The sequence below is a fragment of the Streptomyces sp. AC627_RSS907 genome, from assembly GCF_019049165.1.
Genome location: NZ_JAGMUE010000071.1, coordinates 1 through 44,912 on the forward strand (window position 1 = coordinate 1; position 44,912 = coordinate 44,912).

Here is a 44,912-nt window from a genome sequence, read left to right on the forward strand (position 1 = left end):
GAGGGGGACACCATGGGCCGGCGCGGCACCGTGGGGGCGGCGGGCACTGTGGGGGCGGCGGGCCCCGTGGGGACGGTGGGCGCCGTGAAGACGGTGGGCGCCGTGGGGGCGGCGGGCACCGCGGGAAGGGCGGCCCCCGTGGGGAGCGGGACCGGGCGCGGACACGCGCCGGCCCCGGCACCGAGCGTGCCGGGGCGGGACGAGGGCGGGCGACCTCTGATCGCCCTGGTGCGGTCGCTGTGGCACAGGGTGCGCCGGTGCGTGCCGCCGCTACTTCTCCAGGCAGAACTCTTCGATCGGGTAGCCGACGTGGCGGTCCGCCGTGGGCAGGTGCCCGAGGATCGTGTCGCCCGGCTTCAGCTCCGTGGAGTTGAGCACCACGGACTCCGGGCCGAGCACGCGCACGTGCCAGTCGTCCTGGAGGATCAGGTTGACCGTCTGGCCGTTGGGGGCCACCGCGTCGATGGAGATCAGCGGCCGGGTCTCTATCTTGACCCGGCCGACCGCGACGGGCCGGGTGCGCCCCTTGACGTCCACGGCCAGCACCTTGCTGCCGGCGTGGAGTTCGCTCAGGTAGTGCGTGCGCCCCTGCTCCGAGACGGTGTACGAGTGCAGCGCACCGGCGTTGACCCGGAACGGGCGGGTCGGCATGTACGGCAGCGGGTGGGTCTCGCTGACGCACAGGACCATGCCCTTGGAGTGCGAGCCGACGAGGATGCCCTCGTCCTTGCGGAAGTGGGTCGTCGTGTCGACGCAGGCCCGCTCGCCCATGCCGATGTGGGTGGTGGCGGTGACCGTCAGTTCCACCAGGTCGACCTCGCCGCCGCGGCCGGCCGCCGCCGTACGCAGCGCCGTCGCGTCGCCGACGGTGTTCGCCCGCATGAGCACGCCGTCCGAGCCCAGTTCGAGGACACCGTAGATGATCTCGGCCTCCTCGGTGTTGGACGCGGTGGTGATGATCGACCCGGGGGCGCCGGTCGCCGCCGCGATCACGATCTCCAGGGGGATCTTGGTGGGGTCGCGGAAGTCGAGCACGCTCCACGCCTCGAGGCGGGCGGCGAGGCAGGCGTCCTCCAGCGTGTCGGCGTCGACGATCTCGACGTACCGGCCGAACTCCACGTCCGGGTGGGCCTCCTGGAGCGCCGCCCGCTCCTCCTTGCCGCCCGGGACGATCACCAGGTCGGTCGCGCCCAGGTCCGCGGGGACGGTGTCGGTGCCGCCCTCGTGGAGCAGGACCTTGCGGACGGTGGGGGGCAGTCCCTCGAAGGCGGCCGGGTCGGCGGCGACGATGCCGTCGATGCGCTGGTGCACGGCTTCCTCGAGGATCGCGGCCGTGGCGTTGCCGGCGCCGCGGATGTCAAGCCAGCACAGTTTGGCGTCCGTCATGATGCGGGTCTCCTGTCAGGTCCGAGAGGTGGTCGGGGGTCAGTCGCTGGTTCGGGTCGGCGTCGGCCGGGAAACCGACCGTGCCGAAGTGCTGCTCCGGGAAGTGATGGATCAGGCGGGCCACCTGGGCGGCGAGCCGGCGCGGGTCGGTGGCCTGGAAGATGTTGCGGCCCATCGCCACCCCGCCCGCTCCGCCGGCCAGGGCGTCACGGACGTAGGCGAGCACGTCCTGCTCGGTGGCCATCGCGGGGCCGCCCGCGACGAGAACGGGCACCGGGCAGGCCGCGGTGAGGTCGAGCATCTCCGCGGTGGAGCCGAGGAAGACGGTCTTGACCAGGTCCGCGCCCAGATCGGAGGCGACGGTGACGGCGTGCGCCACCATGGCGGGGTCGCGCGGGTCGGTGACCCGCGGACCGCGCGGGTACACCATGGCGAGCAGCGGCAGGTTCCACCGGTCGCAGGCGTCGGCGATCCGTCCGAGGTCGCCGATCTGCTGCCGCTCGTCGTCCGAGCCCAGGTTGACGTGGACGCTGACCGCGTCCGCTCCGAGCCGCAGGGCCTCCTCGACCTGGGTCACCACGTACTTGGCGTTGGGGTCGAGGGCCTGACTGGTGGACGCGTTGAGGTGGATGATCAGTGACATCGCGGCGAACCGCTCGGGGCTGATGTGGCGAACGCTGCCCTTGTGCACGACGACCGCGTCGGCGCCGCCTGCGGCGAGCTGCCCGGCGAGCTGGTCGAGGGTCGTGCCCTTGGGCACCACGGGTCCGTCACTGATCGAGTGGTCGAGAGGGGTGATCATCAGGCCGGCGGTGCTGTGGCGGTAGAGCCGCCGCAGCCTCAGTGACCTGGCGAAGTGGCCGAATCCGGTCATGGAGCGCCCTTTCTGTTGCGCGGATCGGTGCGCCGGTCGGCACACCTCGTCCCAGGGAGCCGTCACCCGGCCCGGGAGGCCGGGACCGTACGGGCACGGCCAGGCTGCGCAGCCGCGCGCGGTCCGGTTTCCCGGACGGGGTGAGCGGCAGCCGGGGCCACACCGAGACGGCCACCGGGGCGTGCTCGGGGGTGAGCGTGGCCGCGACGTAGTCGTGCAGGTCGCAGGAGGTGTGCCCGGCACCCGAGTACAACTCGACGGCGGCGTGCACCTGCTCGACGAAGTCCTCGTCCCGCACGCCGAACACCGCTGCCTGCCGCACCTGCGGATGCCCGAGCAGCGCCGCCTCGATGGCGGCCGGGTCGAGTTTCAGGCCGCCGTGCTTGATCACGTCCCCGACCCGGCCGTCCAGGCGCAGATAGCCGTAGCGGTCCCAGTGGCCGAGGTCGCCGGTGCGCAGCCAGCCGTCCCGGTAGGTGGCCTCGGTCAGCTCCGCGTCGTCCAGGTAACCGGCCGACACGGTCGGGGACGAGACCCAGATCTCGCCGCTCTGCCCCCGCCCCAGCCCGGTGCCCGAGCCCGGTGCGCGGATCTCGACCCGCACCCAGGGGAAGGGCCGCCCCGCCGAGCCGAGGAGTTCGGGCTCCCGGTGGTCCAGTGGCGTCAGGCTGCTGATGCCGCCGGCCTCCGTGGTGCCGTACACCTGGATCAGCACGTCGCCGAGGATGCGCACCGCCTGCCGGACGCGGTCGGGGGCGGCCGGGGTGCCGCTGTAGGTGACGCGGCGCAGCGACGAGAGGTCGTACGAGGTGACGAGCGGGTGGTCGAGGAGCCGGTACAGGTGGGGCACCGCCAGGTAGACGTCGGTCACCCGCTGGCCGGCGATGGCCGCCAGGGTGGCGTCGGCGTCGAACTCGTCGTGCAGCACCACGGTTCCGCCGCCGCACAGCACGGCGTCGGCCATCGGCGCCGTGGTGTGACTGATGGGGGTGACGGACAGCAGGGTCGCCGGACCGCGGGGGTCGAGGCCGTCGGCGAGCCGTGCGACGAGGTGTTCCCGCGTGTCGTGGCGCTGCGCGACCATCTTGGGCCGGCCGGTGCTGCCGCTGGTGAAGTCGACGACGGCCAGGTCGTCGGGGCGGGGCGGCGGCGCGTCCGGCACGGTGTCGTGCCCGTCGGCGGTGCGCGGGATCGGCAGGACGGTCAGGCCGGGACGGCGCCGCGCCAGCCGGCGGCCGCACGCCGCGACGTCCTCGTCGGCGCCGTCCACGAGCAGCAGGGACACGTCCAGGTCACGCAGCAGCCCGGCCTGGGTGGCGAGCGGGAAGGTCTCCGTGTCCGTGCGCGGGTTCATGGAGCGGATGTAGACGGAGGTGGCGCCGAGCAGGTGCACGGCGTACCGGGCGCTGAGCATCAGCGGGTGGTTGGGCCCGGTCAGGATGGCGACGGTGGTTCCGGGGCCGACGCCGTGGGTGTGCAGCAGAGCGGAGGCGCCCAGGGTGGACGCCCTCAGTTCCCCCGCCGTCACGGCCGTGCCGGGACGGCGCAGGACGACGCGGTCCGGGTCACGCTCCAGCGCGGCGAGCACGCGACGCGCGTAAGGACGGGCGATGGTGCGGGAATGCATGGTCGTGCTCCTCTCTGTACGAGCCGCGCGTTTCTGCGTGAGCCGCGCGTTTCCGTGGGGTCGCGTGCTCTCCGTGGGGTCGCGCGTTTCCGTGGGGACGCGTGCTCTCCGTGGGGTCGCGCGTTTCCGTAGGGACGCGTGCTCTCCGTGGGGACGCGCGTTCTCCGTGTCGGCCGTGTCCTCGACGGCCGTGCGCGGGCGCGCGGTCGGGCGCCGGGGATCCGCGTCAGGAGATCTTCATCTGCGCCATCATTCCCATGGCGCTGTGGTCGATCATGTGGCAGTGGTACGGATACACGCCGCGGTGCGAATCGAAGGTGAGGTGGAGTTTCGCCGTCTGTCCCGGAAAGAGCAGCACGGTGTCCTTCAGGCCGGCCTCGGCCGGATAGGGGGGCTGCCCGTCGCGCTCCAGAATGCGGAACTGCACCAGGTGCGTGTGGAAGTTGTGCGGGATGGTGGCGCTCTTGTTGGTGACCGTCCACACCTCGCTGGTGCCCCACTCGACATGGGTGTCGACGCGGTCCGGGTCGAAGGTCCTTCCGTTGATGTAGGCCTGGTGACCGCCGGTGCCCGGCTCGTCCATGGTGAGGTCGAAGGAGCGCTCCACCGCCGGCTTCGGCAGCGAGGACGGCGCCGGCAGCGCGGCGAGCGTGTCCGGCACCCGGCTGCGGTCGGCCGTCGGCCGGCCCACCTCGAACCGCATGACCTGGCCGACGAGTTCGGTCGGCCCGGGGCCCAGCATGTTGGCGAGGGAGAGCCGGGTCCCGGGCGCGTACTTCGAGAAGTCGACGACGAAGTCGATGCGTTCGCCGGGGGACAGGACGAGGACGGGCGTCTCGGCGGGGGCCGTGAGGAGGCCGCCGTCGGAGCCGATCTGCTGCACGGGGTGCTGGGTGGCCGTGCCGTCGGACAGCGCGAGGACGAAGATGCGCAGGTTGCACGAGTTGACGAGCCGGAAGCGGTACTTGCGGCCCTCGACCCGCAGGTACGGCCACGGCCTGCCGTTGACCAGGATCGTCGTGCGGTTCTCCGCGTCGTCCATCGTGTAGACCATCGCGGCGTTCTCGTCGAAGTCCGCGTCCCGCAGGACCAGGGGGATGTCGTACTTCCCCGAGGGCAGCCCGAGCCGGTCCTCGACCGCTTCGCGCAGCAGGTAGAGCCCGGAGAGCCCCCGGTAGACGTGCTCGGACTCCATGTGGTGCGCGTGGTCGTGCGTCCACAGGGTCGCGGCCGGCTGCTTGTTCTCGTACACGTAGGTGCGCCTGCGCCCCGGCGCGATCGTGTCCATCATGCCGCCGTCGTGCTCCACGGGGTTGTTACCGCCGTGCAGGTGCACCGAGGTCGGCATGTCCAGCTCGTTGACCTGCTGGATCACCGTGGTCCGGCCGGTGCGGGCGTGGATGGTGGGGCCCGTGAACGAGCCGTTGTACGTCAGGACGTCGGTGCGGGTGCCCGGCAGGATCTCCGCGGCGGCGCGGCGCGTCGTGATCCGGTAGTAGTCGGCGCGTCTGGTCCTGAGGTACGGGGCGAGGACCGGCGGTACGGTCAGCGGCACGGAGAACGGTTCGACGGCCCCGGCGGCGGATGCCGTCCCGGCTGCCGACGCCGTTTCGGCGGCCGAGGCCGCGACGGGCGCCGTGGCCGGCTGCCCGGCGCGCTGCCCGGTGGTGAGCGTCCGGAAGACCCCGCCCGCCGCACCGACCGCCCCGACGGCGCCGGTGGTCAGGCCAAGACGTATCGCATGTCGACGAGTGAACACAGGATTTCCTTCTCCCTCGGTGCGCCTGAGCCACGGGACGGCGGTGGACGGCGGCGCGTGAATTCCTGTCCCGAGCATGGGCTTTCGGCGTCGAAAGGCCGAGCGAATGAGGGACGTACCTGTCATGTGTCACGCATTCCATGACCTCGGTCACGAGCCGGAATGGTGACTGTCATTCGGTGTGCCCGGTAAGGACGGAGAAGGTGTAGCGGCCGTCAGAGTGGATTTCGCCCAGTCCAGTCCGCCCGAGTCCGCACCGGAGGCCCGATGATTCCCCCGCCCACGAAGAAACCCGCCCGGTCCCCCGCCGGACCCCCCGCCCGCGCCCTGCGCACCGACGTGCGCGTCGAGTTCGACGAGGCCACGGGCACCGCGCTGCTGCGGGGGCCCGTCACCTCGCTCGCCCTGCGTCCGGTCCGCGGCCCGCTGCGCACCGTGCTGGACCGCCTGGCCGGGGGACCGCTGCTCCAGGAGGAACTGTACGAGGGCCTGGACGCCGCGGAGCGGGAGCGGGCCGACGCCCTCCTGGCCCGCGCCGCCCACTTGCTGGCGCACAGCGTCCTCACCCACGACCAGCGGCCGCTGCGCCGGGAGCTGGTCCGGCTGGAGCCGACGGCACGGGACGCCGGGCACCGGATCACGGCCGTGCCCGCCGACGCCCGCGTCCGTCTCTCGCGGTTCGCCTTCTGCCGTAGCCGCGACGGGGTGCTCGTCCTGGAGTCGCCCCTCGTGAAGTTCCGCGCCGTGCTCACCGACCGCGCCGCCCGCGAGCTCACGGCGGCGCTGGGGCAGCCGGGACCCGCGGTCCGGGCCGGCGAGGTCACGGGGCTGAGCGAGGCGGAGACCCTCGACGTCCTGGGGCACCTCGTCGGCCTGGGCTTCGCCGAACTCGCCGGGCCGGACGGCACCTTCGCCTCCGACGCCGAGCCGGAGCTGCGGCAGTGGGACTTCCACGACCTGCTGTTCCACTCACGTGTCCGCTCCGGCCGTTACGACGAGGCGTTCGGCGCCGTGTACCCCTACCGCGGTGAGATCGCCCCGCGGCCCGCCGTGAAGCCGGCGCCCGAGGGGCCGGCGGTCGAGCTGTTCCGGCCGCGACGCGCGGACCTCGAAGCCCGCGACCCGTCCCTGACCACCGCCGTCGAGACCCGCCGCTCCCACCGCGCTTTCGGCCGGCGGGCGCTGACGGGCCGCGAACTCGGGGAGTTCCTGTACCGGGTGCAGCGCGTCCGGGTGCACCACACCCCCGGCCCCGAGGACCCCGACCGGGACGAGGTCGTCTCGCGGCCGTACCCGAGCGGGGGTTCGCTCTACGAGCTGGAGCTGTACGTCACGGTGCTGCGCTGCGAGGGGATCGCGCCGGGCATCTACCACTACGACTCGTACGCGCACCGTCTCGTGCTCGTCAACGGGGCCGAGGAGGACCGGCGTTCCCTGCTCGGCGTGGCGTCGCGGTCCGTCGGCTCCGAGGTCCACCCCGACGTGCTGTTCACAGTGACCTCCAGGTTCCAGCGCATGGCGTGGAAGTACCGGGCCATGGCGTACGCGACGACGCTGCGGCACACCGGGGTGCTCTACCAGACCATGTACCTGGTGGCCACGGCGATGGCGCTGGCGCCCTGTGGGCTGGGCAACGGCGACGCCGACCTGTCCGCCCGGGTGCTGGGGCTGGACTACCTCCAGGAGTCGTCCGTCGGTGATTTCCTGCTCGGCACCCCGGAGCCGGACGCCGGCATTCCGCAGGATCCGGGCAGGGAATGGCACATGGTGAACAGCCCTGAATGGGCACTTCCGGATTCCGGCTCCCGGGGTGGTCCCCGCAGCGAAGAAACGTCATTCGGCGCGTGATAAATGTCAGCCGGCGGGCGGAAACCCTGGTGCGGGGGTGGTGGGCCGAGCAATATGGATAGCGAAGCCGGACGGGAAATACTCCGGAAGGCCTCGGTGACACGATAGGCGGGATTCCCCTGCGGGATTCCCTCGCGGAATCCCTCCACGGAATCCCTCCACGGAATCCCACCACGGGATTCCTCTCCACCGACCGAAAGGAAAGCGAAATGACCGCCAACGACATCAAGACCGGTGACGACAAGGCGTTCGACGGCTTCGACGCCGACGAGCTGGAGACCCTCGAGGTCGCCGACGGTGTGGCGCTGCCGGAGATGGGCGCCTCCAGCGGTTCGATCGGCACCTCGTCCTCGTCCTCCAGCACCTGCTCGGCCTGCTGACCCACCCCACCCACGGTTCAGGAAAGGACCACCGACATGAGCATCAACGACATCAAGACCGGTGACGACGCGGCGTTCGACGGCTTCGACGCCGACGAGCTGGAGACCCTCGAGGTCGCCGACGGTGTGGCGCTGCCGGAGATGGGCGCCTCCAGCGGTTCGATCGGCACCTCCTCGTCGTCCTCCAGCACCTGCTCGGCCTGCTGACCTGGCGTGAGCCACGGCACCACGTGAGGAACGCTCAAGGATGCGCCTGCCCGGCCCCGCCGGTCGGTCGGGCACATCCTTGCGTTCGTTTCCGGCCGGCCGGCCCGGGGAGTCAGCCCCGCAGGGCCAGGTGGTACGCGGAGGCCCACAGCACCACGGCGGACGCCAGGCCCGTCACCACGCGCACGGTCTCGTCCGTCAGCCCCGCCGCGTAGAGCACGAACCCGACGACCGCGACCAGGGTCAGCAGCGCGGCCGTCCACCGGTACTGCCACTGGTCGTAGAGACGGGCCAGCGGGAAGAAGTGCAGGCCCACGACGAGGGCGATGCCCACGGGGACGAGGCCGGCACGCCCGGAGGCGTTGGCCGCGGCGATCACCGCGAAGATCGCCACCAGCTCCACACTGTTGACGATGCCCACGTCACGCGCCCACTTCCGCGGCAGGTCGACGTTCCGCGGGGAGGGCGCCGCGCCCTCGCGGTAGCCGAGGTAGAGCGCCCCCGCCGTCACCAGCAGCGCCGCGGCCTCCGTCGCCAGGGGCACGACGTCCGTCGCCGAACCGGTGCCGGAGGCCCCCGCGAAGGCCCACAGCAGACCGAACAGGGAGAGGACGAGGGTGCCCCTGCGGCGCAGACTGCGCGTGAGCGCGAGGCACTCGGCGTCCGCGGTGGACGAAGCGGACGGCGTCGAGGTAGGCGTCATTGGCGGAGGGTACATCGACCGCACAGCGCCGTGGCGGGTTTTGGCCAGGCCCTGAACCTCCGGAGACCGCCCTCGATCTGCCGCCGCCTCGAGTCGCTGGCCGAGTCGCAGAATGCGTCGCCGGACGAGCCTTCGGATCAGGCCGCCCACGGTGTCACGGAAATCGTGACGAATGTCAGCACAGGGCACTTTCTTCTTTTCTCACGACGCGCGACGCGAATGATGTGTTTCACGTTCTCGATTTCTCCTCGGAAGGTGCGAAGGACATGGGGGTAGACGCTCCGGAGCGCATTGCCGTGAGGCCGGACTCGGCCGACCTGACGGGAGTGCGGCTCCACACTCGGATGCCGGTGACGCCGGCCTGGCTGGCCCGGCACGTCGTCCCGGCCGTCCGCGCGCTGACCGGGCGGGGCGTGCCCGGAGTGCGGGTGCGCCGCGGCTGGCTGCACGGACCGCACGTCGACGTGCTCGCGCCGGTCGGGGGCGGGGCACCGGGCGGGGCCGTCGACTGGTCCGCCGTGCTGGCCGGCCTCGACGCGGGCCCGCTCGACCCGAGCCGGGCCCTGACCGAGGAGAACTACCTCGACCAGGCGCGGGAGTTCGGCCGGCTCGAAGGAGTGCAGCCGCCGTACCTGCCGCTGCGCGAGCACGGTGCCGTCGAACGCGTCGGCCCCGACGACCCGGCCCTGCGCTCCCGCGAGCCGCGTCTCGACGCCCTGCGCGGCGTCGTGCACGGTGCCCTCACCGCTCCGGTCCTGTCGATGATCGAGGGCATGGCCGAGGAGCCGGGCAGCGGCACCGTCCGCCTCGCGGAGGCGTTCGCCGCGCTCGTCGACACGCACGCCCTCGGCCCGGCCTACGGCGTCTTCTCGCCCCGGTCGCACGTGGAGGCGTTCTTCGCCTGGGCGGCACCGACGAAGGACATGCGGCCCGCCTTCCGGGAACGGCTCGCCAAGGACGCGCCCGCACTCCGCGCGGTGGTCGAACAGCGGCTGAGCGGCGAGGTCTCACCGGGCGCCGCCCAGTGGCGCACGGCCTTCGCGTACTCCGCCGGCGTCCTGGACAGCGCCGTGGCCGCCGGAACCCTCACCGGCGAGCTGCTCGACTCCGTCGGCGACGGATTCGACCGCCGCGAGATGGGCCCGCCCGGAGCCCCGACGGTGGTGCCGCGCGGCGCGCAGCCGGACACCGACTTCCACCGCACCGTGCACGGATCGGGCGTGATCAGCACCCCGTCGCCGTTCTTCGCCGCCTACCGCCTCCTGACGAACCTGTTCTACCAGCAGCTTCCGCTGCTCACCGTCCCGCCGATGCAGCGCTACTACATGTGCTTCGCCCTCGCCGAGACCGTCGACGAGGTGCTCGGCTCCACCTGGCGGGACCGGCTGGACCGGACGGCCTCCGCCGAACCGACGGGAGACACGCGATGACCACGCCCGAACCCCAGTGGTTCCTGCGCGTCAACCCGCTGCGCAGAAGCCGCCTCGCCGACCCGGAGCAGCGCCGCCTGCTCCGGGAGCTCACCGAGTCCGAGGCCGAGCTGGCCGCGGCGGCGGAGCTCTGCTCGCAGGAGCTGTACGAGCGCATCGGCGCCGTGGAATCGGACACCGAGCGCCGCGAGCTGATCGCGCTGCGCCGGGCCATCCACAACGGCCGTGCCCCGCGCAAGGCGCCCGAGAGCCCCGAGGCGCGCACGCCGGCGGTGAGGCGCTGGCTCGCCGCCCACCAGGAGCGGGAACGCCTGCGCACCGCCGTGACCGAGGGGTACCCGGCCGCGTCCGACCGCGAGCGGGCGGTCCTGGCCCGCCTGCTCGGCGACGACGACCTGCTGCGCTCGCTCGCGCTCGTCGCCCCCGAGGTGCACCAGGAGGCGGAACGCTACCGGAGCGCGGTGGAGGGACCGGGCAAGGTGTCCGCCCGTACCCGCAAGTCGGAACGCGGACTGATCCAGTACGTGACACGGGCCATGGTGCGGACCAGCCCGCTCTCCCGGTTCACCGCCGTCGGCATCGCGGAGCCGGCGCCCGCGTCCGACCGCGAGGCGGTGCGGCCCGGCGAGGTCTCCTTCACCGGGGCCCGGGCCGTGCCGGGGCTGGACCGGGTCATGCTCCACTACGTGCTCGGCGGGCTGCCGGCCGCCCGGGACGCCGAGCTGTCCGAGCTGTGGGTGGGTGTTCCGCCGACCTCCGCGCCGGACCCCGAGGCGGGCAAGCTGTTCTTCCTGAACCTCACCGAGCAGGGCATGCGCCGCCTCGCCCTGCCCCTCGACGGCCCCGTGCAGGACCTGCTCGACGCGCTGTCCATGGGCCCGCGCCGGTTCCCGGCCGTCGTCGCCCACGTGGCCGGGCGCGCCGGCTGCTCCGCGGAGGAGGCCGACCGGCGGGTGCGGCAGGCGCTGCGGCAGGGCGTGCTGTGCACGTTCCACCGGTCCGAGGAGAGCGCGGCCCGCGCCGACTACGACGACCTGCTCACGCCCGTGCTGCCCGCGACCGACCGGGCCGCCGCCGTCGGGGCGCTGGCGGACAAGGTGCGCTCGGCGCTGCCCCGCCTGGCCGACACGCCCGCGTCCGCGCGGGGCGCGGCCCTGGCCGGACTGCGCGCGGACCTCGGCCGGTTCAGCCAGGCGGCCGGCCGCCCGGCCCACGTCACGGTCGAGGAGGACTACGTCATGCCGCCGCTGAAGGTGGCCTCCGCCGACTGGCACGCGCCGCTGGCCGACGTCGGCCCCGCGGTGGAGCTGCTCTCCGTCTTCGACTGGCTGCACGACGTACGGGTGCTGATGACCGCCGCCTTCGTGGAACGGTTCGGCGCGGGGGCGAACGTGCCGCTGGCCGAGCACGCCGCCCACATCGTCGGCGAGGTGTCCCGGCGGGCCGCCGCGATGGCCGCGGTGTACGGACCGCAGGGCACCGGCGAGGCCACGGCACTGACCGGCCTCGGCCCCGCCGACGGCAGCCTGGAGCGCATGTACCTGCTGCGCCGCGAGCTGTCCGAGGAGGTGCACGCCCTCCTGACCAAGACGGCGCAGGCCGGCGCGGACACCCTCGCGCTGTCGGCGGGGGACGTCGCCGACCTCACCCGCACGCTGCCGGACCGCTTCCGCCAGGACCCGCTGATCTACGGGGTGCTGCTCCAGCAGGCCGGCGACCGGCTCGTCCTCAACGACGGACTGCCCGGACACGGCATGCTGTACGCGCGGTTCCTGGAGGCCGACCGCCGTCAGGGCGGCCGGGCCCTGCCCCGGCTCGCCGCCCGCCTGAACCGCTTCTACGGCCACGACGGCGCCCGGGTGACGGAGGACCTGGGCCTGCACCGCCTCAACGTCAACGCGCACACGCCCGTCCTGCCGGGCGGCCTCACCCCCGAGGACTGGTTCGGGCTGCGCCTGGCGCACGACCCCCAGACGGACACGCTGCGCGTCGAGGACGCGGACGGAACGCCCCTGCGGGTGCTGCCGCTGGGCACCGGGCACCCGGGCCTGTTCCCACCACCCCTGTCGGTGGCCTCCGGCCTCGTCATCAGTGGCCGTCTCTTCAACAGCCTCCCCAACTCCTGGCACGCCGCCACCCCCTGGGACGGAAAGGGCACCCGGCCCGCGCCCCGGATGACGGTCGGCGACGTCGTCATCGGCCGGCGCCGCTGGTACGGCGGCACCGAACTGGACGAGGCGGTGGCCGCGGGCCCCGACGAGCACGAGCGGCTGCTCGCGCTGACGGCGTGGCGGGCGCGGCACGGCGTCCCCGAGGAGGTCGTCATCAAGTCGGCGCCCGACGACGAGGGCCCGCTGTCGGTCGGCGCCCCCGACGTCCAGTCCAAGCGGCTCCAGCAGAAGCCGCAGTACGTCGACCTGTCCAGCGCCCTCGCGGTGCGGGTGCTGCCGCGCATGCTGGAGCGCCGCGGCGAGGGCGCGGGCTACCTGGAGGAGGCGCTGCCCGGCGTGACGGACGGCACGCACGCCACGGAGTGGGTGCTCGAGGTCGGCCGCACGGCCGGCGGCAGGTTCACGTACGCCCCGCAGCACACGGCATCGGAAGGAGTACGGTCGTGACACTGACCGAAGCGGCGAGGGACATCGCCCCCGCACCGGCCGCGAGCCCCCTGCTCAGGACCCGTCCCGGCCTGCACTGCGCGCCGGTCCCCGGGGGCGTCTACTTCGGCGGGACGCGCGGGCAGTTCGTGCTGCGCGGCTCGGACGTCCTGTACGCGGTGGCCGAGGGCTGCATGCCCCTGCTGGAGACCGGTACGACGGAGGACGCGCTGGTCACGGAGTTCGGCACGGAACGGGCCCGGCCCGCCGTGCGGTACCTCGTCGCCCAGCTCCGGGAGAACGGCCTGCTCCTCGACCCGGCGGCGTTCACCGCGCCGGAGCCCTCCGCGGAGCTGCGCGCCCGCCATCCCGAGACCCTGGCCCGGCTCGCCGCCCACCTCGACGACCCGTACGCGGCGTTCGAACGGCTGCGACGCACCCGGGTGGAACTGCGCGGCCCCGCCACGGCGACCGAGCCGGCCCGCCGCGGCCTGCTCCGGGCCGGACTCACCCGCACGACACCGCCACCCCCACCGGTTCCCTCCGTCCCGGTCTGCGACCCGGCCATGTACGCCGACCCCGCCCTGATGCCCGTCGGCGCTCCGACGGTGGAACGCGGCGTCGACCGAAGCGCCGCCGGCGGCCCGGCGGTTGAGCGCGGCACCCCGCGGAGCGCCGTCGGCCGCACGGTCGTCGAGCACATCGCCACCCGAAGCCCCGTCGGCGCCCCGGCGGGTGAACGTGGCACCACGCAAAGCCCCGGCGACGGCGCGGTGGTTGAGCTCTTCGGCGCCCAAAGCCCCACCGGCGTCCCGGTGGCTGAGCGCGGCGTCGGTCAAAGCCCCGTCGGCGTCCCGGTGGGTGAGTACGGCGTCGGTCAAAGCCCCGTCGGCGTCCCGGTGGGTGAGTACGGCGTCGGTCAAAGCCCCGTCGGCGCCCCGGCGGTTGACGGTGACCCCGGTGCGAGCCCCGTCCGTGGCACCGGCGGTGACCCGCGTGTCGTCGTCGAGTTCCTCGGCGACGACGAGGTCTGGGCCGAGCAGGAGGAGACGATGCGCGTGCCCGTGCTGCTCGGCTCCCGAGTCGTCCTCGTGGGGCCCGTCGGCGCGACGCCCGACGCCTGGGTCGTCTTCCGCGACCGCGCCCTCGCCTGGGCCGCGGCCGAAGGGGTCGGGCCCGCGGCGGGACCGGTCGCGCACTCCCTCGCGGGCGCCCTCGCCGCACAGCTCCTGGCCGACACCCTCACGGGTGTCGCGGAGCCCGGTGAGGCCCACGTCGTCCACGGCCCCGACCTGACGACCGACCGCGTCACCGTCACGGGCGACCCCGTGACCGAAGCGGTCACCGTCCGGCTCGACGACGCTCCCGCCGAGCCCCTGCCCGACCCGCAGGACGCGCTCGCGTCGGCCGGGGCCGTCGCCACCCGCTGGACCGGCCTGTTCAGCGTGGCGCAGGGCGAGCGGCTGCCGCAGATGCCCCTCGCCCTGCGGGCCGTGGAACACCGCGCGGACCGCACCGGCACGCTGACCGCGTGGGCCGGGCACCAGGAGACCGCGACCATCGCCGCCGCCCTGGACGCCCTGCGCACCCGCGCGCACGAACCGTCCGGCACACCGGCCGCCGGCCTCACCCGGGAGCACTGGCTCCTGGACGGCGCACTGCGCCACCTCGCCGAGAACCACGGCACGTGGCACACCGAACCCGCCGTCGGACCGGCACCGCACGCCGAGGCCGAGCGCATCCTCGACGCCCTGCGGTCCCGGCTGGCCCCGGCCGAGCCGGCCCTCACCCTCGCCCGCCCCGACGGAGTCGACTGGCTCCTGGCCGAGGTCACCGTCGACGGACGCCCCCTCGGCGCCGGCTGGGGCCCCACCGCCGCCGACGCCACGTACTCCGCGGTGTGCACGGCCCTCGCCGGCGCCCAGACCGACGCCACCGTCACCCCCCTCTCCACCGACGCCCTGCTGACCACCGACGCCACCACCCGTACCGCACTGAGGAAGCAGCTCACCGCGCTCGCCGCGTACCGGGGGCACGCGCACCGCACGGACCCCGTGCTGAACACCGTCCCGTTCTGGTACGGCCCGGTGACCGCCCTCCCCGCACAGGAGCCCGCCGATGCCGACGACTGAACCCCGTACGGCGGGGCCGGTGCGACCCGGCCCCGCGCTGCCCGCCGCGACCCACGACGACTGGCTGCCCGCACTGGCCCCGCTCGCACGCGCGACCGGCGCCACCGTCTCGGTCAACCTCGGCTGGGACCTCGACTGGGAACGCGCCCGGACCGACGCGGCGGCCGACGGCCCGCACCTGTCGGTGCGGGTGTACGACGACGAGGTCATGGTCGGCCCGCTGTGGGTGCCCGGCACCGGCTCCGGCTGTGCCGCCTGCGCCGAAGTCCGCGAACGCACCGTCCTCGACCACCCCCTCGTGGGCGACCTCACCCAGGCCGTCCGCGTCCCCGCCGCCCCCGCACCCGTGCTGCCGGAACTGCTGCGCACCGGCCTCGCGCACCTGGCGGACCACCCGCTGGCGCCGGGCGAGGCGTACTCGGTGACCGTGCGCGGCACCCGCCGCCACCGCATCGCCCGCAGCTTCCACTGCCCGGTGTGCGGCCCGGCCCCCGAGGACCTGGTGAGCACCCGGCCCCCGGCCCCGCGCCCGCTCCGCTCCCGTCCCGCGGCCCCCGGCGACGCCACTCGCACCGCCGCCAGCCGTCTCGGGGAGCCCGGCTTCCTGCGCGACCGGCTCGTCGACGACCGTTTCGGCCCGGTCCGCGCGATCCTGCGCGAGTCCCACGCCCCGTTCGCGATGAGCATGGCCGTCGTCGCGGACGCCCCGGCGATGGGCCACGGCAGGGCCCGCACCTTCGAGGAGACCGAACCGGTCGCCATCCTGGAGGCGTACGAGCGCCTCGGCGGATACCCGTACGACATCCCCCTGGTGACCGGGGCCTCCTACCGTGACGTCGCCGAGCACGCGATCGACCCGGACACGCTCGGCCGCTACACCGCCGAGCAGCTCGCCCACCCCACCAGCCGGGCCACGCCGTTCACGGCGGACACCCCGATGGACTGGGCCTGGGGCCACGACCTCGCCGACGGCAGCCCCCTGCTCGTCCCGGCCGACCACGCCTTCTACCAGTACGAGTACGCCTTCCGCAGGGACCGCCGCGCGGCCCGGGTCGCCGGCGCCGCGAACCGGCGGCACTACTTCTTCGACTGCTCCAGCGGCTGCGCGGTCGGCGCCAACTACGAGGAAGCGGCCCTGCACTCGCTGTTCGAGGTCGCCGAGCGCGACGCGTTCCTGACCTCCTGGTACCGGGCCGCGCCGCTGCCGCACATCCCCGTCTCCGCCCTGACCGACCCCACCAGCCGGGCCATGATCGACCTGATCCGCTCGCGGGGCTTCGACGTCCACCTGCTCGTCGCCACCCGGGACATCGCCCTGCCGGTGGTGTGGGTCATCGCAGTGAACGAGGAGAACCCCTTCCCGGCGACGTTCTCGTCCGCCGGTTCCGGCGCCGATCCCGAGGCCGCGATCCGCGGCGCCCTGCGCGAGGTCGCTCAGCTCGTCACCAACCCGGTCGACTGGACCCGCGAACAGGTCGAGCCGATGGTCGAGAACCCGTGGCTGGTCGAGGAGCTGGAGGACCACGTCCGCTTCTCCTCGCTGCCAGAGACCCGCGACCGCGCCCTGGCCGGGCTCGGCGGCCCCGCCGTCACCCTGGAGGAGGCGTTCCCCGACTGGCCCGGCCGGCTCGAACGCGCCGCGCACGGCGATGTGCGCGACACCCTGCGCCACGTCGCCTCGCTCTTCGCCGACGCGGGACTCGACCGCGTCGTCATCGTCGACCAGACCAGCCGCGAGCACGCCGACGCGGGGATGGCCGTCGCCCGTGCCGTCGTCCCCGGCATCGTGCCGATGTGCTTCGGCCACGCGCAGCAGCGCCTGGACGGACTGCCCCGGCTCCGCGCCGCGCTGCGCGGCACCGGCCAGGAGCACCGGGCGATCCCCTACGACCCCCACCCGTTCCCGTGACCGCCCCCGCACCCGGGTGGACCCGCCGCGCCCCGGTCGACCTGCCGGGGCCCGAGGGCGACAACAGCATCGCCCGCGAGCCCCTCTGGTACGCGTACGGCAGGGGCGTGGACCACCCCGAGCCGCCCCCCTGGACCTGGGCGAGCACGCCGCCCCCCGACACCCACGTGCCGCCCCCGCCACCGCGCCCGGCCGGGCCGAGCACCACCCTGCCGCTGGGGACCACGGCACGGCTGTCCGCTGTGCCGTACCCGCACGTCCCGGCGCGGCGCCGGACCGCGGCGGAGCCGGACGCCCTGGCGCACGCCCTGACCACGGCCTTCGCGCCGCTGCGCCGCGAACCGGAGAACCCGTACAACGAACACCGCCCGTACGCCTCCCCGCGCTGCCTCTTCCCCGTCCACGCCTTCGTGGGCGGGGACGGCGGCGCCTGGCGGCTCCTGGAGCCGGCCCGGCACGCCCTGACCGGCCCGCCGCCGGCCGCCGGCGCCCCCACCACCCGCATCGCCCTCACCGGCCGGTACACGGCGATCCCGTCCGCCTACCAGTGGTTCCGCGGCTCGCTCGTGGCCATCGAACTCGGCATGGTCCTGCGCGCGTTGAGCCTGGGCCTCGAACTCTTCGGGATCCCCGCGACGCTCACCCCGCCCGGCGGCCGGGCGCGCGGTCTGCTGCGCGAGGCGGGCCTGGAACACACCTGGGAGTGGTCGCTGCCGTGGCTGGTCGAAACGGCGGGCGGGCCCGCATCGGGACCCGGATGCGTACCGGGGCCGGGGTCCGTGCCGGGGCCCGGACCCGGGTACTCCGGCGCCGACGCGACCGCCCCCGAGGAGCCCGTGCCCGAGGAGCCCGTGCCCGCCGGTGACCCCTCCCTCACGGACGTCGTCCACGCCAACCGGAACCAGACCTACGGGACGGCGGCGGCACCCCTCACCACGGCCGTGCCGTCCGCGCTGCCCGCCTCCCGCGTCGCACCCGACTGGGCCGAACTCCTGTGGCTGCGCCACTCGGGCCGGATGCCGCGCGGCCTGCACGGCATGGTCTCGGCGGCACGCCACGCCCCCCTGTCCGCGGACGACCTGGCCACCGCGGTCGCCTGGCTCGGCGTACCACCGCCCCACCCGGCACTGGCCGCCGCCTTCGAGGCGGTCACGGTGACCGCCGTGACCCAGCACGTCGAGGGCCTGGCGGCGGGCGTCCACCGGCTCCACGACGGCGCCGCCCACCTGGTGCGGGCCGACCCCACCGCCCCGGCGGGCCTGGAGGCGAACTACGGCTACGGCCTGTCGCCCGTCAACGGCTGCGGTGTCGCCAAGGCCCCCCTGACCGTCTTCTTCTCCGTACGCCCCCGTGAGCTGTTCGCCCGCTTCGGACCGACCGGCTGGGGCGCCGCCCAGCACGCCTGCGGCTGGGCCGTCCACGGACTCTGCCTCGCCGCCGCCGCGTCGGGGCTCTTCGCCCGCCCCGTGCGGGCCTTCAAGGAGATCCCCACCAAGGACGTCATCGGCCTGGGCGAGGACGAGACGATCGTCCTGTCCGCCGTCGTGGGCGTACCCCGCGAGACCGGGGGCCCCGTACTCGACCTGCGGCTGTGAGCCGCTCCGCCACCCGACCCGGACAAGGATCCCGCATGCCCGCCACCACGACACCCCGGCGCTGGAGCGCCTGGCACCTGCACCTGGGCACCACCGCCCGCGGCGCCCACGACCGCGTCCTCACCGACGTCATCGGCCCCACCGTCCGCGAACTGGCGCCCGGGACCGAGTGGTTCTTCATCCGCTACTGGCAGTCCGGCCCCCACCTCCGCCTCCGCGTCGCCGACCTGACACCGGCCGCGCACGCGCGCCTGGAGGAGGACCTGCGTGACCGGCTCGCCGTGGCGGGACGCCTCCAGCCGGGCGAGGAGCCGCTGGAGCCCCGGGCGTACCGGGACGGCGCGGCCAGGCTCGCCGCCGCAGGGGAGACCGGCGCCAACGCCACGGTGCGGGACCTGCTCCCGCCCGGCGTCCACCGTGCCGTGTACGAGCCCGAGTACGAGCGGTACGGAGGCCCTGCCCTCATGCCGGCCGCCGAGTCGCTGTTCCACCTCTCCAGCGAGCTGGTCCTGGGCCTCGTACCCTCCACGGCCGACGAGAGCAGGCGGTCCCGGCTCGCGCTGCGCGGCACGCTGTCCGCCGCCGTCGCCCTCGGCGACCCGGCCGAACGCGCCCCCTACTTCGCGCGCGGCCTGGACGCCTGGCGGGCCTGGGCGTCCGACGCGGGGCACCCGGCCGCGCTCGTCGACCGCGTCACCCACGTCGAGCAGGACCCCGCGACGGTGCGGGTCACGCCCGGGGCGCACGGCCCGTTCGCCGACTGGCACGCGGCCCTGGCCGCCCACGCGGCCGACGTCCGCCGCGCCACACCGCTCCACCCGGGCATGCTCCTGTTCTCCCACGTCCACATGCTCCACAACCGCCTGGGCCTGAGCCTGCTGGAGGAGCTGCGCACCTACGCGTGGCTGTCCCACCTCTTCCCGGCCACGGCCCCGGCACCAGACCTGGCACCCGCGGGCTGACCCCCACCCCGGGCTCGCCAGCCCACAGGCCCGGCCGGAACCCCCCTCCGGCCGGGCCTCCTCGCTGTCCGGGGGCGGACGGAGGCCGGGGGGACGGGCCAGAGACGGTCGGGGATGGCCGAGACGGGCCAAGACGGGCCAAGACGGGCCGGGAGGGGCCGAGACGGGCCAAGACGGGCCGAGACGGACCGGGAGGGGCCGGGAGGGGCTGGGGGAGGGGCCGAGGCGGGCCGGGTCGAAGGCCCGGGACCGGCCGGGGTGACCGAGCCGGGCCGGACCGCGAAGGGCCGGGGCGTGCGCCGGCGCCGCGGGCGCACGCCGAGGGGGCCGCGTCGGCGGCCCCCTCGAAGCGTCCGGTCCGTGCGGCTACTCGGGCCGCGGGTCCCAGCGGAAGCTGCGCACCGAGATCAGGGCGCCCACGACACCCCAGGCGGCGAGCACCGCCAGCTCCCTCCACTGGAACCCCGCGTCCTGCGTGAACGACGCCATGATGGCGTCGTTGAACGGCTTCACCGGAAGCAGACCGGCGACGTCGTTCAGGAACTCCGCGTGGACCGGGAAGTAGCTCCCCGAGATGAACACCAGCGGGAACTGGATGAACTGCACCACCGCGGGCGCCGCCTCGGAGTTGCGGATGAGCGAGGCGACCCCGACCCCCAGGGCGCAGAAGCTGGCCGCGCCGAGGACCAGCGTCAGCGCGAGCGCGGCCCAGCCCTCCGGCAGGGAGACGCCGTACAGGTTCCCGATGCCGATCACCAGCGCGACGTCCACGACACTCACGACCACGCAGTGCACCAGCAGCCCCGCGAAGTACACCCAGGCGGGCAGGGGCGTGGCGTGCAGCCGCTTGAGGATCCCGGTCTGCCGGCGCATCGCGAGGACGATCGCCAGCTGGCCGTAGCACGCGCCCAGCACGGACACGGCGGCGATCGTCGGCGTGTAGTACTCCATGCCGTTCAGACCGAAGAAGAACTCCTCGCTCCGGCCGCCGCCGAACACGGCACCGAAGATCGAGATGATCACGATCGGCAGGACGAAGGTGAAGACCATCGACTGCGGGTTGCGCCAGAACGACAGCTGTTCGTAGCGGATCTGGTGGGCCAGCAGGGCGAGGGAGCCCCGCGCGTCGGGCCGTGCGCCCCCGCGCCGGTCCTCGCGCCGCTCCGCCGCGGTGGTCGTGGGGGGAAGCGTGCTGGTCATCGGCGGCTCCGTCCGTTTCGGCGGCCCCGGCGTTCCCGCCCGGTGGCCGGAGTCGAGGCGTCCTGCTGTGCGTACGAACTGGTCAGCCCCAGGTAGACGTCCTCCAGGGTCGGCTGCTCCACGGTCAGCCGCTCCAGCGGCGTCCCCCGGTCGAGCGCCCACGTGGTGAGGCGGTGCAGCGCGGCGGTCGGCTCCTTCGCCTCGGCCGTGACGAGACCGTCCTCGGCGTCGGTCACCGCGAGGGGCACGTCGGCGATGGCGGCGCCGGCCGGCAGGGCGAACCGGATCCGGGCGAGCGCGCTGTCCCGCCCGCCGAGGGTGTCCGGCGTCCCCGCGGCGACGATCCGCCCGCCGGCGATGACCGCGACGTTGTCGGCGAGCGCCTGCGCCTCGTCCATGTAGTGCGTGGTCAGCAGGATGGTCGTACCGGCGTCGCGCAGGTTCCGCACGACCTCCCAGGCGCCGCGCCGGGCCCCCGGGTCGAAGCCGGTGGTCGGCTCGTCCAGGAACAGCAGCCGCGGGTCACCGATCACGCCGAGCGCGAGGTCGAGCCGGCGCTTCTGCCCGCCGGACAGGTCCTTGACCTTGGCGCCCCGCTTCTCCTCGAGGCCCACGAGGTCGATGACCTCGTCGACGTCGCGCGGGGCGGGGTAGTAGCCCGCGTTCCGGGCGATGGTCTCGCGCACCGACAGGTAGGGCTCCACGGCGATGTCCTGCAGCACGAGACCGATCCGGCCGCGCAGCCACCGGCCGTCGGCCTTGACGCCCGGATCGCGGCCGAGGACCCGGACGCTGCCGCCGTCACGGTCCCGGAAGCCCTCCAGGATCTCCATGGTGGTGGTCTTGCCCGCACCGTTCGGCCCGAGCAGCGCGAAGATCTCGCTCTCCTCGACGGTGAAGTCCACGCCGCGAACGGCCTCGTGATCGCCGTACTTCTTGAGCAGGCCCTCAACGGCCACCGCGGTCACCGCGGTCGCCCCGTGCTTCGCTGCCGTGTCACTGGTTGCCTCCGGGTGATGGGTGCGTAACTGCCTTCCTGTCCAAGGAAAGTAGGGGCGCCCGGGACCGCCCCGGCCGACGCGGCGGCGAACCGATGACGTCCGTCACGCACCCGGCGACAGTTGTCAGCCCTTGCCCGCCGGGCGTTGCCGCACCCGTCCGCGTCGCCGATGCTCGGCTCACCACCGAGGGCAGTGCGACGACGCGGAAGGCGGTCCCGGACGTGCAGATGGGCCAGTTGGGCACAGAAGGCGGAGCGGAACGGCGCCCCCGGGACGGGGAACGGCCGCGCATCGCCGTCATCGGCGCGGGCATCGGCGGTCTGACGCTCGCCGGCGCCCTCACCGCGACCGGCACGCCGTACGTGATCCACGAACAGACGCGGGAACTCGCCGAGGTCGGCGCCGGCGTGCAGCTGTCCCCCAACGCGATTCGCCCCCTGCTGCGCCTGGGCCTCGGCCCGGCCCTGGAGGAGTACGCGGTGCGCATCGAGGCGATGGAGGTGCGCGGCTGGAACGGGCGTCCCATCGCCCGCACGCCGCTCGGCGCGGAGTGCGAGCGCATGTTCTCGGCGCCGTACCTGACGATCCACCGGGCCCACCTGCACCGGGCCCTGCTGTCCCTGATCGACCGGGACCGCCTGGACCTCGGCCGCCGCCTGAACACGGCGGAGGAACTCCCCGACGGGCAAGGGGTACGGCTCGCCTTCGACGACGGCACGGCCTCGGTGGCCGACGTGGTCGTCGGCGCGGACGGCATCCACTCCACGGTCCGCGAGACCCTGCGCCGCGACGAGCCCGTCTTCTCCGGGCTGGGCATCTACCGCGGCCTCGTCCCCGTGGACGCGCTGCCGCCCGCGGCCCGCGAGCGCCTGGTGCGCCTGTGGCTGGGCCCCGGCGGTCACTTCGTCTGCTACCCCGTGTCCTCCGGCGCGTTCCTGAGCTACGCCGCGACGGTTCCGCTGACCACGGGCACCCCGCCGCGCGAGTCCTGGTCCCGGGAGGGCGACCCCGACGAGCTGCGCGCGGCCTTCGGGACCTGGACGGGGCTGGTCGCGGACATCGTCGCCGCGGTCGGGACGACCCACCAGTGGGCGCTGCACGACCGGCCACCGCTGTCCGCCTGGTCCACCGACCGCGTCACCCTGGTCGGCGACGCCGCCCACCCCATGCTCCCGTTCATGGCCCAGGGAGCCAACCAGGCCGTCGAGGACGCGATGGACCTCGCCGCGTGCCTGGCCCACGCCTCCCTGCCGGCGGTCCCGGAACGCCTGGCCCGCTACGAGGCGCTGCGCATCCCCCGCACCGCCGAGATCCAGCGCGGCTCCCGCGGCAACGCCGGCGTCCTCCACCTCCCGGACGGCCCCGCCCAGCGCCGCCGCGACGCCCAGATGGCCGTCCACGCGTCCCTGCGGGACAGAGCCCCGCTGTACGCCCACGACACGGGCCGCACGGTGGTGCCGGTGGGGGTGTAGGGGGCCGGACCGCGCCCATGCAGCGCAGGGGGCCCTGCCGAGGCAACTCTGACCCTGCGGACCCCCACCGGTCCCCGAAGAGTCGCGTCGCGCCTCCGTGACCGCGTGACCGCGTGACCGCGTGACCGGACGGCCGGCTTCCCCTGTCGCACACCGAGGCGCCGTCCGGTGCCGAAAGCCCTTTACCCAGGCCGTCGGGTGGGTGATGCTGTCCCGGCGTCGGTGGATGATCGGGAACGCGGGGCCGACCGGTCCGCAGGGGGGAGGCCGCCGTGGTGCGCGTGGAGCTGCTCGGACCGGTTCGGGCGTACGCCGACGACATGACACCGGTGGAGGTGGGTGGCGTCCGACTGCGGATGCTCCTCGCCAGGCTCGCCCTCGAAGGGGGCCGGACGGTGCCCGTCGGTTCGCTCGTCGACGGCCTGTGGGGTGAGGAGCCACCCGCTGACGCGGCCAACGCGCTGCAGGCCCTGGTGTCGCGACTGCGCAGGGCGCTGCGCGGATGTGCGGCGGTGGAGTCCGCGTCCGGCGGCTACCGGCTCTCGGTGCGGGCCGAGGACGTGGACGCCCACCGTTTCGAGGAACTGACCGCACGGGGCCGACGGGAACTCGCGGCCGGGCGGCCCGAGGAGGCGGCCCCGCTGCTCGCCACGGCGCTCGGGCTGTGGCGGGGCGCGGCGCTCGCCGACGTCCTCGACGCCCCGTACGCCGGCCCCGTCGCGACCCGGCTCGACGATCTGCGGACCGCGGCGGCCGAGGACCGCTGCGATGCCGAACTGCGGCTCGGCCGCCACCGTGAGGTGCTGGCCGACCTCGAAGCGGCCGGTGCCGAGCGGCCGTTGAGCGAGCGGGTCGCCGAGCTGCGGATGCGGGCGCTGTCCGCGGCCGGACGGCAGTCCGACGCCCTCGCGGTGTACGAGGCGATACGGGAGCGGCTCGGTGACGAACTCGGCGTCGATCCGTCGGCCGAGCTGCGGGAGACCCACCTGGCCCTGCTGCGCGGTGAGCTGGAGGCTCCCGCCGAGCGGTCCGAGGCCGCCCCGAGCCGGCTCCCGGCCAGGCTGACCAGCTTCGTCGGCCGCGACGGCGAACTGGACAGGCTCGCCGCCCAGCTGTCCCGCAGTCGGCTCGTCACCATCGTCGGCCCCGGTGGCGCGGGCAAGACCCGGCTCTCCATCGAAGCGGCCACCCGGGACCGCGCCCACGCGCGCGGCCGGGTCTGGTTCGTACCGCTCGCCGGCGTGAGCGCCCCGGACCAGCTGGCCGACGCCGTACTCGGCGCCCTCAGCTCCACCGACGGCCGCCTCTACGACGCGGGCCAGGGCCGGCGGCTCACCCCGGTCGAGCGCATGGCCGGGCTCTTCGGCAGCGGCGACGCCCTGCTCCTGCTCGACAACTGCGAACACCTCGTCGAGGCGGCTGCGGAACTCACGGCCGAACTACTCGATCAGCTCCCGGAACTGCGGATCCTGGCCACCAGCCGCGAGGCCCTGGCCATCACGGGTGAGTCCTTGTGCCACCTCGGCCCCCTGGACGTACCGACGGGGTCACCGGAGCCCGCGGAGGCCGCCCGGTCGCCCGCCGTCCGCCTCTTCGTCGACCGGGCCGCCCGAGTCCGGCCGGACTTCACGCTCGACGACGGGACCGTCGACGCCGTGGTCGAGGTCTGCCGACGGCTCGACGGGGTGCCGCTCGCCCTCGAACTGGCCGCGGTGAAGCTCCGCTCCATGGGGGTCGAGCAGATCGCGCGGCGCCTCGACGACCGCTTCCGCCTCCTCGCCTCCGGCAGCCGTATCGCCCTGCCCCGCCAGCGCACCCTGCTCGCGCTCGTCGAGTGGAGCTGGGACCTGCTCGACGGACCCGAGCGGACCCTCGCCCGCAGACTGGCGGTGTTCCCGGGCGGCGCGACCGCCTCCGCTATCGAGGCGGTCTGCGCCGACCCGTCGCTTCCGGCCGCCGACATCCCGTACGTCCTGGACACCCTGGTCGAGAAATCCCTGGTCACCGTCGACGAGGAGGCGGACGAGCCGCGCTACGGGATGCTGGAGACGGTACGCGCGTACGCGGCGAGGCAGCTCGCCGACGCCGAGCCGGGGGGTGCCGTCACCCAGCGCTTCGCCGCGTACTTCCTGGCCCTCGCGGAAGAACACGAGCCCCGCCTGCGTACCGGCGAACAGCTACGTGCGATCGAGGTGTTCGACGCCGAACACGACAACCTCCTGTTCGCGCTGCGCTCGGTCACCGATGCCCGGGACGAGGCCCTGGCCGCACGCTTCGCCGGGGCGATGTTCTGGTACTGGGGGATCAGGGGGATGAGCACCCAGCTCGACAGGTACGAGGCGAGGATCACCGGGGCCGACGCGGCGCGGCCGGGAGACGGCGAGCACCCGGGCGCGCGGGCCGAGTCGGCGACGGCACGGGAGTTCCACCCGGCCGTACTGCTCCTGCGGATGTCCCGCGCCTCTCTCCCCGCCGGCGCATCGGGACCGGGCGGTGCCACCGACCAGGACCCCCTCACCTCGCCCGACCCCTGGGTGCGGGCCGGCGCCCACCTGGCACGGGACTTCGCCCTCACCGAACAGGGCGACCTGGTCACCGGCGCCGAGTCCCGGGCCGAGGCCCTGCGCGGCTTCGAGGAGGTGGGCGACCGCTGGGGGCTGGTGATGAGCCTGCTGCCGATCGGGCGCGACCACTCCCTGCGCGGCGAGTACCCCCAGGCCATCGCCACCTTCGAGCGGGCCGTGGCCCTCAGCTCCGAACTCGGCACCGAGGACTACCTCTACCTCAGCAAGGCCAGACTCGCCCGTGAACGCCGGCGCAGCGGTGACCTCGCGGGCGCCTTCCGTGATCTGCACGCTGCGCACCGGCAGGCCCGCGAGCAGGGACAGCTGCGCCTGGAGGCCAACATCCTCGTGGGCCTGGCCAATGTGCACCGCAGGGCCGGTGACCTGGAGCAGTCCGACGCGACCCTCGACCGCCTCGAGGCGCTGAGCGCCCGGCGCCCCTCCCTCAGGGCACTGGCTCGCGACCTGATCGTCAGCACCCGCGTCGAGAACCGTCTCGCCGAGGGGGACGCCGTGCGGGCCAGGGCCCTGCTGCCCGAGGCGGCCCGCTCCCTGTTCGGCCAGGGCGCCGGCGCCGCACTCGCCTGGGTGGCCGAGCTGCTCGGCGGCCTGCGGACACTGGAGGGCGACCCCGAGGACGGCGCCAGGTCGCTGGGCATGAGCCAGGTGATGCGCGGCGCCTTCGACTGGGGCGAGCCGGAGTGGCGCGAGCTGGTCGACCGCATCGTGGCCACGCTGGGTGAGGAGGGTTTCAAGAAGGCGTACGAGGACGGGGCCGCGTACTCCCGGGAGGAAGCGCTGCGGTGGCTGGAGGCGCGGACCCTGCGGGCGGAGCCGCGGATCTGACGAGAAGCGCGTGGTCGTGCGGACGGGCGGGGCGGGTGGGCAGCGGGGCGCGGTCGTGCGGACAGCCGGGCGGGGTCCGTCCCGTGGGTACGGACCCCGCCCGGCCGGGCTCGTCACCGGAGGGTCATCCGGCGTTCTTGCGGTAGGCGCGCATGGCCAGCGGGAAGAAGACCGCGATCACGCCGGCCATCCAGGCGAGGGTGCCGGCCAGGGAATCGGCGACCGGGCCGCCGTTGAGCAGACCGCGGACCGTGTCGGCCACCAGGGAGACGGGGTTGACGTCGGACCAGGCCTGGAGCCAGCCGGCCATGTCGTCCCGGGGGACGAACACGTTGCTGGCGAAGGTCAACGGCAGGATCAGGATGGTCATCAGGCCCTGCACGGAGGTGGGGTTCTTGATCAGCATGCCGAGGTACACCGAGATCCAGGCGAAGCTGAGGGCGAAGCCGATGAGCAGGGCGAGTGCGGCGAGCGCGGCGAGCGGGCCCGTCTCGACCCGGTAGCCCATGGGCAGGGCGAGGACGACCAGGGTGCCCAGACAGACGACATAGCGGACGATGTCCGCGAGCACGGCGCCGATCAGGGGACTGGAGCGGGCGATCGGCATGCTGCGGAACCGGTCGAAGATTCCGGTACTGGCGTCCGCGCAGAGCGAGGCGCCGATGCCGACACTGGCCTGGAAGACGGCCATGACCATGACCCCGGGGGTGACGAGCTGCAGGTAGCGGTCGGTGTCACCGCCGGACATGGCCTCCCCGAAGAGGTAGATGAACATCAGCAGGCTGATGATCGGGGTGAGGATCACATCGACCAGCTGGATCGGCGACTTCATGAACTTGGTGACGCCGCGGCCGGCGAGGGCGAGGCTGTGCTGGACGGTCTGCGCGAGGCCCACTCGGCCGGACAGCTCGGCGTGGGCGCTGAGGGGCTGGGTGCTCATGTCGGGGTCCTCTCGGAGAAGTCTGTGCGAAGCGGGGCGGCTCGGGTATCAGACGGCGACGGTCTGGCCGTCGGCGACCGGCCGGTCGTTGCCGATCGCCTGGTCGGCGGTGACGGCGGGGGCGTGTCCGGTGAGGGCCAGGAAGACCTCGTCCAGACTGGGCAGCCGCAGACCGAGTTCGTCGGCGGTGATGCCGGCGCCGTCCAGGCGGCGGGCGACCGCGGCGACGATCAGCGGTTCGTCGGCCGGCACGGTGAGGACACCGGAGTCCTGGGTGGGGGCGTGTCCGGTCAGTTCGGCGAGCATCCCGGCGACCTGCGGCACGTCGGCGGCCACGGTGGGCCGGACCTGGAGGATCTGGCCCCCGACGCGGCGCTTGAGCTCACCGGGCCGGCCTTCGGCGACCTTGCGCCCCTTGTCGAACACGGTGATGGAATCGGCGAGCTGGTCGGCCTCCTCCAGGTACTGGGTGGTGAGCAGCACCGTGGAACCGTCGGCGACCAGCCGCCGGACGACGTCCCAGACCTCCTGCCGGGCGTGCGGGTCCAGGCCGGTGGTGGGCTCGTCCAGGTAGAGCACCTGGGGCCGGCCGACCAAGGAGGCGGCCAGGTCCAGACGCCGTCGCATACCGCCGGAGAAGGTGGCGATCGGCTTGCGGGCCGCCTCGGCGAGGGAGAAGTTCTCCAGGAGCTCGGCCGCCCGCGCCTTCGCGTCGCGCCGGGACAGCCCGAGCAGCCGCCCGATGAGGACCAGGTTCTCGGCGCCGGACAGTGTCTCGTCCACGGAGGCGTACTGACCCGTCAGCCCGATCAGCTGCCGGACCTTGACCGGGTCCTTGACGACGTCGTGACCGCCGACCGTGGCGTGTCCCCCGTCGGGGCGCATCAGCGTGGCCAGGATGCGCACGGTGGTGGTCTTGCCGGCACCGTTGGGGCCCAGGACCCCGACGACCTTGCCGGCCGGCACCTCCAGGTCGACGCCGTCCAGAGCGGTGAAGTCGCCGTACCTCTTGACCAGTCCCTCGGCCCGGATCGCGTACGCCATGTTCCCCATCTCCCTCATCAGGTCCTCGTCGCTCTCGACGGCCCTGACGATGCCGGGCTCCGCTGACAGTCACCGGGCAGCGGGCTGACAGCGGTCGCCACCGGCTGTCAGCGGATGTCAGAGGACGCCGGTGCCCGGGGAACACGTACGTGGCGCCGAACGGAACGGCTCGGCCGCTCGCACGCGGGCCCTCCTGGAGGAGGGACGTATCCCGGAGGCGGAACACAGCGACACAGCGACACGGCGACACCGCGACGCCGCGACAGGTCGTCGGCGCGACAGCCGCCGTCAGGGCTCGCTCCCATCAGCCGCTCCCCCGTGGTGCGAGGTGCGAGGTGCGCGGCTGGACGACAACCGGCCACAGCCGAGCAGGAGTGGCTGTGCGGGAAACACGGCGAACTGCCGTACCACCTTTCCCCGTACCGGGCTGCTCTCCGGCCGGTACGATGCGCGGGCTTGGGCAGTGCCCACGCGATGGGGGGAGGGGCGATGGGGGAGGGGCGATGAGGACCAGGGACCCGGAGTACCCGGCAGCGGTCGAAACGGCCGTGGAGATCCTGCGCGAGCGGGCCCGGCAGGGACAGACCATCACGTACGGGGAGCTGAGCGCCGAGTTGGCGGCGCAGGGCTTTGACTCCGTCCCGCCTCACCGCGGAGTCATGACCTACCTGCTCAAGGACGTCTGCCTCCACCACAACGAAGACGGACGAGCACCGATGCTCTCGGCGATCGTGGTGAACAAGGCCAGCCGGGAGCCATCCGACCAGTTCTCCGGCCTTGCCCGAAGCCTGCCCTTCTCACGTTCGGCGAACTGGAGCTGGCGGGACGAGCAACAGCAGGTATTCGCTCAGCACCGCGAGCCCTGACACCGCCCCTCGCCCCACGCTGAGCCCCCCACCGGCTCCCCTTCGTTCCCAGCGCCGCCGACGACAGCAGGCTGCAACGGTCGGTACCCGCCGAATCCGGGGCACGGAAGGACTGGCCGAGGCCGACCTACCGAAGACCCGGCCCACAACAACGAGCGCGCCACTTTTCCCCACAAACCACTCAGGAACCCGACCCGCGATGCGGATCAGGCCCCTGACCTGGTACTTCACTGTCGAGGTGGCGGGATTTGAACCCACGACCTCTTCGTCCCGAATGAGGTTCGGGCGGGATTGGGGCCGGGTCGTTTGGTGTTTTGCCTGGTCAGGGTGTTGGGGTGCGGTGGTCTGGGGTGGTCTGGAAGGGGCTTGGGGAGCGGGTTGGCTCCCAGATGGCTCCCAGCGGGGCCTTGGCCAACGGCCGCCGAGTCCAGCCGCCTGCCGTATTGGCTCACACGAAATCCTCGGCGCCGTGGCACTTGACCAGCGGGCTCAGATCACCGTTGAGGGCGCGTGCTTGCTCAGGTAGCTCTTGAAGGTCTTCCTGATCTCCGCCTGGAGATAGCCTGCCTGCGGTGAGTTGGGCACCACGTCCGGCTCGAAACCTCTCTTTCGGGCGTCGAGGTACCGCACGATGCTCGATGACCTTGTGTTGGAGACGAAGAGCTCGTTCTGGGTGCGAATATCGGCGCGCAGCCCCTCGAAGTTCCGCGCGAGGCCGATGCCGAGGTTGGAGATGTAGTACTTGCACTCGACGATGAGGACGCACTGACTGCCTCGTGGTGCGACGCCCTGCGCCCGACTCAGGGCGGCTTCCTCGGCCGGCAACACCAGCACGTCGCACTCGTGCAGGACGCCCGACGAGCCGGTCACGTACACGCCGAGATGGACCTCAAGGGCGGGAGCACCGTCGAACTCGATCAAGGCGTGGGTGAAGGGCTGGCTGTTGCTGTACAAATGACCGGGCCCCGTCCGGAAGACAAGGTTGCTGGCCTTCGCCCCGTAGACGTCTTCGTAGGTGACGGTGGCACCGTGCCGACCCGCAGTGGCGACAATTAGGGAGAAGACGAAGCCCTCGTAGACGTCGGACGGCTTCGAAGCGGAGTCGTACGACACTGCCCCCGCCGCCAGAAGGCTCTTGATCTCGTTGACCAGGTCATCGACCGTGCTCAACTGACGACCTCCCTCGTCACATCGGCCAGTAGTTGACTGACGCGTGTACGTCGCTCAGTCGGCATCCGATCGCCCCGGAACTCCGTTCGGCTACGGCGCGATCGAGCGCTTTCGTCCGGCTCGAACACGACCGCCTCAGCGATGCTCCGGCTGCCGACATCGCCCTCGGGCTCGGTCCGGAGCGTCTTCAGCACCTCCAGTTCCATTTCAGGCAGTTCGACGAGTACTCGCCTCACCGCATCCAGGAGGAGCTGGACACGCTCTTCATCCGTCATGGCTCGCGTTGCGATGACCAGCGTTCCCCGCTTGCGCGATGCCTCGAACTCGACGAGACCAAGCACGCTGCGGTCCACGACCTCATATCGAAGCGCTGCTGCGGCCGGGCTCGCGCCAGGGGAGTCATCATCGCGGCGCTGTTGGCGTCGGCGGAGGATCTTCTCCTCAGGCACTCCCGCGGCGATTGCCGCGTCGACGTCGTCGAGCACCCAACTCAGGGCGGTATCTTGCAGTGCTTCGCGGAGCTGCTGCTCCACACGGCGCAGTTCGAACTGGTTCATGTCCCCCTCGTATCAGGAGTCTTCGTGTGAGGTAGCCGGCAAGTCTGCGGCTCCTCCCTTATATGGGCCAGTGCAAATGGCCCTGGGCTGGCCAAGGAACGCTGATGCCGACGCCGCGTCAGACGTTCACTGTCGGCGGCGCGGCGGCCTGCGTCCGCCGCGCCGGGCAGGTGTCCGGCGCGCAGCCGTGACCGACGCGCGCGGTGCCGTCGTCGAGGCGGAGGAGGACGGCGAGCAGACAGCCGTCGACGACCTCGAGTTCGAGCGCGTGGCGACGCAGGCTGGAAATCTGGGCGCTGCTGGTGCCGCGGCGGACGACGAGCGGTGAATGGTCGCCGGACGTCGCGAACGTGCGGGTCATCGGGGCCTGGCGCAGCCCCAGCCGCCAGGTCAGCCAGGTGTGCACGTTGACGCCGCTGCCGCGCAGGATGTCCCGGTTCACGGGGATCCGCACGCCGAGCACCTCGCCTTCGACGGCCATCGTGTCTGGCCGGACTGGTTCCTCCTCCTCCAGGGGGCGGGCACCGCGGGAGACGAGGTCGACGAGGCCGTCGGGGGTCTCACCGAGCTGGTCACTGAGCAGGCACTGCTTCAGGCGCCAGGGGGTGACCGGGTACAGTTCCGTCACTCTGGCGAAGAGTTGCGCCCGGGAGAGGGGGCCCGACTCGGTGACCACCGCGACCAACGCCTGTTCCGCAGTGGCGTACGTGGACGCCCGCAGGTGCGTCCACTCAGTCAGGGCCCAGGTGCCCTCGGGGCGGATCTGCCGAAACCGGTCGTCACGGCGCAGCGCCTCCCGCACGGCCGCGACGGTCGTCGCGGCCATCGGGTCGAGCAACTCGTCGGCCCGGCCCGGGCGCCCGGTCTCCAGCAGCCACAGGTACGCGGCGTCGCGCCCCCGTGCCTTGCGGCGAACCCAGTGCCCATCGGGGCTCAGGGCGAGCCGCGACTCGGAGTGGCTCAGGAGCCGCGCCAGGGGGAGACCCGCAGGCAGTCCGGCCTCGGAAGCCGCCTGGCAGAGGTCGTCGCCGCGGAAGGGCGCGGCGTCAACGAGACGGCGCAGGGCGCTGTCCAGCGCGCCGGGGTTGGCGGTCCACCAGCCGCGCAGGGGCCCGGCCCACGTCCGCGGCGCGTCCAGCCCCGCCGCAGCCAGCAGCTCGTCCAGCGCCACGTGGTCGACGATCCCGAGCGCCGCGGCGAAGGCTTCTCGCGGGGCGGCCGGGCCCGCGCCCGCAGTGCGGGCCGTCTCCCGCCAACCGTCCTGGACGATGTCCGCCATCCCCGCGAGCTGCTTCCGCGCTCGGTTCTGGATCTGGCGCGCGCGCTCGCGGCTCAGCCCAAGTGCCGCCCCGACCTCGTCCAGCGTCCGGCCCTGGGAACGGCCCGCGACGACGGCCCGCTCACGCTCGTCGAAGACCTCCCACGCCCTGACCAGCCACTCGTCCCCCATAGTTCCCCCTACATCTCGTTGAAATAGACGACCTGCACGCCGAGGAACTCGGCCACGCGCCGGTGTTCCTCCTTCTTCTCGGGCGGCACGGGAGCGCGGAACGGATCGACGACGCAGATCGTCCAGGGCCAGGTCTCCCCGTTGGACCGGTCGAGGATGGCCGGCCACACGAGGTGCTTGAGATTCGCCGCCGTGCCGGCCACGAAGTACCGCTCCTCGTCCTCCGTGCCGACCTCGCGGATACTCGCGCGCATCGGCTTCTGCTGGGTGGTACCCGGGATGACCTCCCAGCCGGGGCCAAGGGTCGCCGCGACCATCTGCTCGAGCGTCGCGGCCGGCCGGGTCACGTACTTGGCGTACTTGCCCTCGCCGCGCCGTGCCCGCTCGTACTCCTTCATGGGACAGTCCTTCAACCACGGGCGGATATTGGCCCGTTGCCCCACGAAGTCGAGGAGGCGGCCGCCGATCTCCGGGTCCTCCGTCCACTCCCGGTACAGGCGGGTGCGGTCCGCGTCCTGGAGGTGCGGCCACTGTGCCTCGTCAGCCTGGGCGTAGATCCGCGTGACCACGGCCTTCTCGACGGAGGGCGGGATCCTGTAGTCGGTCACAGTATTCCTTTCGGCAGAGGGAATTGGAGGCGGACTTCGTCCGCCGCGGTCTCAAGATCGGCGGCATCTTGGATCCACATGTCCATCAGGGAGCCGACCGTCTCGTCCTGAAACTCGATCCGGGAGACGTGCGGGAGCTCCAAGCGCTCGGTCTCCTCGGCCTCCAGCGTCCGGCGAAGGTTCAGCACCGCTGCGGCGCGACGGATGTCGGTCACGAAGTCGAGAACCTTCAGAGCCTTTTTGCCGGGGCTCAAACGCAGCCCTCGGCCGAGCTGTTGCACGAAGATCCGTCGGCTGTGGGTGACGCGCAGGAAGGCGATCAGGTTCACGTCGGGCACGTCGACGCCCTCGTTGAACACGTCAACGCAGGTGATCACCGGGACGCGGCCGAGACGGAACTGGTTAAGCAGGACGTCACGGTGACGCTTCGGCAAACCGCTGTGCAGGTGGGAGGCATTGGCCCACGCCGGATCCGAGATGGCGAGGAGGTCCGCCATGTGCTCGGCGTGCTCGATTGTCTGGCAGAACACGATGGCGCGGGGCTCGGCGGTCTCCCGCCACGCCGCCCGCAGATGCTCGACGATCTCCTCATCCCGCTGGGGGAGAAACAGACGCCGGTTGAGATCCTTGATCGAGTAGCCGTGACGACTGATGTCCTGGACGGCATCCCAGTCGACACCGTCCGCGTACAGCTTGTAGTCGACAGCCGACAGGTAGCCCGCTGCCATGCCCTCGGCGATGCCCATCTTGAAGCTAGGGCGGCCGAAGCGGGCGGTGATGTCGAATTTATCGCCGCGCCAAGGGGTGGCGGTTACTCCGAATCGTCCCGCAGTCCCACACAGATCGAGGAGTTCCGCAAACCTGCCGGTCTCGGCCACGTGGTGGGTCTCGTCGATCATGACGAGGTCAGGTTCATAGCCCGCGCGCACGGCGGATAGCGCCGACTCGACCGTCGCGACGACGACGCCGTCGAGGGCCCGGGGCTTGCTTTCTCCGGTAAGGAGGCGGGTGGGCACGCTCTTCGGGAGGTGCCGCCACAGCGCCCTTTCCAGCTGACCGACCAAGTCGCGCATGTGGGCGACGACCAGGACGCGCGCGTCCGGCCGCGACGCCAACAGGTTCCCGACGACCTCGCCGCCGACGACCGTCTTTCCCAGCCCTGTCGCCAGGACCAGCAACGCCGTCCCCTCGGTGCCGAGATCCCGCTCGATCGCGGCCACGGCCTGTTCCTGGTACGGCCGCAGGGAGTAGAGGGCGGGCACGCGATCGGGCATCCTCTGACCGATCGCGTCCAGGGTGGCCCCGTGCCACAGGGCGATGTCGACGCCGATCCCTGCCAGCGCCTGGCGCCGCGCCTCGGCTGACGCGGTGATGTCCGTGTTGGTCACCAGCACGGCCTTGTCAGCCCGGTAGTGGGTGCGCGCGCGTTCGAGGTCGTCGACGCCCGCATGGTCGGCCGTGCCGTGCGCCTTCCACTTGCTCTGAAACACCCACTGCTCCCGGGCGCGGACCGCGAGCAGGTCGGCGCCGTGGTCGTGAGCGCCATCGATGACGCGGACGTCCTGAAACCCCAGGTGCCATAGGGTCCGTTCGAGCGCCTTGGTCAATCCCTCCGGGCCGCCGTCACGCAGTTCGGCGGCCCTTAGGAACACGGCGCTCATCCCTCGCCAGCCAGCTCGTCGCGCAGCAAGGCGATACTCAGGCGGGCCCGCCGCAGCTGCTGGGTGGTCGCCCCACCCGCGAACGTGCCGAGTGTCGCCACGTCCGCGAGGCAGCCCGTGACTCGGGCCAGGCTCAGCGCCTTTCCGGACGGGGACGACACCCCGGCGTACGGGCCACGGAAGACGGCGCCGTCCATAAACGACTCCGGCATCGCCTGGACGAGCCGGACCAGGGCCAGTGCGGGCATGTGGTGGACGAAACCGGAGTCCCGGCCGAGACGGCCGACGAGGCCGACCCGTCCGGCGGCGATCATCGCCTCCTCGGTCGCGTGCTCCTCCTCATCGGAGAGATGACCGTAGGCCGTGGTGCAGCTGCCGCTCTCATCGAGGGCCTCGGCCACGCGCTCGCGGATCTCCGAGAGAAGGTCGCGGGCCTCCGCGCCGACTGTCGTGCCGTCGAGCACGCTGTCCTGCAGGGACTCGGCGCGGATCGCGGCAACGAGCTGAGACGGGCTCCAGTCGGAGCGCGCCCGCACTTTCAGGACGGCGCCCAGTTCGACCAGGAGGAGGTCAGCGTAGTCCGCGCCGAACCGCCGGAAGGCATCGTGCTCGGGGTCGACGAGGGCGGTGAGTTCGTTGCCGGACCGCTGGTCGAGGAGGACCGGGACGGGCAGCCTGTTGTCGTCGAGGAGCCGCTCGCCCGGCTTCAGTAGCAGGGTCCGCACCTTCACGTAACCGAGCTCGGAGTGCCCGAACGACCGGCTCAGGTAGGTGTGCGGCGACGCCGCGCTCTCGTACCGGGCCAGGCGCTCGCCACGGGTCTCCGTCTTCTCCTTGACCGCCACAGCAGCCGGGGCTGGCAGAGTGGCGACAGTCGTTTGCTCGGTCTCGAGCTTGGCGGCACCGGAGGCGGGGATGTCTGCGGGCAGGCCGAGGGCGCCCAGGACAGCCTGCTCGTCGGGCTGCGCCGGCACACTGGCCGCAGTCTTGGCCTCCTTGCCTCGCTTCTTGATTTCCTCGTGCCGCAGGACCGCCTGCCACCAGTGTTCGTCGGTCTGGAACTCGGAGACGCCTGCCTGGAACTTGCGGCCCCAGTCCCGGGTATCCGCGTGGATCGGCTTGTGGCCGTCGCCGGGGACGAGGCAGCGCAGGCCCGCGTCATTGCGGCGGAAGCCCTTGAAAAGCAGGGCCAGCGGACTCTCGTTCTCCGGGTAGCCGAGCTTGCGGGCGCGCTGGGGCTGGAGCGGAGCCAGGCCGCGCAGCAGCTCCACAGCGGTGAGCCAGCTGCGATCCCCGTACTCGAAGGCGTCCTTCTGGTAGGTGACGGGGACGTGGTCCAGGTGGATCTCACCGATGAGACGGCCGCCCTGGTGGGCGAGCTCGACCGGGTACTCGGGCTCCTCGTTCCCCGCGATCCCGTCGGGGTTGTTCCAGGTGAAGAGCTGCTTGTCCCAGCGCAGGATCTTCCGGCCGTTGCGCAGGAAGTCGATCCCGTACTCGGTCTTGTCGAGATAGCGCTGGACGCCGAGCCAGCCGTGGATCCGGCGCTCGCGCACGGTCAGATTGCCGCTGCCGCAGACCGAGCAAACCTCGCCCGAACCGATCTGCCACTCCCCGCAGTCCCGGCAGGCGATCCCATCCTGGAGCTTCTCGTCGATCGGGATGTAGGCGGGGATCCGCTCCTTGCCGTTGTAGAGCACATATCGGTCGTCGCCCCAGCGGCAGTGGCGGACCGGCTTGACGCGGGTCCCACCCACGTAGAGCTCGAAAGGGTGCTCGGTGAGGATCCACGAGTACACAGAGCCCAGGGTGTTGCGCAGTGAGGCGCCGTTGCGGCGCAGCCACTCGGCGCGCGTCCGGTGCAGGCGGTCGACGATGATCCTCGTTCCGTGCTGGGACGGGTCGGTCTTCGGCTCGGTGATGTCCTTCGCCTCGAAGTCGTCCTTTATCTGGTCGAGGTCGATCTCGACGCCGATCCACTCCGTGTCGCCCGCGCGGGTCGTCAGGACGCGGGTGCGCCTGCCGAGGCGGGCGGTCGAGATGTTGAAGCCCATGCCGAACAGGCCGAGCTTGTCGTGCATGTCGTTCCCGGACCAGCCTGCCCGCACCGCGCGCGCCAGCCGGTCGTACGACATGCCCCGCCCCGTGTCGCGGACCTCCAGGATCCCCTTCGGGGACGACGGCAGGGTCACGCTCACCGTGAAGCCGTCCGGCCACTCCGTCCCCGCGCGGAGGATGTCGAGGAAGTCATCGAAAGGGTTGTCGACGAGTTCGGCCACGCACTGCCACTCATCGAAGTCGATCTCGCCCAGCATGCTCAGCACGCGGGCGGATGGGGTGATCTTCACTCCGGCGGAACCCTCCTGGCGGATCGGGACGCTGTCACGGCGGCCGCGGCGTGCGTAGGCACGGCGAAGCCGCCCGACTCTCATGAGCCGAGCTTTCGATCTCGAGAGTAGGGGGTGCCACTGACAATCCGGTCGTAGTTTGCGGACCCCGGCGAATCGTGTGGCTACGGGGACGGGGAGGAACACATCAAACCCGTGTGAACAGGGATAATCCGGTCCCGGATGGTGAGGGGAGCGGGCGGCTGTAGCGGCCGCGGCCTTCTCGCGCACCAGGTCCGCGACGCGTTCCACAGCGACATCAGGGTCCTCGTGCTCGCAGAGCCGCAGTACGTCTCAGCCCCCTCGGCGAGGATCTGATCCGCCTCGACGTTCCGGATCAAGGTGCGGCGATCTTGCCCTGCCAGAAGCCGCTTGGTCGTCGCTGGCCAGCAGCGGTCGCTCGCCTCACTGGCCCCGTGCCCGTGTCTCGGCGGACTCCGTAGCCACATGTCGCGCCAGCGTCGACTCACACCACACGGCTAAACAGTTGCCTCACCGTCGCTGCTCCCCTTTGCGCCCGGCCCTGTCCCGCTCCATACATGAAAGACTGGGGTGATGATCCAAAGTCCATCCGAAGTCACCGTCGGCGCCGACGGCACGGTGGCCCTACCCATGAGCATCTTGGCCGAGGCTGGGATTAACCCGGGTGAGACATTGCTGGCTCACAGTGACGGGGATGGCAGAATCGTCCTTCGTCGTTTGGATGACGCTGTCAGTGACCTGATCAGTGGGCGTCTGCTGTAGCGACGAGGTGCGCTGAGCCACGCTTTCGCCGGACGGCGTTCTCGATTTGAGCTGCTGCTCGGGCCGGGTCGTCGTGCTCCCATACGCGGATGACTGTCCATCCGGCCGCCGCCAGCGTCGCGTTGGTCTCAGCGTCCCTTGCTTTGTTGCTGTTGATCTTCTCCCGCCAGAAGTCCGCGTTCTTCATGGCGGGCCGGTAGTGGTCCGGGCAGCCATGCCAGAAGCAGCCGTCCACGAACACCGCGATGCGGTCGCCTGGGAAGACGAGGTCGGCCCTGCGCCGGACATCGGCGATTGGCCGGATGTCGACTCGGTAACGCATGCCGCGGCGATAGAGCAGGCTGCGGAGTAGTAGTTCCGGCTTGGTGTTCTTGCTGCGGTTGCCACGCATCGAGGCCCGCACGTCGAGCGACGACGCGGTTGACTCGGGAGGCAGCTTTTCTTCTGCTAGGAGCCCCTTCACCCGCGCTTGCCGCCATGCCTCAGCTAGATTCTGTTTGCGTGAATCGGACTCGACTTCGCAGACGTACCTCTCCTCGGTCCTGCCATCGTTTGACCAGCGCAGATAGGCGCGAATGCGCCGTGTACTCCGGTACAAGCGGAGGGTGATCGAGGCGCGTGCGAGGCGCCCGTCGCCCAGGTCGACATTGCGCCGATTGCGACCGCCGGCGGCGCGGTCCTGTTCGATTGCTGGCGCGGCCGCGCCAGCTCGACGCTTGTACGCACGCTCCGGGGGCAGCCTGTCCTTCCAGTGCCCTCCGACCCCTATCTGCGGCATGATTCTAGTGTCCCGCTGCGGCCAGGGCGTCGGCGACGGCCTTCGCGAAGAACTCGCCAAGAACGACCGGAACCGCGTTGCCCAGTTGCCGCATCTGTTCGCCGCGGGGGCCTGAGCCGTGCCACTCGTCTGGGAACGTCATCACTCGAGCCGTCTCGCGCACGGTCATGTAGCGGTGCAGGTGTTTCCAGCCATCCGGCGACGAGGTGTCGGGGATGCGGTCGTCGAGCAGCATCACGGACTCGCCGCCCGGCACGCCGTGAACGCCGGCCTTGACCGTCTTCGCGGGACGGTCCAGTTCGTTTGGGGTGTGACCCTTATAGATTCGGGCCCCAGGCCATCCGATGTGACCTACGACATCGATCTCTCGGCCGAAGTCGGGCTTCTCGTGGAGGCGATCCAGGTCGACAGGGGGCAGCGCCGGAAGTTCCACGTCTGTGCCGTAGCCCTGGATGGCGTCACGCAATGTGCGCCACGGTTGGCAGTCATCCTCCTTGATCACCTTGGGAAGGCGTGCGCGCACTCGGTCGCGAACATGGTCCTCCACGTCTGGGTGGCGCTTCCAGTAGGGGCCGTCCTCGTCGCGCATGGACCGGAATAGAGCCGCCTCAGAGAACCTTTCCGTCTTGACGTACTTCTCGAAGGCATCGACATCCACGCCGAGGTCTGCCCGGAAGGCCACGATCATGACCCGGTTACGTACCTGTGGGACGCCGTACTTGGCGGCGTTGACCGGCACCACCACGACCTTGTAGTGATCCGGGTCACTGTCCTCATCGGATAGTTGGTCGAGGATGCGCGTTAGGTGGGTGTTGTGGTCCTGCCACTTGACCTCATCCACGCGCTTCTCAAACGGAAGGCACAGTTCGTTCTGGATGTATTGGAAGTACTCGGCGAACGACGGCCGCAGGAGCCCGCGGACGTTTTCGCAGATAACCGCCTTCGGTCGCATCTCCCGCACGGCCTTGAACATGGCGGGGAACATATTGCGCTTGTCCTCATCGCCCTTGGCGACCCCGCCAGCACTGAACGGCTGGCATGGAGGGCCTCCGGCGAGGACGTCGACCTCGCCCTGGAAGGCGCTGAGGTCTAGGTCGCGCACGTCTCCCGGGTAGAGGGGGGCGGGCTGCCCCGGCTGCGGCGGCTTGGGGTTCTTGTCCTCGGTGCGTTCCAAGCCGTCGACGCCGAGGGTCTTCCGCGCGCTCGCGATGAGCGTCTCGCAGGCTCGGTTGTTGAACTCGTTGAACAGGAGTGGGCGGAAGCCCGCTTGGTGGACCGCCATGGCAAGGCCGCCTCCACCCGCGAAGAGTTCGACGCTGGTCCGAGGCTTCTTCGGTTCTTCAGGCAGGTCAACCATGAGGAAACCATACCGCGGAGTTGGTGATCATGGCGGCTTTTCGCTCGAACGAGTCGCTCGTAAGTGACCAAGACCATAGGGTTCTCAGTGATCAACGCGGTAGAAGGGGGCTCAAGAGCATGACGCAGGCGGCCAGGTCGGACGGCCGTGGCACTTATCACGATGACTTCCGACTGAGCATCACCAAGGCCCTTGGCGATCAGCTGGCCAAGGCGCTGAAGCACCTCGGTCGGGCCCCGCTCGCCGATCAGTACCTCGCCAGTCTCGATGAGCGGCCCGGCGTATACCAGCTCTACCTGCACGGTGAGTTCGTCTACGTAGGCAAGGCTGACAAGTCCTTGCCCGGTCGACTGGCTAACCACCTACGGAAGCTCTCGGGCCGGCGTAACGTCGACCTCCGCGACGTCACCTTCTCCTGCCTGTACGTCGATGAGGACTTCTCCGCCCTGGCGCCCGAGCAGCTGCTCATAAGCCACCACAAGGAAATGGGCAACATACCGTGGAACAACAACGGGTTCGGCAATAAGGACCCGGGGCGTCAGCGTGACAGCACGGTCCTGAAGAAGAACCACTTCGACGTCTTATATCCGATTGACCTGGATCGTCCCGTCGAGGGTCTGGAACCTGGGCAGATCGTGTTGAGTTCCTTCCTTAAGGCGCTCAAGAACGGGCTGCCTTACAACTTCCGGTACCTCGAACCGCCGCGCTCCAAGGCGACCTTCTTGACAGTGCCACAGACTGGCCTCTCCGCTGACCAGGCGTTCCGTATGGTCTCCGCGACGCTTCCAGAGAAGTGGCAGATCACTGCCCTCATGGGGTACGTGATCATGTACTCGGACTCCCCGAACGAGTACAAGAGTGCCTGGCGGTACTACCGGTCTGGCGAGGTGGTCGAGAGCGAGCCCGAGGCGTCGCTCGAGGAGATCACCCAGGATGATCTTTTCGACGCCGATGAGTGACCGGAAACCGCAGTAGCCGTACATAGGCCCTCCCCCGGTAGACATCTTCCAGGGTGGGTCGATCAAGGATCAGGAAGCCATGCCCGCCGAGTACACCCCCGCGAGGTTCGACCCTCTGTCGACCGAGCAGATCGCGATCACCATCTGTGAGACCTTCGAGCGGCAACCTCTGGTCTCCATGACGCACGAGATCCCGAGGTTCGAGGGCTCCGGGCTCTACGCCCTGTACTACCGCGGTGCGAGCGTAGACCTGTACCTCCCGCTGGCCGGCCTTCAAATCCCCGTCTACGCGGGGCAGGCGCTTTCCAGTAACAGCGCTACCGGGGAGAGGGTTCGGGAGCGGTACCCCCTCCATAGCAGGCTCAAGCAACACCGTCTGTCGATCATGGAGGGTGGGCTGCCGATCGCCGAGTTCCGGTTCCGGGCTCTCCTGTTGCCTGACGTGCACGCCGATCTGGGAGAGAACGCGCTGCGCGTTGGATACACGCCGGTCTGGAACAGCAAGCTCAAGGGCTTCGGTAGCAAAGAGCAGGGGGCGACGACCCGCCAGAGCAAAAAGAGTAAGTGGGACACGGTGCATGACGGACGTCGGCGTACTCACGGTGGCATCGTCCACGACGTTTACAAGCTGGTCATGGAGGTCGAGGCCCACATCGCGCAGCAGGTGAGCGACTACGACGAACTGCCGTGGCCGCACCCCGCCACCGAGACTTACCTGGACCTTGCGTGAACTCGACGGCCGCCGGGTGTCACCGAGCTGGATGAGCCAGGATGACCAGGGCCACCGCACCTCACGCGGGCAGGCCGTTCGCTGCCCGAAGGCCAGGGTTGCCCATAGCGCTGTCCCTCTCGCATTAGGGTGCGGGATGTGCAGCTGCCTCCTGGTTCTCTTCGACCTCGACAACACACTCGTGGACCGGCGAGGCACGCTCGCCGACTGGGCGGCTGAGTTCACCGCCTGCCACGACCTGGGGGACGAGGAGAGGGAGCACGTCCTGAGCAGGGTGGCCGAGCGGGCGTATCCGTCCACCTTTGACGCGATCCGCATCCGGTATCGGCTACCCTTGTCGGCTGCGGAGTTGTGGCGAGCGTACTGCGCCGACATCGCGGCCATGGTGTCGTGCCCCGCCGAGACCCTCGACGGCTTGGACGAACTGCGTGCGGCCGGCTGGCGGGTCGGGGTGGCGACCAACGGTGCGTCGGACATCCAGCGCGCCAAGCTGTGGGCAACTGGTGTTGCCGAACGTGTAGACGGCGTCTTCGTCTCCGAGGAGGCTGACGCCCGAAAACCGCAGCGCCAGCACTTCGCCCTGGCTGCGGCCCGCTGCGGCGCTGTCCTGGGCGACGGCGGCTGGATGGTCGGCGACAACCCAGTCAACGACATCGATGGCGGACGTTCCGCGGGTCTGCGCACAATCTGGGTCAGCAACGGCCGCTCCTGGCCGCTGGAGGACCCCGGGCCCGACCACACGGTGCCGGACGCACGCGCCGCCATCGACCACCTGCTTCTACACCCCGCAAACCGCGCAAGGACCAGGGCATGACGTACACCATTGGACTGCTGCACCCAGGCAGCATGGGATGTGCCTTCGGCGCCCAGCTGCGCGCCGGAGGCCATACGGTCCTGTGGTGTCCCGATGGGCGCAGCAACGCAACCCGCCACCGGGCCAAGCAGGCGGGCCTCGAACCCGGGACGTTGCCCGAGCTCGTCTCCCGCTCCGACGTGCTGCTCACCCTCTGCCCGCCGGCCGCTGCGGAGGACGTTGCCGCCCAGGTGGCCCAGCAGGGCATGCTCGACACGAGCAGGATCTATGTCGAAGCGAACACCGTCGCGCCGCCGCGCGTCCAGCGCATCGCCGCTCGCCTGGCCCCCATGCCGGTCATCGATGCCGCAGTGGTCGGATCGCCTCCAGTGGGCGGAAAGACTCCCACGCTGTACCTCTCCGGCCCTAGCAGCCAGGCCGACCGGATCGTCGAGCTCTTCGCGAGAACCGATGTGCGGACCCACGTGCTGGGCGACAGCATCGGCCAAGCGCCGGCGCTCAAGCTTGCGTACTCCAGTTACCAGAAGGTCTCCCGCGTCCTCGCCGCCGTGGCGTACGGAGCAGCCGAATCGTACGGAGTAGCGGACGAGCTGCTGGTGATCGCGGCCAAGCGCACCCGAAGCTACCTTCTGGAGACCGACTACATCCCCAAGGCCGCAGCCCGCGCCTGGCGTTGGGGCCCGGAGCTTGAGGACGCAGCGGCTCTGCTCGCAGACGCCGGCCTGCCGGATTCCCTGCTGCACGCCGCTGCCTCAACGCTTGCTCGGTGGGATGGCAAGAGGGACGAGCGGCTCGATGTCGCCGAGGCACTGGAGGCCCTGCGCGTTGAGAGGGACCTGGACGGGCCGAGTTGAGCAGATCGCATCCGCTGGGTCGCTGGCGTCCTGGCTGTCAGGCTCGATGCGACGTGGCGCGGACGATGTCGTCGATCCTCTGCGCTGCCTCAAGGGGAGCCGTCGTATCCGTGTCCACGCGCAGCTCCCACTGAGCCTGCGGATGAGCCGCAAGATCGGACTCGGTGACGTCTCACGCGGCCAGCCGAGCCGCCGTGTCGGTGTTGCCCCGTTGTGGCGAGCGTCGGGCGGTGGTCTCTCTGGAGCACCACAGCAGAACGCGTACCCAGTTTGCCGGGAAGCGGGCGGTCACCTGCTCCATCCCCACTATCTGCCCCAGGAGGACGATGGGGATCCTTTCGGCCTCCATGACCTGGTCGAGGCCGGGGCGGTCGACGACGTAGATGTTGCCGTACCGCTCGTTGCGGTAGATGACGTCGCCACGTGCCTCCAGGTCGGCCAGTTGCCCCGGTGTGCCCATTCGGTAGCCTTTGGTCTTCCCTGTCCCGATCTTCAGGCGGCTGAACGGCACGTATCGCGCATCGAGTTCACGGAGTACATCTGTGATCGTGTCCTTGCCTGCTGCCGGCGGTCCGTACAGCAGAATGCCCTGCCTCATTGGAACACCGTCCCGAAGACCTGGCGCACCTGGTCCGTGAGCGAGATCGCGGCTCCGAGCCGGTTGTCGACAACCAAGTGCGGTACGACGGGTCGCCGTTCGAGATCTATACCCGCGGCGTAGGTGTCCCAGTTCTGGAGTTTCCAGCTGTCCCGGGCGGCGGATCGGAAGCTGATGTATTCGTGCATCGTCTCGATGTCGCACTGGATCCAGACGACAACGACGGTGACTCCGCGTGCTTCGCAGCGGTTGATCAGGCGGCGCATCCACCGGGCATCTGTGGCTTCGGCGATGAACGGGGCGGAGAGTACGGTGCTGATCGCGCAGTCGATGTTCGCGTACGCGGTCTCCAGCAGGCACTGGTACTCCAGCGGGCGGACCTTCTCCCGGTAGAGGTCGGTGTGCCGGTCATTCGGGTCGCTACCCATCTCCACTAGGCCGTGTTTTAGGTCGGGATTCTGATCCACGCCTCGTGCTGTGATGATCACGTTGTGGGGCGTGGGGATCTTTCTGGTGAGCAGTGGTCTGTGTTGGAGTCGTTGCTTCCTGCGGCGGGTGTGAGTCGCAGGTCGCCGGGTCGTCGGCGGCTGGTGGACGGTGTTCGGTGGCGGGTGCGGACGGGGGTTCCGTGGCGTGATCTGCCGTCCGAGTACGGTCCCTGGCAGACCGTGTACGGGCTGTTCCGGCGCTGGCAGCGGCAGGGTGTGTGGTTCCGGCTGCTGGCGCTGTTGCAGACGAGGGCCGACGCGGCCGGGCTGATCACCTGGGAGGTCAACGTCGACTCCACGATCTGCCGGGCTCACCAGCACGCGGCCGGTGCCCGCCGGGACGGTGCCGGGCAGAAGGAACCGCCCGGCGGGGTCGCCACAGAGCCGGACGACCACGGGCTGGGCAGGTCACGGG

36 protein-coding genes and 1 pseudogene are annotated in these 44,912 nt (G+C 71.6%); 18 read left to right on the plus strand and 19 right to left on the minus strand.

Going from position 1 to position 44,912, the window contains the following annotated elements; all coding sequences use genetic code 11:
• Positions 1 to 270 precede the first annotated feature (270 nt).
• The 4 genes from KUM32_RS17470 to KUM32_RS17485 all read right to left on the minus strand — a co-directional run bounded on the left by KUM32_RS17470 (position 271) and on the right by KUM32_RS17485 (position 5,646).
• Entirely contained in the window at positions 271 to 1,386 is a 1,116-nt protein-coding gene (locus KUM32_RS17470) for a 3-dehydroquinate synthase II (RefSeq protein WP_217142838.1), read from the minus strand.
• Positions 1,358 to 2,260 (minus strand): 2-amino-3,7-dideoxy-D-threo-hept-6-ulosonate synthase, encoded by a 903-nt coding sequence (locus tag KUM32_RS17475; RefSeq protein ID WP_217142839.1) that lies wholly within the window; start codon positions 2,258 to 2,260, stop codon positions 1,358 to 1,360. Before KUM32_RS17475 ends, KUM32_RS17470 begins: the two co-directional genes overlap by 29 nt.
• Entirely contained in the window at positions 2,157 to 3,887 is a 1,731-nt protein-coding gene (locus KUM32_RS17480) for a class I adenylate-forming enzyme family protein (protein ID WP_217142840.1), read from the minus strand. Before KUM32_RS17480 ends, KUM32_RS17475 begins: the two co-directional genes overlap by 104 nt.
• A gap of 226 nt (positions 3,888 to 4,113) precedes the next feature.
• Entirely contained in the window at positions 4,114 to 5,646 is a 1,533-nt protein-coding gene (locus tag KUM32_RS17485) for a multicopper oxidase family protein (protein WP_217142841.1), read from the minus strand.
• 267 nt (positions 5,647 to 5,913) lie between these two features.
• Here KUM32_RS17485 and KUM32_RS17490 point away from each other — a divergent pair, with 267 nt between their 5' ends.
• From KUM32_RS17490 to KUM32_RS17500, 3 genes are all read left to right on the plus strand, one after another.
• The gene (locus tag KUM32_RS17490) at positions 5,914 to 7,494 is read left to right on the plus strand and encodes a SagB family peptide dehydrogenase (protein WP_217142842.1); all 1,581 of its coding nucleotides are present in this window, start codon (positions 5,914 to 5,916) and stop codon (positions 7,492 to 7,494) included.
• 209 nt (positions 7,495 to 7,703) lie between these two features.
• On the plus strand, positions 7,704 to 7,874 hold the full coding sequence (locus tag KUM32_RS17495; RefSeq protein WP_217142843.1) for a thiazolylpeptide-type bacteriocin: 171 nt from the start codon (positions 7,704 to 7,706) through the stop codon (positions 7,872 to 7,874).
• A 36-nt stretch (positions 7,875 to 7,910) separates the two neighbouring features.
• The gene (locus KUM32_RS17500; protein ID WP_217142844.1) at positions 7,911 to 8,081 is read left to right on the plus strand and encodes a thiazolylpeptide-type bacteriocin; all 171 of its coding nucleotides are present in this window, start codon (positions 7,911 to 7,913) and stop codon (positions 8,079 to 8,081) included.
• A 112-nt stretch (positions 8,082 to 8,193) separates the two neighbouring features.
• Here the strand turns inward: KUM32_RS17500 and KUM32_RS17505 are convergent, their stop codons facing one another.
• Positions 8,194 to 8,784 carry a hypothetical protein gene (locus KUM32_RS17505; RefSeq protein ID WP_254405717.1) on the minus strand — a complete coding sequence of 197 codons (591 nt, stop codon included), beginning with the start codon at positions 8,782 to 8,784 and terminating at the stop codon, positions 8,194 to 8,196.
• 266 nt (positions 8,785 to 9,050) lie between these two features.
• Here KUM32_RS17505 and KUM32_RS17510 point away from each other — a divergent pair, with 266 nt between their 5' ends.
• Genes KUM32_RS17510 through KUM32_RS17535 form a run of 6 tightly spaced genes read left to right on the plus strand, consistent with a single transcriptional unit; the run spans position 9,051 to position 19,409 of the window.
• On the plus strand, positions 9,051 to 10,214 hold the full coding sequence (locus tag KUM32_RS17510; RefSeq protein ID WP_254405718.1) for a hypothetical protein: 1,164 nt from the start codon (positions 9,051 to 9,053) through the stop codon (positions 10,212 to 10,214).
• The gene (locus tag KUM32_RS17515) at positions 10,211 to 12,832 is read left to right on the plus strand and encodes a lantibiotic dehydratase (protein WP_217142846.1); all 2,622 of its coding nucleotides are present in this window, start codon (positions 10,211 to 10,213) and stop codon (positions 12,830 to 12,832) included. The genes KUM32_RS17510 and KUM32_RS17515 overlap by 4 nt, the downstream gene beginning before the upstream one ends.
• A complete protein-coding gene (locus tag KUM32_RS17520) occupies positions 12,829 to 14,943 on the plus strand; it encodes a hypothetical protein (RefSeq protein WP_217142847.1) in 2,115 nt (704 codons plus the stop codon). The genes KUM32_RS17515 and KUM32_RS17520 overlap by 4 nt, the downstream gene beginning before the upstream one ends.
• On the plus strand, positions 14,930 to 16,852 hold the full coding sequence (locus tag KUM32_RS17525; RefSeq protein ID WP_217142848.1) for a TOMM precursor leader peptide-binding protein: 1,923 nt from the start codon (positions 14,930 to 14,932) through the stop codon (positions 16,850 to 16,852). Before KUM32_RS17520 ends, KUM32_RS17525 begins: the two co-directional genes overlap by 14 nt.
• Positions 16,849 to 18,447, plus strand: a complete 1,599-nt coding sequence (locus KUM32_RS17530; RefSeq protein WP_217142849.1) for a hypothetical protein — start codon at positions 16,849 to 16,851, stop codon at positions 18,445 to 18,447. The genes KUM32_RS17525 and KUM32_RS17530 overlap by 4 nt, the downstream gene beginning before the upstream one ends.
• 35 nt (positions 18,448 to 18,482) lie before the next feature.
• Positions 18,483 to 19,409 carry a thiopeptide-type bacteriocin biosynthesis protein gene (locus KUM32_RS17535; RefSeq protein ID WP_217142850.1) on the plus strand — a complete coding sequence of 309 codons (927 nt, stop codon included), beginning with the start codon at positions 18,483 to 18,485 and terminating at the stop codon, positions 19,407 to 19,409.
• A gap of 366 nt (positions 19,410 to 19,775) precedes the next feature.
• On the opposite strand, the gene KUM32_RS17540 is transcribed toward KUM32_RS17535, so the two are convergent.
• Complete coding sequence (locus KUM32_RS17540) at positions 19,776 to 20,609, minus strand: ABC transporter permease (RefSeq protein ID WP_217142851.1); 834 nt, start codon at positions 20,607 to 20,609, stop codon at positions 19,776 to 19,778.
• Positions 20,606 to 21,577, minus strand: coding sequence for an ABC transporter ATP-binding protein (locus KUM32_RS17545; protein WP_217142852.1), 972 nt, complete (start codon positions 21,575 to 21,577; stop codon positions 20,606 to 20,608). Before KUM32_RS17545 ends, KUM32_RS17540 begins: the two co-directional genes overlap by 4 nt.
• Before the next feature lie 260 nt (positions 21,578 to 21,837).
• On the opposite strand from KUM32_RS17545, the gene KUM32_RS17550 reads away from it, so the two are divergent.
• Positions 21,838 to 23,082, plus strand: a complete 1,245-nt coding sequence (locus KUM32_RS17550) for an FAD-dependent monooxygenase (RefSeq protein ID WP_217142894.1) — start codon at positions 21,838 to 21,840, stop codon at positions 23,080 to 23,082.
• Positions 23,083 to 23,354: 272 nt separating this feature from the next.
• Positions 23,355 to 26,492 (plus strand): BTAD domain-containing putative transcriptional regulator, encoded by a 3,138-nt coding sequence (locus KUM32_RS17555; RefSeq protein WP_308408672.1) that lies wholly within the window; start codon positions 23,355 to 23,357, stop codon positions 26,490 to 26,492.
• 124 nt (positions 26,493 to 26,616) lie between these two features.
• Here the strand turns inward: KUM32_RS17555 and KUM32_RS17560 are convergent, their stop codons facing one another.
• Together KUM32_RS17560 and KUM32_RS17565 are read right to left on the minus strand one after the other, a co-directional pair.
• Positions 26,617 to 27,432: an ABC transporter permease gene (locus KUM32_RS17560; protein ID WP_217142853.1), complete on the minus strand. Its 816-nt coding sequence runs from the start codon at positions 27,430 to 27,432 to the stop codon at positions 26,617 to 26,619.
• A gap of 48 nt (positions 27,433 to 27,480) precedes the next feature.
• A complete protein-coding gene (locus KUM32_RS17565) occupies positions 27,481 to 28,476 on the minus strand; it encodes an ATP-binding cassette domain-containing protein (protein ID WP_217142896.1) in 996 nt (331 codons plus the stop codon).
• A gap of 503 nt (positions 28,477 to 28,979) precedes the next feature.
• Here KUM32_RS17565 and KUM32_RS17570 point away from each other — a divergent pair.
• Positions 28,980 to 29,342, plus strand: a complete 363-nt coding sequence (locus KUM32_RS17570; RefSeq protein ID WP_217142854.1) for a hypothetical protein — start codon at positions 28,980 to 28,982, stop codon at positions 29,340 to 29,342.
• Between the two features lie 489 nt (positions 29,343 to 29,831).
• On the opposite strand, the gene KUM32_RS17575 is transcribed toward KUM32_RS17570, so the two are convergent.
• The 6 genes from KUM32_RS17575 to KUM32_RS17600 form a co-directional block, all read right to left on the minus strand.
• Positions 29,832 to 30,512, minus strand: coding sequence for a hypothetical protein (locus KUM32_RS17575; RefSeq protein ID WP_217142855.1), 681 nt, complete (start codon positions 30,510 to 30,512; stop codon positions 29,832 to 29,834).
• Positions 30,509 to 31,069 (minus strand): hypothetical protein, encoded by a 561-nt coding sequence (locus tag KUM32_RS17580; protein ID WP_217142856.1) that lies wholly within the window; start codon positions 31,067 to 31,069, stop codon positions 30,509 to 30,511. Before KUM32_RS17580 ends, KUM32_RS17575 begins: the two co-directional genes overlap by 4 nt.
• Before the next feature lie 118 nt (positions 31,070 to 31,187).
• Entirely contained in the window at positions 31,188 to 32,519 is a 1,332-nt protein-coding gene (locus KUM32_RS17585) for a sigma factor-like helix-turn-helix DNA-binding protein (RefSeq protein WP_217142857.1), read from the minus strand.
• An 8-nt stretch (positions 32,520 to 32,527) separates the two neighbouring features.
• On the minus strand, positions 32,528 to 33,127 hold the full coding sequence (locus KUM32_RS17590) for a hypothetical protein (protein ID WP_217142858.1): 600 nt from the start codon (positions 33,125 to 33,127) through the stop codon (positions 32,528 to 32,530).
• Positions 33,124 to 34,788: a DEAD/DEAH box helicase family protein gene (locus KUM32_RS17595; protein ID WP_217142859.1), complete on the minus strand. Its 1,665-nt coding sequence runs from the start codon at positions 34,786 to 34,788 to the stop codon at positions 33,124 to 33,126. Before KUM32_RS17595 ends, KUM32_RS17590 begins: the two co-directional genes overlap by 4 nt.
• Entirely contained in the window at positions 34,785 to 37,136 is a 2,352-nt protein-coding gene (locus tag KUM32_RS17600) for an ATP-binding protein (RefSeq protein ID WP_217142860.1), read from the minus strand. The genes KUM32_RS17595 and KUM32_RS17600 overlap by 4 nt, the downstream gene beginning before the upstream one ends.
• A gap of 594 nt (positions 37,137 to 37,730) precedes the next feature.
• Here KUM32_RS17600 and KUM32_RS45310 point away from each other — a divergent pair.
• The gene (locus tag KUM32_RS45310; RefSeq protein WP_374227528.1) at positions 37,731 to 37,919 is read left to right on the plus strand and encodes an AbrB/MazE/SpoVT family DNA-binding domain-containing protein; all 189 of its coding nucleotides are present in this window, start codon (positions 37,731 to 37,733) and stop codon (positions 37,917 to 37,919) included.
• On the opposite strand, the gene KUM32_RS43510 is transcribed toward KUM32_RS45310, so the two are convergent.
• Together KUM32_RS43510 and KUM32_RS17610 are read right to left on the minus strand one after the other, a co-directional pair.
• On the minus strand, positions 37,900 to 38,697 hold the full coding sequence (locus tag KUM32_RS43510; protein WP_254405720.1) for a very short patch repair endonuclease: 798 nt from the start codon (positions 38,695 to 38,697) through the stop codon (positions 37,900 to 37,902). The genes KUM32_RS45310 and KUM32_RS43510 overlap by 20 nt on opposite strands.
• Positions 38,698 to 38,701: 4 nt before the next feature.
• Entirely contained in the window at positions 38,702 to 40,054 is a 1,353-nt protein-coding gene (locus tag KUM32_RS17610) for a DNA cytosine methyltransferase (RefSeq protein ID WP_217142861.1), read from the minus strand.
• 119 nt (positions 40,055 to 40,173) lie between these two features.
• On the opposite strand from KUM32_RS17610, the gene KUM32_RS17615 reads away from it, so the two are divergent.
• The 4 genes from KUM32_RS17615 (at position 40,174) to KUM32_RS17630 (ending at position 43,411) form a co-directional block, all read left to right on the plus strand.
• Complete coding sequence (locus KUM32_RS17615) at positions 40,174 to 41,013, plus strand: Eco29kI family restriction endonuclease (protein ID WP_217142862.1); 840 nt, start codon at positions 40,174 to 40,176, stop codon at positions 41,011 to 41,013.
• 79 nt (positions 41,014 to 41,092) lie between these two features.
• Positions 41,093 to 41,743, plus strand: a complete 651-nt coding sequence (locus tag KUM32_RS17620) for an Eco29kI family restriction endonuclease (RefSeq protein WP_217142863.1) — start codon at positions 41,093 to 41,095, stop codon at positions 41,741 to 41,743.
• 136 nt (positions 41,744 to 41,879) lie between these two features.
• Positions 41,880 to 42,557: an HAD family hydrolase gene (locus tag KUM32_RS17625; RefSeq protein WP_217142864.1), complete on the plus strand. Its 678-nt coding sequence runs from the start codon at positions 41,880 to 41,882 to the stop codon at positions 42,555 to 42,557.
• On the plus strand, positions 42,554 to 43,411 hold the full coding sequence (locus KUM32_RS17630; protein WP_217142865.1) for an NAD(P)-dependent oxidoreductase: 858 nt from the start codon (positions 42,554 to 42,556) through the stop codon (positions 43,409 to 43,411). Before KUM32_RS17625 ends, KUM32_RS17630 begins: the two co-directional genes overlap by 4 nt.
• Positions 43,412 to 43,583: 172 nt before the next feature.
• Here KUM32_RS17630 and KUM32_RS17635 read toward each other — a convergent pair whose 3' ends face one another.
• Complete coding sequence (locus KUM32_RS17635; protein WP_308408673.1) at positions 43,584 to 44,009, minus strand: guanylate kinase; 426 nt, start codon at positions 44,007 to 44,009, stop codon at positions 43,584 to 43,586.
• Positions 44,006 to 44,449 (minus strand): annotated as a pseudogene (locus KUM32_RS17640) (ATP-binding protein); the annotation flags it as partial. The gene KUM32_RS17635 and the pseudogene KUM32_RS17640, both read right to left, overlap by 4 nt.
• 117 nt (positions 44,450 to 44,566) lie before the next feature.
• Here KUM32_RS17640 and KUM32_RS43515 point away from each other — a divergent pair.
• The coding region (locus KUM32_RS43515) for a transposase (protein ID WP_308408674.1) at positions 44,567 to 44,912 on the plus strand (346 nt) is incomplete at its 3' end.

What these genes read in the sequence shown, in the direction of transcription:
- KUM32_RS17470 (WP_217142838.1), bottom strand. Translation starts at nt 1,386, where the DNA reads ATGACGGACGCCAAACTGTGCTGGCTTGACATCCGCGGCGCCGGCAAC.
- KUM32_RS17475 (WP_217142839.1), bottom strand. Translation starts at nt 2,260, where the DNA reads ATGACCGGATTCGGCCACTTCGCCAGGTCACTGAGGCTGCGGCGGCTC.
- KUM32_RS17480 (WP_217142840.1), bottom strand. Translation starts at nt 3,887, where the DNA reads ATGCATTCCCGCACCATCGCCCGTCCTTACGCGCGTCGCGTGCTCGCC.
- KUM32_RS17490 (WP_217142842.1), top strand. Translation starts at nt 5,914, where the DNA reads ATGATTCCCCCGCCCACGAAGAAACCCGCCCGGTCCCCCGCCGGACCC.
- KUM32_RS17495 (WP_217142843.1), top strand. Translation starts at nt 7,704, where the DNA reads ATGACCGCCAACGACATCAAGACCGGTGACGACAAGGCGTTCGACGGC.
- KUM32_RS17500 (WP_217142844.1), top strand. Translation starts at nt 7,911, where the DNA reads ATGAGCATCAACGACATCAAGACCGGTGACGACGCGGCGTTCGACGGC.
- KUM32_RS17505 (WP_254405717.1), bottom strand. Translation starts at nt 8,784, where the DNA reads ATGACGCCTACCTCGACGCCGTCCGCTTCGTCCACCGCGGACGCCGAG.
- KUM32_RS17510 (WP_254405718.1), top strand. Translation starts at nt 9,051, where the DNA reads ATGGGGGTAGACGCTCCGGAGCGCATTGCCGTGAGGCCGGACTCGGCC.
- KUM32_RS17515 (WP_217142846.1), top strand. Translation starts at nt 10,211, where the DNA reads ATGACCACGCCCGAACCCCAGTGGTTCCTGCGCGTCAACCCGCTGCGC.
- KUM32_RS17525 (WP_217142848.1), top strand. Translation starts at nt 14,930, where the DNA reads ATGCCGACGACTGAACCCCGTACGGCGGGGCCGGTGCGACCCGGCCCC.
- KUM32_RS17535 (WP_217142850.1), top strand. Translation starts at nt 18,483, where the DNA reads ATGCCCGCCACCACGACACCCCGGCGCTGGAGCGCCTGGCACCTGCAC.
- KUM32_RS17540 (WP_217142851.1), bottom strand. Translation starts at nt 20,609, where the DNA reads ATGACCAGCACGCTTCCCCCCACGACCACCGCGGCGGAGCGGCGCGAG.
- KUM32_RS17550 (WP_217142894.1), top strand. Translation starts at nt 21,838, where the DNA reads ATGGGCCAGTTGGGCACAGAAGGCGGAGCGGAACGGCGCCCCCGGGAC.
- KUM32_RS17560 (WP_217142853.1), bottom strand. Translation starts at nt 27,432, where the DNA reads ATGAGCACCCAGCCCCTCAGCGCCCACGCCGAGCTGTCCGGCCGAGTG.
- KUM32_RS17565 (WP_217142896.1), bottom strand. Translation starts at nt 28,476, where the DNA reads ATGGCGTACGCGATCCGGGCCGAGGGACTGGTCAAGAGGTACGGCGAC.
- KUM32_RS17570 (WP_217142854.1), top strand. Translation starts at nt 28,980, where the DNA reads ATGAGGACCAGGGACCCGGAGTACCCGGCAGCGGTCGAAACGGCCGTG.
- KUM32_RS17580 (WP_217142856.1), bottom strand. Translation starts at nt 31,069, where the DNA reads ATGAACCAGTTCGAACTGCGCCGTGTGGAGCAGCAGCTCCGCGAAGCA.
- KUM32_RS17585 (WP_217142857.1), bottom strand. Translation starts at nt 32,519, where the DNA reads ATGGGGGACGAGTGGCTGGTCAGGGCGTGGGAGGTCTTCGACGAGCGT.
- KUM32_RS17595 (WP_217142859.1), bottom strand. Translation starts at nt 34,788, where the DNA reads ATGAGCGCCGTGTTCCTAAGGGCCGCCGAACTGCGTGACGGCGGCCCG.
- KUM32_RS45310 (WP_374227528.1), top strand. Translation starts at nt 37,731, where the DNA reads ATGATCCAAAGTCCATCCGAAGTCACCGTCGGCGCCGACGGCACGGTG.
- KUM32_RS43510 (WP_254405720.1), bottom strand. Translation starts at nt 38,697, where the DNA reads ATGCCGCAGATAGGGGTCGGAGGGCACTGGAAGGACAGGCTGCCCCCG.
- KUM32_RS17610 (WP_217142861.1), bottom strand. Translation starts at nt 40,054, where the DNA reads ATGGTTGACCTGCCTGAAGAACCGAAGAAGCCTCGGACCAGCGTCGAA.
- KUM32_RS17615 (WP_217142862.1), top strand. Translation starts at nt 40,174, where the DNA reads ATGACGCAGGCGGCCAGGTCGGACGGCCGTGGCACTTATCACGATGAC.
- KUM32_RS17620 (WP_217142863.1), top strand. Translation starts at nt 41,093, where the DNA reads ATGCCCGCCGAGTACACCCCCGCGAGGTTCGACCCTCTGTCGACCGAG.
- KUM32_RS17625 (WP_217142864.1), top strand. Translation starts at nt 41,880, where the DNA reads ATGTGCAGCTGCCTCCTGGTTCTCTTCGACCTCGACAACACACTCGTG.
- KUM32_RS17630 (WP_217142865.1), top strand. Translation starts at nt 42,554, where the DNA reads ATGACGTACACCATTGGACTGCTGCACCCAGGCAGCATGGGATGTGCC.
- KUM32_RS17635 (WP_308408673.1), bottom strand. Translation starts at nt 44,009, where the DNA reads ATGAGGCAGGGCATTCTGCTGTACGGACCGCCGGCAGCAGGCAAGGAC.